Origin of the sequence: Mycoplasma buteonis, from assembly GCF_000733865.1 — a bacterium.
In the GTDB taxonomy this organism is placed as follows: domain Bacteria; phylum Bacillota_I; class Bacilli_A; order Mycoplasmatales; family Metamycoplasmataceae; genus Mycoplasmopsis; species Mycoplasmopsis buteonis.
On record NZ_JPOK01000008.1, the window covers coordinates 39,222 to 83,287 of the forward strand.

The 44,066-nt window shown below is 26.5% G+C and carries 31 protein-coding genes; 2 read left to right on the plus strand and 29 right to left on the minus strand.

From position 1 onward, the window contains the following. Nucleotides 1-224: 224 nt before the first annotated feature. From rpmE to rpsF, 22 genes are all read right to left on the minus strand, one after another. Nucleotides 225-434 carry a 50S ribosomal protein L31 gene (gene rpmE, locus EI91_RS02630; protein ID WP_036452808.1) on the minus strand — a complete coding sequence of 70 codons (210 nt, stop codon included), beginning with the start codon at nucleotides 432-434 and terminating at the stop codon, nucleotides 225-227. 22 nt (nucleotides 435-456) lie between these two features. Then, entirely contained in the window at nucleotides 457-1,056 is a 600-nt protein-coding gene (gene rpsD, locus EI91_RS02635) for a 30S ribosomal protein S4 (RefSeq protein WP_036452810.1), read from the minus strand. A 255-nt stretch (nucleotides 1,057-1,311) separates the two neighbouring features. Next, nucleotides 1,312-2,025, minus strand: coding sequence for a pseudouridine synthase (locus EI91_RS02640; protein ID WP_036452811.1), 714 nt, complete (start codon nucleotides 2,023-2,025; stop codon nucleotides 1,312-1,314). Then, the gene (locus tag EI91_RS02645) at nucleotides 2,025-3,110 is read right to left on the minus strand and encodes a nicotinate-nucleotide adenylyltransferase (protein WP_036452814.1); all 1,086 of its coding nucleotides are present in this window, start codon (nucleotides 3,108-3,110) and stop codon (nucleotides 2,025-2,027) included. The genes EI91_RS02640 and EI91_RS02645 overlap by 1 nt, the downstream gene beginning before the upstream one ends. Nucleotides 3,111-3,118: 8 nt before the next feature. Next, nucleotides 3,119-4,369 (minus strand): Y-family DNA polymerase, encoded by a 1,251-nt coding sequence (locus EI91_RS02650; protein WP_051789178.1) that lies wholly within the window; start codon nucleotides 4,367-4,369, stop codon nucleotides 3,119-3,121. Next, on the minus strand, nucleotides 4,353-4,781 hold the full coding sequence (gene sufU / locus EI91_RS02655) for a Fe-S cluster assembly sulfur transfer protein SufU (RefSeq protein WP_036452815.1): 429 nt from the start codon (nucleotides 4,779-4,781) through the stop codon (nucleotides 4,353-4,355). The genes EI91_RS02650 and sufU overlap by 17 nt, the downstream gene beginning before the upstream one ends. Further along, a complete protein-coding gene (locus EI91_RS02660) occupies nucleotides 4,771-5,925 on the minus strand; it encodes an aminotransferase class V-fold PLP-dependent enzyme (protein ID WP_036452816.1) in 1,155 nt (384 codons plus the stop codon). Before EI91_RS02660 ends, sufU begins: the two co-directional genes overlap by 11 nt. Then, on the minus strand, nucleotides 5,925-6,386 hold the full coding sequence (locus EI91_RS02665) for a hypothetical protein (protein ID WP_036452819.1): 462 nt from the start codon (nucleotides 6,384-6,386) through the stop codon (nucleotides 5,925-5,927). Before EI91_RS02665 ends, EI91_RS02660 begins: the two co-directional genes overlap by 1 nt. A gap of 12 nt (nucleotides 6,387-6,398) precedes the next feature. Further along, entirely contained in the window at nucleotides 6,399-6,881 is a 483-nt protein-coding gene (locus EI91_RS02670) for a transcription antitermination protein NusB (protein ID WP_036452821.1), read from the minus strand. A gap of 119 nt (nucleotides 6,882-7,000) precedes the next feature. Continuing rightward, the gene (locus EI91_RS02675) at nucleotides 7,001-7,435 is read right to left on the minus strand and encodes a 23S rRNA (pseudouridine(1915)-N(3))-methyltransferase RlmH (RefSeq protein WP_036452822.1); all 435 of its coding nucleotides are present in this window, start codon (nucleotides 7,433-7,435) and stop codon (nucleotides 7,001-7,003) included. Then, the gene (gene mnmG, locus EI91_RS02680; protein ID WP_036452823.1) at nucleotides 7,435-9,279 is read right to left on the minus strand and encodes a tRNA uridine-5-carboxymethylaminomethyl(34) synthesis enzyme MnmG; all 1,845 of its coding nucleotides are present in this window, start codon (nucleotides 9,277-9,279) and stop codon (nucleotides 7,435-7,437) included. The genes EI91_RS02675 and mnmG overlap by 1 nt, the downstream gene beginning before the upstream one ends. A gap of 95 nt (nucleotides 9,280-9,374) precedes the next feature. Further along, complete coding sequence (locus tag EI91_RS02685; RefSeq protein WP_036452825.1) at nucleotides 9,375-12,365, minus strand: hypothetical protein; 2,991 nt, start codon at nucleotides 12,363-12,365, stop codon at nucleotides 9,375-9,377. Between the two features lie 208 nt (nucleotides 12,366-12,573). Further along, nucleotides 12,574-23,187 carry an SGNH/GDSL hydrolase family protein gene (locus tag EI91_RS02690; RefSeq protein ID WP_036452827.1) on the minus strand — a complete coding sequence of 3,538 codons (10,614 nt, stop codon included), beginning with the start codon at nucleotides 23,185-23,187 and terminating at the stop codon, nucleotides 12,574-12,576. A 229-nt stretch (nucleotides 23,188-23,416) separates the two neighbouring features. After that, nucleotides 23,417-24,196 carry a Nif3-like dinuclear metal center hexameric protein gene (locus EI91_RS02695; RefSeq protein WP_036452829.1) on the minus strand — a complete coding sequence of 260 codons (780 nt, stop codon included), beginning with the start codon at nucleotides 24,194-24,196 and terminating at the stop codon, nucleotides 23,417-23,419. Between the two features lie 43 nt (nucleotides 24,197-24,239). After that, the gene (locus EI91_RS02700) at nucleotides 24,240-25,697 is read right to left on the minus strand and encodes an RNA polymerase sigma factor (RefSeq protein WP_036452830.1); all 1,458 of its coding nucleotides are present in this window, start codon (nucleotides 25,695-25,697) and stop codon (nucleotides 24,240-24,242) included. Nucleotides 25,698-25,699: 2 nt separating this feature from the next. After that, the gene (gene dnaG, locus EI91_RS03540) at nucleotides 25,700-27,712 is read right to left on the minus strand and encodes a DNA primase (RefSeq protein WP_051789179.1); all 2,013 of its coding nucleotides are present in this window, start codon (nucleotides 27,710-27,712) and stop codon (nucleotides 25,700-25,702) included. Nucleotides 27,713-27,753: 41 nt separating this feature from the next. After that, nucleotides 27,754-29,112 (minus strand): glycine--tRNA ligase, encoded by a 1,359-nt coding sequence (locus tag EI91_RS02710; protein ID WP_425411717.1) that lies wholly within the window; start codon nucleotides 29,110-29,112, stop codon nucleotides 27,754-27,756. Between the two features lie 117 nt (nucleotides 29,113-29,229). Beyond that, nucleotides 29,230-29,808: a thymidine kinase gene (locus tag EI91_RS02715; RefSeq protein ID WP_036452832.1), complete on the minus strand. Its 579-nt coding sequence runs from the start codon at nucleotides 29,806-29,808 to the stop codon at nucleotides 29,230-29,232. Between the two features lie 38 nt (nucleotides 29,809-29,846). Continuing rightward, a complete protein-coding gene (locus EI91_RS02720) occupies nucleotides 29,847-30,629 on the minus strand; it encodes a hypothetical protein (RefSeq protein ID WP_036452834.1) in 783 nt (260 codons plus the stop codon). 103 nt (nucleotides 30,630-30,732) lie between these two features. Continuing rightward, nucleotides 30,733-30,990, minus strand: a complete 258-nt coding sequence (gene rpsR, locus EI91_RS02725) for a 30S ribosomal protein S18 (protein WP_036452837.1) — start codon at nucleotides 30,988-30,990, stop codon at nucleotides 30,733-30,735. A gap of 11 nt (nucleotides 30,991-31,001) precedes the next feature. After that, nucleotides 31,002-31,556: a single-stranded DNA-binding protein gene (locus EI91_RS03545; protein ID WP_051789180.1), complete on the minus strand. Its 555-nt coding sequence runs from the start codon at nucleotides 31,554-31,556 to the stop codon at nucleotides 31,002-31,004. 28 nt (nucleotides 31,557-31,584) lie between these two features. Further along, complete coding sequence (gene rpsF, locus EI91_RS02735; protein WP_036452838.1) at nucleotides 31,585-31,989, minus strand: 30S ribosomal protein S6; 405 nt, start codon at nucleotides 31,987-31,989, stop codon at nucleotides 31,585-31,587. A gap of 196 nt (nucleotides 31,990-32,185) precedes the next feature. Between rpsF and topA the strand changes: the two genes are divergently transcribed. Continuing rightward, nucleotides 32,186-34,057, plus strand: a complete 1,872-nt coding sequence (gene topA / locus EI91_RS02740; protein ID WP_036452840.1) for a type I DNA topoisomerase — start codon at nucleotides 32,186-32,188, stop codon at nucleotides 34,055-34,057. Between the two features lie 33 nt (nucleotides 34,058-34,090). Here topA and EI91_RS02745 read toward each other — a convergent pair whose 3' ends face one another. The 7 genes from EI91_RS02745 to EI91_RS02775 all read right to left on the minus strand — a co-directional run bounded on the left by EI91_RS02745 (nucleotide 34,091) and on the right by EI91_RS02775 (nucleotide 43,568). Beyond that, the gene (locus EI91_RS02745; protein ID WP_036452842.1) at nucleotides 34,091-35,815 is read right to left on the minus strand and encodes a hypothetical protein; all 1,725 of its coding nucleotides are present in this window, start codon (nucleotides 35,813-35,815) and stop codon (nucleotides 34,091-34,093) included. A gap of 89 nt (nucleotides 35,816-35,904) precedes the next feature. After that, nucleotides 35,905-37,620 carry a hypothetical protein gene (locus EI91_RS02750; protein WP_036452843.1) on the minus strand — a complete coding sequence of 572 codons (1,716 nt, stop codon included), beginning with the start codon at nucleotides 37,618-37,620 and terminating at the stop codon, nucleotides 35,905-35,907. Between the two features lie 729 nt (nucleotides 37,621-38,349). Continuing rightward, nucleotides 38,350-39,687 (minus strand): 23S rRNA (uracil(1939)-C(5))-methyltransferase RlmD, encoded by a 1,338-nt coding sequence (gene rlmD / locus EI91_RS02755; RefSeq protein ID WP_036452845.1) that lies wholly within the window; start codon nucleotides 39,685-39,687, stop codon nucleotides 38,350-38,352. Continuing rightward, nucleotides 39,644-40,192: a 16S rRNA (guanine(966)-N(2))-methyltransferase RsmD gene (gene rsmD, locus EI91_RS02760; RefSeq protein ID WP_036452846.1), complete on the minus strand. Its 549-nt coding sequence runs from the start codon at nucleotides 40,190-40,192 to the stop codon at nucleotides 39,644-39,646. The genes rlmD and rsmD overlap by 44 nt, the downstream gene beginning before the upstream one ends. A gap of 14 nt (nucleotides 40,193-40,206) precedes the next feature. After that, on the minus strand, nucleotides 40,207-40,911 hold the full coding sequence (locus EI91_RS02765; RefSeq protein WP_036452848.1) for a chromate transporter: 705 nt from the start codon (nucleotides 40,909-40,911) through the stop codon (nucleotides 40,207-40,209). Beyond that, nucleotides 40,892-41,494, minus strand: coding sequence for a chromate transporter (locus EI91_RS02770; protein WP_051789181.1), 603 nt, complete (start codon nucleotides 41,492-41,494; stop codon nucleotides 40,892-40,894). Before EI91_RS02770 ends, EI91_RS02765 begins: the two co-directional genes overlap by 20 nt. After that, nucleotides 41,484-43,568, minus strand: coding sequence for an MYPU_1760 family metalloprotease (locus tag EI91_RS02775; RefSeq protein ID WP_036452852.1), 2,085 nt, complete (start codon nucleotides 43,566-43,568; stop codon nucleotides 41,484-41,486). The genes EI91_RS02770 and EI91_RS02775 overlap by 11 nt, the downstream gene beginning before the upstream one ends. A 205-nt stretch (nucleotides 43,569-43,773) precedes the next feature. On the opposite strand from EI91_RS02775, the gene EI91_RS02780 reads away from it, so the two are divergent. Continuing rightward, nucleotides 43,774-44,066: type I restriction-modification system subunit M N-terminal domain-containing protein (locus tag EI91_RS02780; protein ID WP_036452854.1), on the plus strand; the 293-nt coding region annotated here is incomplete at its 3' end.

Below are 44,066 nucleotides of genomic sequence, written 5' to 3' on the forward strand. Positions count from 1 at the left end.
AGATTAAATCGCAACCGTCCCTATTTTTTTCTGAGGTACCTCTTGCCCTTGGTACCTCTTTAATTAATAGAGTTGTTAAATAAACAATTTAAAAATATTTAGTTTGTTGTTTTAATTAAATTAAAAGTTAAGCTATGTAATGGATTTACTTAGAAAAATAAAATATAAAAAACCTAGTAAGAAATTCTTACTAGGTTGTTTTTTAATTATTAATTTGACAATTATTATTTAGCCATTTTTTCAAGACGTTTGTTGAATTTATCAATTCTTCCTGTTGCTTTAACTTGTGAACGGTTTCCTGTGTAAACTGGGTGGCATCCTGAACAAACATCAACTGAAAAGTTTTTACGTGCAGATTTAAAGCTAAAATCTGTACCACATGTTGAACATTTAACATTAACTTCAAAATATTGTGGGTGAATATCTTTTTTCATAAATAATTTCTCCTTTTACCTATTATTTTGAGTAGAACTCAACTACTAATGCATCTTTAATTTCTGTATGCATTTCGTTTCTTTCTGGTAATCTGTCTAATGTTACTTTGAAGTCTTTTCTTGTCATTCAAGCTGATGCTGATTTGTTTTCTAATGCGTCTTTAATTTGAACGTTGTTTCTTGATGCTTCTTTAAGTTCAACAACATCTCCTAATGAAACTGTCATTGAAGGGATGTTTGCTTTTTTACCGTTAAGTGTAAAGTGTCCGTGGTTTACTAATTGACGAGCTTGTCTTCTTGTTGTAGCGAATCCTGCTCTGTAAACTACGTTATCTAAACGTGTTTCAAGTAATTGAAGTAAGTTTGTACCTGTAACACCTTTGATTTTAACTGCTTTTTCAAATGTTTTACGTAATTGTTTTTCACTAACACCAAACATGTATTTAACTTTTTGTTTTTCGTATAAGTGAAGTCCGTAATCTGAAAGTTTTACTCTTTTGTTTCCATGTTGTCCTGGAGCGTATTGTCTTTTTCTTCCTTTAGAAAATTCTTTTCCAGTTTCTAAAATTGAAAATCCATAACGACGTGATTTTTTAAACACTGGTCCTGTATATCTTGACATATTTTTCCTCTTTCTGCATAAGGAGGGTTTATTTCCAATTAGGTAAATTTAACTTAATGTTTTCAGTTAAGCAGCTAACCTACTTGCAAATTGCTTAAACAAGTTAAATTTGTAGCTAAATGTAATAAACTGCTGTTTTTATGCTTTATTATTTTACAATAAAAAGCTCGAAAACCGAGCTTAATAACAATTTTTTTAAAGCTTAATATTAGCAATAAAAAATATTTTTTCTATTTAAAAAACTTATTTAAAAATTTAGTTTTGTGTATCTTTAACAAGTTGTCTAAGAGTTTTAAGCTCTTTCATGTTAAGTTGACGGTATTCACCAACCGGAATTCCTTTAACTGTTACACCACCAAATTCAACTCTTTTTAAGTTAATAACAGTTTTACCAACTGCTTCAAATAGTAATTTAACATGGTGATATGTACCAACTGTTAAAACTACAAAGTAACTTTTTGGAGCTCCTTCAATCGGAATTACATCTTGAACACTTTGAGTATTATTAATAAAAATTGGTTTGTTTAATTTTGCTAATTCTATTTTTGAAAGCGGTTCATTTAATCTAGCACGATAAACACGAACAACTTTATATTTTGGGTGCATTAACTTATTAGCTAAATCTCCATCATTAGTTAGAATTAATACACCAGTTGTATCATAGTCTAAACGTCCTACTGGAAAAATTTTGTACGGTGTATCGATTAAATCAGTCACGATTTTACGATTAAAATTATCTTTTAATGTACATACTGTTTTAGGAGGTTTATTAAGGACAAAATACACTTTTTGTTCTTCTTGAATTGGTTTACCATTAACGAGTATTTGATCGTTAAATGTTGCTCTTTGTCCTAGAACTGCTATTTTGCCATTAACTGTTACTTTCTTGTCTAAAATTAATTTTTCAGCATCACGACGAGAAGCAACACCAGCTTTCGAAATGAGTTTTTGTAGTCTTTCTTGTTCCATTAAATTTCTTCTCCTAAATATTTCTTATATAAATCTAGTGCTTCTTTATCGAATTTTACACCTTTATTAATGTTATATTCATAATTAATTCGTACAACTTCTTTAAAACCTGCTTGTAAATCATTAAAGACAAGCTGTCTAACTTTTTGAATTCCTGGAAATCTACGACCTTCACAAATTTTGTCAGCAATAAAAATGATTTTATCTAAATTAGACATATTGTCACTCATTGTTGTGTGGAATTCAATTGCTTTTAAAATTTCTAAGTCAGTAACGCCATAAAAATGTTTAGCTCATAGCATTCCGCATAATTGATGTAATTTATGTGCTGGAATATTTTGTTTTTCTGGTTCAAATTCTGCTATAAATTCACGAGATTTTTCTTCACTTCAAGTTTTAGCAATGTCATGCATTATTCCTGCTAAATAGGCTTTTTTAGCACTGATTTTATGTGCTTTAGCTAGTTCGGCAGCAAAAGATGCTGTTGCAACGCAGTGCTTTGCTCGAAGTGCAGGTAACAAGTTGTGTACAATTTGTTCAATATATAATCCTTTATTTTGGATGTAATTCAAAACTTTTGGATCTACTTCGTCTAAATATCCTTTTTTAAAATCACTAGAGCTATGATCATATAAACGATTATTTAAAAGTTTCCCATGATACTTTTTCAAGTTAATTTTATTAATATTTTTGTCACGACGAGCAACTACTATTTGTGTCAGAACAGCAATTTCATCAATATCTTTTCATTTATTTAATTTTGGTAAATTATCTGAACCAATAATTAAAAATAGCTCATCATTTGGATATTTGTGTTTTAAATATTTGACAGTATCAATTGTATAGCTTACACCACCACGTTTTGTTTCAAATTCACAAATTTCCATTTTGTCTTCAAGTACTAATGATAGCATCTGAATTTTATCTTCGTTTTTTGCACCTTTATTTTTTTGTTTAAAAGGTGATACATTTGTAGGTACAAATAAAAGTTTATCTAGCTTTAAATCATTAATAACGTATTTAGCTAAGCTAATGTGTCCTTTATGTACTGGGTCAAAACTACCACCATAGATTCCGATTTTCATATTTTCTCCTATCATCTTTTAAAAACAACATTATCTAAAAATTCGCTATTTTCTTGTTTTTCTTTTTGTTTTTCTTGAAATTCTTTTAAAGTATAAACCTTTTTAGCTTTTAGTTTATCATTAATATTTTCGATTATTCGATCTACCTGAGTTAACTGCTTTTTTTGTTTTTCTAAAAGACTAATTGGTTCAAAAACATTTAATTTATTTTCTAGTTCACTTAGACGGACAGCAATACCTCTAAAAGAACTGTTTAAGTAAGTGTCAATAAACATTTTTTTAACAATTTTTTGTATTTGCTCTAAATTATCGGTATATTTTGGCAATTTCTTTTGTTTATACTCTCAATTTTTATTTAAAGTTCTAATTCCAACTGCAATGTTTTTGCAAACTAAGTTTTTAGTTTGCATTCTAATTGTTAATTCCTTAGCAAATTGATTAATGGTATATATTGCTTTTTCCTCACTTACAGGAAAATTAGTAAATGATTCTGATTTTCCGATCCCTTTTATAACTCTTTTTTCTTTATATATATGATCATTTCGATTAATATTCAAACAATTAAAATAATCAATAAGTGTTCTACCGAAAATTTTTTGCAAGTTTAAGTCATTTATATTTTTAGAAGCAAAATCTTTAATCGAATTAATTCCAATTTGTCTTAATTTTGGTGAAATTTGTTTTCCGATTCCGTGAAAATATTCGATAGGTAATTCTCAAAAACGATCCTGAAAATTAGTTTCATCAGTATATCCAATACCAAAAGGTTTAACCAAGTTAGTTGTCATTTTAGCTGCAAAAAAAGTATTTGATATTCCAATTGTAATAGGAATATCAAATGTTTTCAAAATATCTTGCTGCATTTTACCAGCTAGTATAATCGCTTCTTCTTTACTAGCACAAAGATTAGAAACATCTAAGTAACATTCATCTATTGAACACACTTTCATTAAGTTGGTGTATTTGTGAGCTAGATAACTAAAAATATTATTAGAAAGAGCATTAAATAATTTGTAATTAGCTGGTACAATTCTAGCATTAGGGACTTTTGCTTTAATTTCGTAAATTTTAGTTCCAGCACTAATTCCAAGTTTTTTTAGTTCATAGCTTACTGAAACAGCTATTGCGTGTTTTACGTTTTTAGAACAAGCTACTGGTTGATTTTTTAAATGTGGATATATTGTTCTGAGTGCACTGACAAAATAAGAATCAAAGTCAATGTGAAAAATAATAGCTGTTTGTTTATTTATTAAAGTCATTTAAGATTTGATTACTTGTCAAAGTTGCACATGTAACACGGTTTAAATGAGTTTTAACATTATAAAAGACTCAAAGTGAACCTAATTTTTCAATTTGTGTTTCACTCAATTCTTCTTGATTGACAAATTTATTAAATAACGTAGCTAACTCTATAGCTTCAGCAATCGTTTTACCAATAATTAAGTCTAAAAATAAATCTGTTGAAGCTAAGAAAATAGCACATCCATTACCATTAAACTGCGCTACTGTAATTTTATTATTTTCATCCAAATTAATTTCTAGCTCTAGTTTATCTGAGCAAGTTGTACTAAAAGTAGTAGAAAATTTTCCTTCTTCTAGCTGTGCTTTGTGCTGCGGCTTCATGTAGTGCTGCATAATAGTTTTACGTGCTAAATCTGGATTAAAATGCATAAAAATCACCTCCGTGTTCAAGTTCATACACTAATTTATCAATATCTTCATAAGTATTATAAATCGCTAAAGAAATACGTAAAAAGGAGTCTTCAGTTAGTACATTTCGCATATAAAGTGCACAGAAAATTCCTGCACGTGTATAAATGTTTTTACTTCCTAAATATGTGGCTACATCTTGTGGATGAATACCTTTAACGTTTAAAATTGCAATATAATCACCAGGATTAGAATAAACTTTTACATTTGATAGCTTAGCTAATTTACTGTGTAAATACTGAGATAAATCTTCTAAAATATTTTGTGTTTTTTGATAACCAACTGAGTTAAAAAAATCTAAAGCTTTATCAAACATAAAAAAAGCTGCTAAATTAGGTGTCCCTGGTTCAAAAGCGGTAATTGTTTGACGTAAGCCTCAAGTTGAATCTTTTTTAATTTCAGTAATACTTCCACCACCAAATTTAGCTGGTGAGAGCTTAGCTAATAAGTTTTTGCGTATTGCTAGCACTCCAAGACCAGTAGGCCCATAAAACTTATTGCAACTAAAAACAGCTACATCAACTTTTTGTAGTGAAACTTTTTGATGAATAATAGCTTGTGCTGCATCAGCAACAATAATCGCATTAAAGCTACGAGCTTTTGCGATTAAAGCATCAAATTCAAATTGATTTTGAAAGTTATTGCTTTCTTGACTAATAGCTAAGATTTTAGTTTTGGCTGATAAATGACTCTCGATATCTTCACTGTATACAACTTTTGCACCAGTTTTTTTTGCTACTTCAATCCAAGGAACAATGTTAGAACTATGATTGTTTACTGAAAGTAAAATTTCATCACCTTCATTAAGTAATGGTTCTACCATTCAAGCAAAATTATTAAGTGATTCAGTTGTTCCGGATGTAAAAATAATTTCAGATGACTGACAATCTAATAAAGTTGCGACTTTTTCTCTAACTCTATGTAATGTATTATTAACTTCGTTTCCTAAAGGAGTATCAGCCGTGCGAGATGAAATGCTTTTATTAGTATAAAAATCTGTAACAGCATCAATTGCACTTTGTGGTTTTAAAACAAGGGCAGCATTATCAAAATAAGTAATTTGGTTAGCAAGCGGAAATTGATTTCGAATTTCTTTGTTTTGCATTATAGTAATATTTTTAATAATTGAATTAATGTTGAATTATAATTTGGAATTTTTTTAAATTCATCAAGAAAATCGTAATAAAAATCTCTTTTATTGTGATTAAGTTCAATTGCATTTTCTTTGTTATATGAACTTGTTTCGATAAAAGTTAATTTAATTTTTTTTAAATAACTTTTATATGCTAATTGATAAAGTGCATAATGAAAAAAATTTTGTAGCATTACCTTATGTAAATGACTCAAATTTTCTTCATAAGGAAGATTCTTAATAAAATCTTCAATAAAATCTTCTAAAGTAGCTCATTTACCATTTTTTTTAATTTTAGTAAATTTCATAGATGTTACATTAGTTAAAGATAAAAGGTTAATGTCACTAAAAACTTTTAATATTCCGTTTATTTTTTTTTGTCAAAATAAAATATTGATAATTAATTTTCAAGATGTTTTATTTTCAAGTTCCATACTATTCTCACATTATTCTTCTTCTGTTGGACTGTATTCTGATTTTGCTGAAAAAATTTCAAGTTTTAAAAGCATTTTGTAGTAGTTTTCGAGTACTCCATTAACAAATTTGTACTGTCAATCATCGTATGCTTTTGATTCTTTGTTTGCTGAGTTTTCTGGTTTTAAAAAGTACATTTTAGTAATTTCGATTGCTTCGTTAATAACAATTTTTGGTTGTAATGTAAAAAGTTCGCTCCCACCATTAAGTAAAATGGCACGTATTATTGGACTAATACGGTTTCATTCTCAGTTTTTATTAATAAATTTACTGATTGTTTTTTTTAAAAAATCATAATTTTTAGCAATTTTATCAATTGCAATTAATTGTTCTTTATCTAAATAATGAAATTCATCAAATACTTCTTGTAAAACAATTTTTTGGTTTAGTAATTCGTATTTATAGATTACTTGAATTATTTCTACACGCTTTTCTCTTCTTGTTTTATTATGCATTATAACCACCTTTAAGAACGTTTATTTTCTTGTTATTTTTTTAATAATTTAAATTATATATTAATTTAAAAAATAGTATTTAAATAGCGTTATTATTAAACAAAAAAGTAAGCTTTTGCTTACTTATGATACGTAATGTTATGTTTAATTGTAAAACCACGATAAATTTGTTCGACAAGCATAATTCGAAATAATTGGTGCGGAAATGTCATCTTTGAAAAATTGATTTTATTAGTAAACATCTTTTCAATAACACCATTTGAACCACCAATTACAAATGTTACATTGTCTTCGTTAACAAAATAATCTTTAAAAGTAACAGAGTCCACTTGTTTGCCTTGTAAAGATAAATAATAGACAGTGGAATTTTTAGGTATTTTTTCTAATATTAACTCTGTTTCCTTTTGGATTTTTTGCTCAATGTTTTGTATTTTTTGTTCTTTAATTTCAACCAAATTTACTTTAGCAAAAAAGCTAATTTTCTTTAAATAATCATTATAAAGTGCTTGATATTCTTTTGAGAGAGAACCAACAGCAATAATATTTAATTTCATTATTTACGATGTTTGGTTTCAATGTAAAACATTAACATTTGAATATCAGCTGGATTAATTCCACTAATACGTGAAGCTTGTCCAATTGTTTTTGGATTAACAGCTATCAATTTTTGTTTTGCTTCTGTTGCTAAGTTTTGAACAACATTAAAATCTAAATCACTTGGTATTTTAAAGTTATCAAGTCGATTCATTTTGTTAGCTTGAGTTTCTTGTTTTTTGATGTAACCATCAAGACGAACCATGATAACTAGTTCATTTTTGTATGGGAAATCACCAAGGACATCTGCTGCTTTAACTTCTGGACGAGCAACAACTTTTAAAAGTGATACTCCATTTTCAATTCCGTATTTAATAGCTAAATCGCTTTTTGAAGATAAATATTGTTCTGATAATTCTTTAATTTTATCTTCAATCATTTGGTATTTTGTAATAACTTTATTGTATTGATCTTTGGTTAGTAAACCTACTTCATAGCCGTATTTGCTTAATCTTAAATCAGGATTATCATTTCTAAGTAATAAACGGTATTCAGCTCTAGAAGTTAGCATTCTATAAGGTTCTTTTGTTCCTTTAGTTACTAAGTCGTCGATTAAAACTCCAATATAAGCATCTGATCTACCTAAAATTAATGGTTCTTTGTTTTCTAGCTTTTGACCTGCATTAATTCCTGCAATAAGCCCTTGAGCAGCTGCTTCTTCATAACCGCTTGTTCCATTAATTTGACCGGCTGTAAAAATATTTTTAACAACTTTAGATTCTAAGCTAGGTGAAATTTGTAGTGGGTTGAGTGCGTCATATTCAATAGCATAACCTCATTTTTGAACAACGCAATTTTGTAAACCAGGAATAGTTCTTAACATTTTATCTTGTACGTCAATTGGCATTGAAGTTGACATTCCGTTAACGTAAATAATGTCTCCTTCAACTGTTTCAGGTTCAAAAAAGACTTGATGACGATTTTTTTCTCTAAAACGCATAACTTTATCTTCTACACTTGGACAATATCTTGGACCAATTCCTTCTATTAATCCTGAATACATTGCAGAGCGATGAATATTTTCTTCAATAATTTTATGGGTTGCTTCATTAGTATAAGTTAAGTAGCATGAAATTTGTTCGTTTAATTTTACACCTGAACGATCAGAAAAGGTTAAAGCACAATCTTCAAGGTTTTCTTTTTCTACTTGTGAAAAATCTATTGAATTAGCAAAAACTCTTGCAGGTGTTCCTGTTTTTAAGCGTTGTAATTCAAAACCAAGTTCTTTTAGTGATTGACTAATTTTTGGTGTTGTTTTTTGATTATCTGGACCACTGATTTTAATTTCATCTCCACGCAGAATTCTCGAATTCATATATGTTCCTGTGGTAATGACTAAAACTTTTGCTTCAATAATTTCTCCACTTTCAAGTTTTACCGCTTTAAATGAATTATTTTCATAAGTTAAAATATCAGTTACAACTGCTTCTATTAAGGTTATGTTTGGATGAGTAATCATTGCGTCGTGAATAAGTTTTGAATATTTTTCTTTGTCAATTTGAGCCCTTAGTGCTCTTACTGCTGGTCCTTTAGATTCGTTAAGCATTTTGATTTGAATCATTGCTAAATCACTAAAATAACCCTGAACTCCTCCAAGAGCATCAATTTCACGAGTGATGATACCCTTTGCTGGTCCTCCAATTGATGGATTACATGGCATCATTGCAATTTTATTTAAATCAAAAGTTAGTAAAGCAACTTTATGTCCTTTGTTTGCAATAGCAAAAGTAGCTTCTACTCCGGCATGTCCCGCACCAACTACTAAAGCTTCAAATGTTTGGTTGTTAAAATCCTTGTTATTCATAGTATTAATATTTTAAACAAATTTAAAAATTATTTAAATCTTTAACTTAGAAAAAAAGATAAAAAAAGTAATAAAAAAAGCATTTAAAATGCTTTTTATTTTGTTAAATTAAATAATTCTTGATATTCATTTAAAAGATTTGCAACTGCAACAAATTTTGCATTAAAATCTTTTTTACCAAAGGTTTCTGTATTTTGTGTAAGAATATCTCTAAATTTGTTTTTATTATCTTCTGATAACTTAGTGCTTTCTAAAGATGATTCATATTTAGCTTTTAATTCATCAAAAAGTTTATTCATAAGTTCACTTCCAGGTTTAATTAATTCTTCTTGGAAGTATTTGTACTTGTCCATTAATGCTTTATCTACTGCTTGATATTCTGGGACAGTTAATAATTTTTGTAACTGACTAGCAACTTCTGAATCGTTTTTAGTTGAAAAATCAAAGTCTAAAGATGAGCTTGATATTTGATTAAGTTTTGCTTGAATTTCAGTAACTTTTTCGTTCATAATTTCATTAAATTTAACAGTTGCTTTTGTAAAATCATCTCTACTTATTTGAAATAAGTTTTTAGCACTAGATAATTGTTGCATTGAATATGGATATTTTGTATTTAAAGAAAATAAATAGAAAGTGAAAGCCGAATTAAAGGCTGAAGGTCCATTCATTGAACCTAAATTATCATTTTCTCCAAATCATGGAACTGTATTTTTTGAAGAAAGCATAGCGTCAATATTTACTGCTTTTTTGAATGTATCTAAAGTTGCATCTTTAGAGTAAGGAGAATTCAAGAATTTAACAAATCTTCCTTCTCATTCTGAATGTTCTAATTCATATTTATTTCATTTAGCTAATTCTTTTTGATAACTTTCTTCATCTTCAAATTCATCTCTTCGAGGCTCATCCATCTCTTCATTTCATTCATCTGAAATTTGTTTAAAGTATTCAATAATTTCTTTTTTATTAGGGAAACTATCATAAATATTTGTTTCTTCATCAAAATCTTCTAGTTCTTTACCATAAATAAAGTAACCAAAATCATCTAAGTTTTTAGCAGCAAGAATATATGGCATTGTGTTTCAATATAATTCTTCGGGTGTGTGATAAATTGGATCTAAATCAGTTACACCAGTATAGTTTGTAGGTTTATGAATTTCTTCAAAATCAGGAAGCTTTGCTTCATCAAATTCAGAATCAGGTAGTTGTAAAATTTCTCAAGTTTTTCCGCTTCGACCAAATGTTGTACCATCTTCTTTTGAAGCTGTTAGGTATCCAAAAGCTTTCATCAACATTCTCATAAAATCACCTTTAGGTAAAATTGTATAAGAAGCATCAATAAAGTCTGCGGTATCCTTTAATGATTTGAGCAGTGATTCACGATACACACGAGAGACGTTGTAAATTACACTCATGTATTTATCTTTAAGTTGTTGCAGTGAAACACCAGGTATTTTTGGTTCTCTTATATTTGTAATATCGATTTTAAAAGCTTCTTCTTCATTTTCTTTAAAATCTTGCTTTGTTTGAGCTTCCAGAACTTTAATTTGTTCTTTAGTTTCAAACAATTCTAAACTTAATTTTTTAATCTCTTCATTAAGTTTTGAATTATTTTTATCTGTTCAACCCATTAATTCATTTTGAGGCAATTGAGATGAAGAATTTGAGTGCATTGTATTAAGACGAATATTTTTGTATAAATCTAATTTACTATATCCTTCATAGAACTTTTCGCTCGTAACTGCACGACTTTCGTTAAAGTCTTTAACAAAATCATTGAGTTTTTCTTTTAGTTCTTTTGTTTTTTGATTAATTTCTTTTCTATTTGCTTCTTTATCTTGCATTAAAACTTTAATTTCATCATTTAAAGTTTTAACTTCTTCGGGTAAATCATAATTGTCAGCTAAAGTAGTTGAAATTTCACTGTATTTTCTATCTTCGTATAAGTCATATGTATGATGTAAATTGCTTAAATATTCATCAAGTTTTCGAGTAGCTTCTTTTACATTGTTTAAATTATCATTTTGAATGTTTTCTTTAGCAGTAGCAATTGCTAAAAGTAAATTTTCTTTTAATTGTTCTACTTGTTTACGTTCTTCAGGTAAAATTCAATCTTGATAAACTTCTTCTTCTAACTCTTTACGTTTTAATATATCGTTAGCTGGGACTAATACATTAGATAAATTCATTTGTAAAATTTGCTCATAAATATAACTGTTTTCAGAATCTGGTTTATAAGCTTCATCATACAATCTTTGTTCTTTAGATTGTAATTCTGTTTTTTCTGAGTCAGTTAAATATTTAGTTTCTTGAATTTTTCCAAGAACTTTATCGTTTTCATTTTTAGCTGTTTCTAAAAGTTGAATATTTTCCAATGCCTTTTGTACATCACTTTTAATATTTGAAAAAGTATTTTTTAATGTAGAAATTGTTGCTTCTTTGTAATTAACATAAAAGTCCATTTGATTTTTATCTTTTTTAAGACTACCTTGATATTTTTGGTTTGCCTTGCTTACATCAGGAATTTGATAAGCTTTATATTTATCTACAATATCATTTCTTTCTTCTTTAAATTTCACAACATTATTAAAGCTATCTAAAAGATTTTTATAAACTTTTTCTAAAATTGGTGTTGTTTGATTAGATTTGCCAATTTCTCTTTTTGCAATTTTTAAAATATTATTTAAATTATTTTCCATAGAAGTAGGAACTAATGACATATCTATTGCTGAGGCATCATTGATTAGTTTTTCTAGTTTATCATAAGCATCTAAGTATTCTTGAGCACTAGTTTTATAATTGCTTAATAAATCATACTGTGCATTAACAATATCTTGCTTTTTAGAAAAAATTAAATCAATACCTTTTTTATTAGCGTTAAGTAGCTTTTGATATCCAGCAAAATGAATAATTTTATGTTGATTATCACTAACCATTTGTTTAACTTCTTCAGTTAATCTAAATAGTTTTTCATTTTTAATTTTAGTTTCATGGAGTAAACTAACTCATACTGTTGTAGCAATAGCAGTTGCGGCTGTTGCTGTATAAATAATTTTTTTAGTTGGATTTTTGCGTTTTTTATTATTCATAGTTTTATTATATATTTATATGATTGATATGTCTCATTTTTTTGCTTTTATTTAGAAAATTACCTATTTTTAGCCATTTTTTGAACAAAAATGTTTATAATAATTAGATTTTTCTGCCTAAATATGGTAAATATTTTCATATTAGCATCCAAATATTGAAATTTAAAAATTAAAAGAAAAAGACAGCAAAAGACTGTCTTTTTAAATATTACTGAGGTGATTTTAACCATCCATTTTTTAAAGCGTTAAGTAAAACGTCTGCTTTTGTTTTGTTTGAATGACGATCTTTTGTGTTCTTCATGTAGTAAACATAAGCAAGTAGTTGATCGGCTCAGTAATTACTGTTGTAGGTACTTGCACTACGATTTCCTTGGATAAATTCATCGTTGTATCATCCGCGGTAAGTTGCACCCATAACCTTTTTTCATGTTCCTAAAAATTCATTAAATTTAGGAGTAGCGTTACGTGCTTCATCGAAGGCTGCACTTGCACCACGGTTAATAATAGCTTGAGCATCAATTCCAAAACTATTTCAGAATTTTGAACTGTTATATCCTAAACTTGAACCAATTGCTCAAAGTAATGTTGTATAAATTCTAAATAAAGCACGGTATTCATCTGTCATTTTATAAGTTGTTAAATATTGTCTTGAATACTCGTTGTTTGTTATTTTTCTAAATAATTCTTGGTAAATTGGTTTAAAGAATATTTTAAAGAAACTTTCGGCTTTTGAAACAACATTAAAGATATTAACGTCAAATTTAACGCTAGTATTAGAAGTATCTTGTTTAATGAATGAAATAAATAGTTTATAAATTCCAGTAGTTTCTTCCTCGACAATATGTCCACTATTTCCGTTGTTAGTTGAAATGTATTTGAAAGTTGAAGCTTCAAATAAACGGTTAATAAATTGAACATAATTTTTATATCCAATTTTTTCGATAATAGCTTTGAGTAAGTCTTGTTGGTTTAATAATTTATCTAATGAAATTTCGGTTTTACTATTATCAACCATAATAATTGATTTGACACCATCAATCATTGCTGAGTTAAATTTAGCTGCTGGATCACTAACTTTTGTAAAATCAGTTTTAGCTAAATTGCTATAAATATTATCAAAAATAGTTTTGAATTGTTTTGAACTTGCAACAGCCTTAAAAGCACCTTCGATTACTTTAGTAAATAGCTCTTCATCTTTTGTAATTGATAATTTCATACCAGAGTTATTCATTTTAGCAATCATAACACGCGCTATTCCGTGATAAAAACTATTAGAAGAGTTTAGCACATCAGTAATTCAACCTTGTAAGTTGGTTTTTAGTGCATCAACAGAAGAATCTTTTGGTTTGTTTAGTAAAACATTTAAAGCTCCATATCAGCTATTTTGTTTTAAGTATTCATTATTTCTACTTAAAATATCTTCAATTACAATTTCTAAAATTCTATTTAATTTAGTGTTATTTAATGCTTCGACTAAAGCTAGGTTAACACTATTATAACTTTCTTCATCAGCTTCACCAAGTAAAGCACGAGCAATGTTTAAATCATGAATAATCTTAGTTAATTTATCTTTTTGTGTCAAGAATTTACTAATAATATCAAGTAAGATTCGTTTTACAACTGTCTTATGATTAATTATTAAATCGTTAGTTAAGAATTTTTTAAATGTTGCATAATCAGTTAGTTTTAAAGAACTAATAAGATTATTTTTTAAATAATTTGTTAGCTCTTCGATTGTCATTTCAGGTTGATTAATTAAATTGATTAAAGTTTGGATTAAGTTATCTAGAATACCTAAATCATCAATTCCTTTTCCTAAACCTTCAACTAAAACATTAATATAGTCGCTAATTTCACTAGTAATATTAACACCTAAGAATTTAAAGAACTTGTTAATTACGTATTTTGTATTTGTTTTAAATGAATCTGATTTAACTGCACCTAAGATAAATTGTTTAAAGTTAGCTTTAAAATCATTTTGTCTTACTGTGTCTTTTAAGTATTTAGCGAGCAACTCTCTTAAATTAGTTGCAGCTTTTCAATCATTAGATTGATCTAAAAGATAATCACTAAAATGGTTAATGATATTAGATAAATAGTTTACTCTAATAAAATCATTAACTATATTAACAAATGTATTTTGTCCATTATCGCTAGTATTATCAACAAAATTATCTAAAATAAATTGCTGACTTGCACTAGGGATTGCATCTCAAATAATTTGACCAAAATCATAATTATGAACAAAATAATTAACCAGGTTGTGTAATAAGGTTTTAACCGTCGCTTTATGTTGGTTAAGTTTTCCATCTTCAGCTAACATTACCTTAATTAGACTAAAAATATCTTTTTCAATTTGCTTAATATTTTTGTTTTTGAAAAATTCACTGAATTTTTCTGTTATTTGACTAGTAATAGCAGTAAAATCAATATTTTTTCCGTTAGCAGCAACTTGCTTGATTAATGTTGTTAGAGCATCATTAATAAATGGAATTTGTGAATCTAATTGTTTAAGAATTCCGTACCCATCAGATAGCATTGCTAGTGCATTTTCCTCAGAAATATCGTTTAAAAGGAAACTAAAGTTAGATGCTTTGATTTGGGTGTAAAGAATTTTTGCAATTAAGTTAGTTATGCTTGAATCATTAGTTACTTGATCTATCAATCTTAAAATATCTTCAACAATTTTATTTTGAAATTCACTGTTTTGGACAAATGCTTTGATTAGCTCATCATATGAATTTGGACTTACAAGATCGCTAGCATTAGTAAAGAAATGATTGATTGAATCATTAAATAAAGTTTCAAATTCTGGTAAAACAAGAATTTTATCAATTAACTGAGTAATTTGGTTTGATTCTAATCCTAATTTAGCTGCAAGTAAGCTCAAGTCAATTTTATTAATTAAGGATTGTCTATGCTCATTATTGTTTAAAAAGTTATGTACAAGATGATTACTAAATTCAATTCAGTTTTCCTTGTGTTGCGTTACTGATGTAGACGCTTTAATAAGTTCTTTTACTATACTATAATTATTTGCTAAATCTAAATTCTTAATTACTTTTGTTGCTAATAGAGATGTAAACTCAGTTTCATCATTTGCTTGTGAAATTGACTCTGTAATAGCATCATAAACTAATTCATAAATATTAGTGTTATTTAATAATGTTGCTAAGTTTTTAAGTACATCTTTAATTAATAATTCTTTATCAGTAATAGTGTTAAGTTCTTCATCTAAGTGATAAATTTTTAATACATTAAAAATAATATTAGTTACAAATGGAGAAACGCTTTGATAAGTTGTTGTATCAGCTAGCTTCAGAATTGTTTCTTTAAGTTTTGGTTTTAAACTTGTAATTAGTTTTTCATTATTAATTAAGTATTTAGCAAAGGCAAATGGTTGGGACATTTTACCTAAATAATCAAGGTTTTGTTCTTCTAGAGCTCTTGTTAGTAACGGATCTAACACATTATATACATCGTCTTTTGCAAGAACTTCATTAATAAAGTTAGTTAATAATTCTTTTGTATTTAAATCAAAAACCTTTGAGTTAATTTTGTTAATTGGAGCTTTAATTCAATCAAGTAATTGATTTGATTGCTCGGTTTTGGTATTGTATAATCCTTTAATTAACTCAATTAATACTTGTTTTAAAGCTTCTTTATGATTTTGAATAGCTGGAAGTTGGTAAATTTGATTAATAAAGTTTAATAAGTTATTACCATAGTGATTTTCAATGATTGTTTTAACAGTAGCTGGTATTTTGCTAAAGACACTAAGCAAGTCAGAATCATTTTCTTGAGCTTCTTTAATTTGGTTAAAAATTGATTCTACAATTTCTGTAAGAAAATCTAAGTTACTAATAAATCCGGTTAAATCATGTGATAAGTCATTTAAAAAGTTTTGAACCTTATCTTCGCTTGTATTAACTTGGTAAGTTTGTAGTGTTGTTTCTAGTGCTGATTTAATAATTTGTTCACTATTGTGATTTTTAATTATTAAATTAACAAGTTTTAAAAGTGAATCTTTTAACTGTGTAAAATCTAAGTTTTTGAGTGTAATTTTAATTACATCATTAAGATTCTCGATGTCTTGATATTCTTGCGAATGATTAATAATACTTTTAGCTGTCGCTAAAAAGACGTTTTTAAATTCTTGTGAACCTATCACTTCACTAGCAAAACTATTAAATTTATCTCAGCTAATGAATTTGGTAATTTGCTCTTTAACTGATTGACTTAGAGTGTTTAATAATTTAGCTGCATTTTCAGGTGTATCAATTAATTTATAAACGTTATCTAAAATTGTTAAAATTGTAGCTTTATTTTGCTCGAAAAGATTGCTCTTAGCAAACACTTTAATTAGCTCAATAATTTTAGAATTGTCACTAGTTAAATTTAAACCATTTTTAAGAGCTTGTGCAACACTTGAAGTAATAGAAGTAATTTCTAACTGATATCCATTGTTTTGTAATTGATTAATTAAAGCATCAAAAACAGTTTGTGAAAGATTTAAAACTGGATTGATTTCATTATATAAACCAATAATATTTTTAGCTAATTTCTCTAGCTCTACACTTTCAATTCCATTAAAGAATTGGTTGTATGCTGGGTCTTTAAAAATTTCAGTCAATTTGGTTGCGATTTGGTTTTGGAATTCAGAATCACCAATAATATCACTAACAAGCTTGTTAAAGTAATCTCTAATTTTAACAACAAAATCTTGATTACTAAATACAACTTTTGTTAAATCATTATAACTATTAGCTGCAGCTAAAAGATTATTTTCAGTAGTTAACTGAGTAACAAAAATATTAATTGATTCTTTAATTATGTTTTGCAAGTCTTGATTTGCATATTGTTTTTTAATAAAATCTTTTAATTTTTCTTCAGTAAGACCTACAGCTCCTAGCTTATTAATAACAGCAGTAAAATCTTGTGCATCAATAAGGTTATTAACTTTTTCGGTTGTTAAGTAATTTTTGAAAATGTTTTTAACTATTTGGGTGAGGATATCTTTGTTTTGTTCATTTCAAATTGGAAGATTTAAAAGTAACTTAATATTTTTGTAATCTTTGAAATCGAAAACATTAATTAATTTTGGTGTTATTTTTTCAAGTAGCTGTGCTCAGTTATTTACTTGTTCATCACCAAGAGCTTCATTAAAGATATTTAAAAGTTGATTGAGCATTAAATTAGAACTATTGCTTGTTAAAACAGCAATTAATGACTGACGAGCAGAGCTTGCAAACTCCTCTGGTAAATCACTCTCAATAAGATTTTTATCTTTTAGTATCTTATTAATTATCTTATTTAAGCTTTTATCAAGTTTTTTGTTTTTAATTAACTCTAAAATTGCACCACTAATTAATTGAGAGTTATTTTTTGTGTAATTATTAGCTTTAACTAAGTCAAAACTTAGCTGTGCGTAGTCTGGTGAATCACTTTCAATAGCTGTTTTTAATAATTCAAAATTATCAATTAAATGATTAATTAAGCTACTTGTTAAGTTGGTTAAGTTTTTACTATCAAAAATAACTGTTGCTAAGTTGCTAAATTCATCTTTATCTACTCATTTTTGAATTTCACTGTTAGCTTCATATAACTGATTCATAGAAGTAGCTATAGCTGTTTTTAGTCAGTTTTGAACATTTTCTTGGCTAATTAGATATTTAATAAAGTTTTTGATTAATGGTAAATTATCATTTACTATTGGTGATTTTAAAAGAATTTTAAAATCAGACATTAATTTAGCTTTATTAAGCTCATTATTACTGTTTAAGTAAACAGCTTTAACTTTTGTTAGTAAATGAGCAGCAAAATCTTCTATTGTATCACTAAAGCTATTTTGTTGAAAAATTTTATCTAAATATGAAGTTAAAGCATTAATTAATACATCTTTTAAATTAAGTTCATTCAATAAGGTGTTAATATTTTTTGCTATATCGCCTGTAAATTTTTCTAGTTCATTAGCGTTTTGGGTAGCAAAATCACTAAATTGAGTTTTTACTAATTTATTAAGTGTATTTGCTAAGATATCCTTAATATTTTGATTATCTAATAAGTTAGTGATAAGGTTTTTAATTTGTTCTTGATTTGTAGATCAATCAAAGTTTTTAAATAATAACTTAACTAAATCAAAATAAGAATTTAAATTAATTGAATTTTCTGTTTTAACGTTATTAATAGCATTAGCTATTAGTTTGTCAAATAATGCTTTAAAGTCATTATTTTTAAGCACAAATTTAACAAGTTCTAATAATTGACTATCAGATAAAATTTCATTGATTTTATCGTGAATTTCACTAGGTAATTTTGTAAGTAATAAAGTAACTTGCTCTTCGTTATTGTCAAAGAAAGTTATGGCGTTATTTAAAAGTTGTTTAATTGCATCTCAATCTGTGTCATTTAGATTTTCTTTACTATTAAATAAATTATTTAATGATTGAATTACTAACTTATTAATATCTAATGTAGCAACTTTTTCTTTTATTTTATCGGTAATTTTATTTAATAAGTCACTTCAATTATTAGCTTGACTATCTTTGCTAAATTCTGCTACTGCAACAGTAATTAAGTTAACTAAATCTAGCTGTTGAATTAAACTTCAGTTAGATTTTAGAATATTACTTAATAATTTGACTTGACTGTCAATGGAAATCTTATCAAATAGCTGATTTGCAAGAGAATTAGTTGCAAGATATTTGATTGTTAAATTACTAATTAAATCGATATTTTGCTCACTAATTAAATGACTGTTAATTAATTTAACAAGCGAGTCTTTAATTCCTAAGAAGTAATTTTCATTTTTTAAAGCATTTAAAACTATGTCAGATAAAAGTGCAAAGTTAAATTCAACTTTATTATTAATTAAATATTTAATAGTTTTTTTAGTTAACTTAACAAATTCTTCATCTTTTAAAGTTGCTAAAATAAGGTTTTTAACTGCTTGATTTTGATCTCCAATAAAAGTATTTGATAGATCAATGTAATTAATTCAAGTTTCAAAATCTTTGTATTTTGTAACTTGTTCAACTAAAAATCCTAAGTAATCAGCTAGTTTATCTTGTTGTTCTTCGTTTAATGAACTTGCTGAAATAACTAAATTATTTGCTAAATCATTAAAATCTAAACCTTTAGCTCAGTTAGATACTTCGGTTAATAATTCACTAGGTATTTGAGTTAAATCTTCTGCAGCTTGCAATCTAGCAAATATGGTATCAATTAAGTTATTTAAAAATCCAGTGCTTTGTAATTTTGCTAAGCTAGTTGCTAAAATAAACTCTGCCTGTGCTTGGTAATGTTCTAAATCTAAATTAAATTCATTTTTCTTAGCAGCATAATCTAAAACTTTTAATAATGAATTTTTAAAGTTTTGCTCATTAATAACTCTTTTAATAAATGGTTTAATTTCATTTAATAAATCATTTTTAAATTTTGTTTTGTTTCAAAAGTAAGTAAAAACATCGATAATTGACTTATTGGCTAAATCACTTGTTCAATTAGTATCACTAAGAAGGCTAGAAATGAATTTTTCACCAACGCTAATAAATTCATCGCTACGAATAAATTCTTTTACAATTGCTTCTATTTCATCAGCATCTACATATATTTGAAGTTTTTCAAGCTCAGGACGTAAATTGGTTACAAGAAGTTCTTCGATGTAGTTTGAATGAGCTAATTTAACAAACAATTTAGTTAGTACTTTTGCTCATACTTGTTGGTTATTTTGAAATAAAGGACGTGAAATAATGTTTTTAATTAATTCCAAATAATTGTCTTGATATTTCTCTTTAAGTAGCTCTAAAATTTGATTTGGAATAGCTTTAAAAACAGCTAAATATTCATCAGTAGAATTTTTGCTTTTAGCTTGCTCAAAAGCATTATATAAAATGTCTAATGAAGGTTGTCAAAGATCTAACTGGTGTAAAATTGAACCCAAGTCATTTGCTATATCTTTAGCAAGGTTGCTTTGACTTTGAGATTCAATTTCAAGATTTAAAGTATTTAAATAATTATCAATAATTTTTGCTAAAGCATCTTTGAAATTATCATTTGCAAGTAATGAATCAATTAAGTTATTAAGTTGTGTTTTTAAGTCGTTAATGTCAAGTTTAGTTAAAATAATTTTTGCTAAGTCTTGCAATTCATTGATGTTTTCAGCTTCAGTTGCTATTAAATCAATTTTATCAATAACTTGAGTAACAACTTTATTTACTAACTGAGCTACATTTGGATTGCTAGTTAGCTCACTTAAAATTTTGCTAAAATTATCCATTCCTAAGTATTCATCAATGAACTTTTGACTACCTTCATCAAGAGCTGCTGTAATAATAAGACTAAGATTAATATCACTGTTAGATAATAAACTATTTACTATCTCTTTAATAATCTCTTTATTATCATTAATCTGATCTTGTGTTTGCTCATTTGTAATTCCTCTGGAAAATACTTTAATTAAATTAATAGTATTTTCTTTATTTTTAAAGAAATCAATAAGTACATTCTTAACAGCTTGACCAGCAAGTGTTGTTAAATCATTTAAATCACCACTTGGTAATAAGGTAAAGAATTCTTTAACTAAGTTATTTGTTAGTTCTTTTAATAACTTACCTTCATTTACGTTTGTTAATTCATCAAATAACCTGGTAATTAAATGATTTGCTTTGTTTTGGTGTTCTTGTGAAATTATTTTTTTGCTAATTAAAGCTTTAGTAATTAAAGCAATAATGTTATTTCTCACTTTTGGATTTTGCAATAATGTTGATGCAAAACTTTGTACGCTTTCAGCAATCTGAGTAATAAATGTTAAATCGAGCTGTGATTCAGATTCTGGCTCATCACTTAAAATTAAAGCATTAATAAATTCGGTAGCATTAGTGACGTTTTCGAAACTTTTTGATTTATTAACAAAAGCTGATGCAAAAGCATTTGCTAATTTTTTAACATCAAGATTTACAAATTCATTGTTTTCAATTTTAAATAAATCTTGTAAAAGAGTTTCTAGTTCTTCTTTTGTAAGTTCAGTTTTACTTGTTACAAAATCACTTAGTTGATTTACTGCTAAGTCGACTATTTTAGGACTATAAATTTTTAAAGCATTCACTAAAATATCATCAATAATTTGGATAATAGCTTCTTTATCTTCGTTAATTAATTTACTTTTTGCTAGTCCATTAATAATTTGGAATAAAAATTGTGGTTTAAATACTGCTGCTTTGAAAGCTTTAACTACATTTTGTAAAGTTAAGTTAGCTTTATCTTGTTGTTCTTGTAAATTACTTTGAATTGAATTAATAATTTCTTGGAATACATTTGTATCAATTAAGCGATCAACAAAATCTTTTACAATCGCATCACTTTCAGGTCCTTCAAATAAATATTTTTGTAATTTATGCTCAGGATCTAGCTGAGTATATAATGGATTTTGTAGTGCAAATTTAATTACTTGTAAAGGAATGTGTTTAAAAATTTCAATAAATTCAGTTAAACGTACTGAGTAATTATTTGGTGAACGTAAAATGTCTAAATCCTGTTCAAATTGGCTTTTATCAGCTAAGTAATCATCAGTATTTCTACCCAAAATATATTGATCTTGGTATTGTGGTGCTAATTGATATGCGATGGTTTTTGCATCGCTAGTTAAATAGTTCTGGTTAAAATCATAAAATCCATATTTATCTAAATCAAAAGTTGATTTAGATAATTTTAAATATAAATCCATTGCCATTTTTTTGTAAGCAACAGTATTTGGGTGAATATCAATAAAAATGCTACTTAATTTTTTATTATTTTTATTTCAGTATTCAGGATTATACAAGTTAACATAGTTAATATCGTATTTATTAGCCACTTCTTGTAAATTATCATTTAAAATACCAATAATTTCATCTGAAATGTTTAGTTTTAAACTATCACCCACTAAGTTTTTGAAAGCATTGTCTAAAACTTGTTTTAAACCTAAAAAAGGTGTTGGGTAACTAATTAAATTAATATTCGCTTTTGGAGCGAGTACTTTTAGATTACTAATTAAAGTTGCTAATCTTGATTTAACTTCCGGGATTGCTTCCTGGTAAATTTTAGATGCTAAAACAGCAATTTGTGAATAAGATGGATCATCACTGTTAAGTGTCTCAATTAGTTGGAATAAATTACTTTTTTGTAAACCTTGAAAAATTAAATAGAAAAAGTCATTAGCTCCTAGTGTAAATGTAATTAAGTTAGCATTTGCTAAATCATTTTTAATTTGTGCAACTGGAATATTTTTTAAATTAAATAAATTATTTAACACATTAACATCTTGTTTTTCAAAATCTGAATTAATTTGTAAAAATTCAATTCAGTCAAGTGCAGTGGCACCACTAATAGCGTAGTTTTCAAAGCTAGCTAATTTCTTTTCTTTATTTAAAATTTTTGCTAAAAAAGCTGGATAAGAAGCTCCTGTAACCTCATTATTTTTAAATTCTCCAGGGTAGTCAGCTGGAAGTGAACCATCAAAACCTGCTGTCATGGAATCACCAAACGCAACATAATTTACTTTTTGGTCTGTGTCAATAAATTTATCTGACTTTTTCTTAACTAATGGCTTTACAACTAAATCATTGTTAGAATTATTATCTTGTGAATTTTGCGGAATTTCTGAAGTTACTTTGTTAGTTGGTAATTTTTCAGTTACCGCTTTATCTTTATCAAAATTCGGATCAATTCCTGCGTCTCCTGTTTGGATTTCTTTTGACGAACCAGGTGCAGCACATGAAGTGGCTACTACTGCAGTTCCAATTGCTCCTAAAATTGTAAGAGCTAAATTACTTTTATTTTTCATAATCAATCTATAGCTAAACGCTAAACCTTTCTGAATTTTTATAGTTCTTTTTATTAAATCTTATTAATGATATCAAAAAATCAGCTTTTACGTGTCAATAAAAAAAGCTTGCTAACTATAAAAAGTTATTTTTTACCACTTTTTTATGATAAAAAATAAACTTTTAATGTTAACAAGATATTTATTCATTTTTGCTTTTATAAAATAGCAATAAATGACTAAAAGTATCCTAATCTAAATTGTAATAAGGGACTTTAATTAAGTGTTTCAAAATACGTTCTTTCGGGAATTTAGCACTTAAAAATTCGAATAAATGAGTTGCAAAAACTTGTTCATCTAAATGTGGGATCTCTAAAATTTTAATTTGTAATTCATTAAAATTAATTCAGTCACTTCATTTAAAATCACTACTTACAATCAAGTTAATTCCTTGACTTGCTAGTTGATTAATTTGTCCAACATAGCCACTGCCACTTAAAATTGCAAAGTTATTGATAGGAAGATCTAGGTCATTTTTGTTAATATTAGTTCTAAATGAGTGCATATTCAATTTTTGAGAAATAATTTTTTTAAGCTCATTAACTGAAATTTTACAATTTACCAAAGCACTAAACTTTGGAGAATCTTTTTGAATTTTTTCTTCAAAACCCAGAGCTTTTGCGATTTGATATGAGGTTCCTTCAACATCACAATCATAGTTTGTGTGCATTGCGTATACAAAAATCTTGTGTTTTTTTAATAATTCTCAAATTTGAAATTTATAAGGTGCTTTTTCTTGCTCTGCTTCTTTAGTTGCTTCAAAGAAAAATGGATGGTGCACAAGTATAACATTGCAATTATTTTTAATAGCATCTAAAACAACTTCGTTTGTCACGTCAATTGCTAGCATCACGCCTGTGAGTAAAACAGACTGGTTATGTTTGACTGAAAAACCGGCTGGATCTCAAATTTCTTTATTTATTAATGGATAAATAGAATCTAAATACTTAATAAATTTTCTAACTGTCATAATTTTCCTCTTATATTAATTTTATAAAAAAACTAACTAGTAGTTAGTTTTTAAGAAAGTCTTTTAAGTTAGCACCGTGTTTTGCGTTATTTTTTAGTTTTCTTAATATTTTATTTTCAATTTGACGCACACGTTCTTTAGAAACACCACCACGCTCTTCAGCTAATTGGTCAAGTGAGTGAACTTTGTAACGATTACCATCTTCATCATAACCAATTCCAAAACGTTTTCTAATTAAATCTTTATCTTCTTTATTTTCAAGTGTGTCTTCAATAATTTCATGTAAAATTTCTGCTAATTCTTCTTGTGAAGCAAATTCAACAGGAGACATAATATTTTCATCTTTAACAAAGTCACTAAAGCTTGAATCGTTTTCTTTTCCAACTTGTTTATCAAGTGAAATAGGATCAATATTAATTTTTCTAATGTATCTAACTTTATCAGCTGTATAACCTTCACCAAAACGTTCTGCAATTTGTTCGTCAGTAGGTTCTTGTCCTAGTTCTTGTTGTAATTCTCTTTCGATTTTTGAAATCTTGTTAATTGTTTCGACCATATGAACTGGCACCCTGATTGTCCGTGCTTGATCAGCAACAGCTCTTGTAATAGCCTGACGAATTCATCAAGTAGCATATGTTGAGAATTTAAATCCTTTATTTACATCATATTTTTGAACAGCTTTTAAAATTCCAGCATTTCCTTCTGAAATTAAATCAATAAAAGTAAGACCTCTGTTTTTGTATTTTTTAGCGTTATTAATAACTAAACGTAAATTTCTTTGGATTAGTTTATCACGTGCTCTTTTACCACGGAAACCACCTTTTTCCATTTGCTTAGCTAATTCTTTTTCTTCTTCAATTGAAAGTAATTCACCATATTTACCAATTCAACGCATGTATCATTTAACAATGTCGTTAGTTTCGGTAAGTTTATTAGTTAATGATTGTTTTTCTTTTTGTTCAGCAAAATCTACTTCACTATCAAAATCTAGAGAAAGAGAATTTAAATCAATGTCATCTTCACCAAAAAAGTCATCTTCTTCTTTTAAAGTTTCTTCATCGTCCTCTTCGTCTTCCTCTTCTTCATCTTCGATAGTTTCGTCATCATCAGGTTTTAAGAAATCTTCACTTTCATAATCAGTATCATCATCAATAACGTCATCATCTCCAAAATCATCATCAGATTCTAAATCATCTAAATCGTCAAGATTAATTTCCTCATCTTGAGTTTTTTTACCTTTTTTGTTTGATTTTTTTGCTTTAGAAACTTCTGATTCAAATTCTAATTCATCAACAAAATCATCATCTCCAAAATCAAATGAATCTAGAATAATGTTTGCATTAATTAAATCTTCCATGAATTCATCTAAGCTATCTTCATCAACTTCTAGTTGTTTTTTGTCTAAAATTTTAAAAACTTCTTCTTGTGAAAAATTATTTTTTTTAGCTTTCTTAAGTTCATTTTTTAAAAAAATAATAATTGATTCAAAACGATTTTCCATTATTACTCCTTATCTTTTTCGTCATCTTCTTTATTTGTTAAAATTGTATTTTTGTTACGCAATAATAACTCATTTTTACGATATATTCTTCCTAATTGTTCATAATTAGCATTCTCTAATAATTCTTTATTTGTTTCTTTAGATTTGTTTATTTTTTGCGTAACTAGAGAATTCAAGTTAATATGTACTCATTTTTGAGCTTTAGTTTTATTTTGGTCACTATCTTCTTTTGTATTATTAGATTGGAAATAAGATAGATTATTATTAATTGTTTCTAAATATAATTTTCAAGTAGCTTCTAATAAATCGTCTTTTAATTCTTCTTGGTTACTTATTCTTTCAAAAACAGGATCTGAAATAATAGAATTAATTAAAATTTCACGAACTTGTTTTAAAAATTTATCTTGTACTTCAAATTCTAATTCTGCTTGATTATCTTCCAATTTATCATATTCACTTTGTAAATTTATTAAAATATCTTTAACATCTTTTTCATCGTCAAAAAAATCAATTCAATTTTCTGTTTTTTCATTTTTTAACAATGGACTACTAGAAAAAATATTATAAATTAATCTGGATTTTAAAAAATAAATTAATCAAGGATAATTTACATTCCCAAACATCTTTTGCCTTAAAGTTTTAGAATTTGTGTTAATAAAATTTTCTTTATTTTTAGCGAATAATTCATCATTTTTATCTTCTATTGGAATTAGGACATCAGGAATTTGATTCATGATAGGATCAAATTCTTTTAAATCTAAAGTAATTGAATATTTAGATTGAATGTTTTCTGTGATAATTTTTTGAATTTCTTTGTTAGGGATATAACTAAAAAACTTTTCAAACTTATCTTTGATATATGCAACTTTTTTATATTCTTCATTTTCAGAAAATTCATTTTTTGCAATTTCTAGAATTTTGTGATAAACAAAGTCAACACCAGAAGAAGTTTTACTACTTATAAGGTTTTTTAACGCTTCGGGACCTTGACTTTGCAATATTTCATCCGGATCTTTTCCAAATGTATTATTTACAACATTTACTTCTTTATTATGTTTTAAAAGTTCCTTAATAGATCGAATTGTAGCTAAAACACCAGCATTATCGCTATCTAAAAAGAGTAAAACAGAGTTATTTTTAATTTCTTTTATATGTTCGGATGTTAGTGCTGTTCCCATTATTGCAACAGCATTTTCAATTCCTGCTTTATATAAAGCGATAACATCCATAAAACCTTCAACAATAATTATTTCTTTTTTCTCTTCAATCGAATTTTTAGCATTGTAAAAGTTATATAAAATTTTTGATTTTTTAAATAAGTCTGTTTCTGGCGAATTAACATATTTAGCTTTTTCGTTAGGAGAAATAGTACGTGCGCTAAAACCGACTATTTGACCGTAATGATTTCTAATTGCAAAAGTAATCCGATTAAAAAACAATTGATGTAAGTCAGAATTAATTAAACCAGCATCAATTAATCTTTTTTCACTTAAATCTGAATTTTCTGCAAAAGTTAATAATTCATTTGCTCCAGCAAAACCAATATCAAAATGATTTCTGATATGAGAATCTGCTAAGTCGCGTACAGTTAGATATGTAACAACTTTAGGGTTAATTAATACACGAGATTTGTAAAAATTGTTTGTTAATTCTAAAGTATCTAATATTTCAATTTGATCTGGATTGTACTGAAAAGTATTATCTGCTTTTTGTTTAGAAAAATCATAAGAGATATTTAATTTTTCTGCTAATTTTTCTAAAACTTCAAAATAATTTAATCCTTTATGTCTCATCAAAAAGGAAATTGCATTCCCGCTTACTCCACAAGCAAAACATTTAAAAATCTTTTTTTGTGGACTAACAGTAAAGCTTGGAGTAGTATCTTGATGAAAAGGACAAAGACCTAAGTAATTATTACCCTTTTTGTTTAAAGGAATGTATTCAGAAATTACTTCAACAATATCAGTATTTTGCTGAATATTTTGAATTATTTCTCTTAGATTATTTTGGTTCATTTAAACCTCAATTAAATTATTATGATTATTTGCTTATTTGCTTAAATGTATTTTTTAATATCATCAATACTGATTCTAATTTGTTCCATAGTATCACGATTTCTTAAAGTTACACAATTATCTTCTAATGTATCGTAATCTACAGTTAAACATCAGTAAGTTCCGATTGCGTCTTGACGACGGTAACGTTTTCCAATTGAACCAGTTTCATCATAAGTAACTGAAATACCTTGTTCAATTAGAGTTTCATAAATTTGGTTTGCTTTTTCTCCTAGTTTTTTGACTAAAGGTAAAATTGCGATTTTGTATGGTGCAATTGAAAGTGGGAATTGTAAAACAATTCTTTCTTCGTTTTCAACTTGTTCGACTTTATAGCAATTAGAAATTACAGCTAACATAAGACGATCTAAACCAATACTTGGTTCAATTACATATGGAATAATTTTTTGATTAGTGTTTGGATCTAAGTATTCAAGTGATTCACCAGTTGCTTTCATATGTGAAGTTAAATCATAATTTGTACGGTTAGCAACACCTAAAAGTTCACCTCAACCAAATGGGAATTGAAATTCAATATCACTAGTTGCATCTGAATAGTGTGATAACTCTTCTTTTTCATGCGCTCTAACACGGATGTTATCTTCAGTAATACCTAATTTTAAGACAAATTTGTATGCTTTTTGAATGTAGTAATTAAATCACTCATTAGCTTCTTCTGGTTTTGTGAAAAATTCTAATTCCATTTGTTCAAATTCTCTAGTTCTAAAAATAAAGTTTCCAGGTGTTACTTCATTTCTAAAACTTTTACCTACTTGGGCAATCCCAAAAGGTAATTTTGCTCTAGCTGTTCTTTGCACGTTTTTAAAATTAACAAAAATACCTTGTGCAGTTTCAGGACGAAGATAAACTTTGGCTTTTGAATCTTCAGTAACTCCTTGATGTGTTTCAAACATTAAATTAAATTGTTTAATTTCAGTTCAATTAGTTTTAGCACCTTCGTATTCAGTAATATTTTTCACAACGAAGTCATGCATTTCTTCAAAAGTCATTTTTTCAGGAATAATATTTGGATCAAATTCTTGAATTAATTTGTCTGCACGATATCTTTTACCATTAGTTTTATTTTCAATTAAAGGATCAGAAAAATTTCCTACATGACCACTAGTTACTCAAACTTGTGGATTCATTAAAATTTTTGAATCGATTAAAAAATTATTTTTTTCTTTAAAAATGAATTCTTTTTTTCATTCTTTTAAAATATTGTCTTTAAGTAGTGAACCTAAAGGACCATAATCTCATGTATTTGATAGCCCTCCATAAATTTCGCTACCTTGAAAAACAAATCCTGAGTTTTTTAAATGATTAACAATTTCTTGCATTTTTTCTTTATTATTAAGCATACAATGTATTTTATCACTTTTTTACTATATATCTAATAAAATTAGATATATACTAAAATTTGATTTTATCAAAATAAAAAAATAATTTTTTAATACCCATTTTTAAGCACTAAAAAATTATTTTTCTGTTTTTTGATTTTCAATCATTCCTTTTTGATGACATTCTCTACAACGAGCTTCGTATGTATCATCACCTAAAAGATGTCTATTGTTAGAATTAATCTTTCTAAATGACATATTTGCTTGTCCGTGACATTGCATACAAACTGCTTTTAATTTTAGTGCTGAATCACAAAGTCCTAGAAGTTCAGTTACAACACTAAAAGTTTTACCTTCATAATCCATATCAAGTCCAGATACAATTACTTTAATTCCTAAATTGACCAATTTTAAAATTTCTCTACTAACATTTTCATCAAAAAATTGTACTTCATCAAAAGCAACAGCTTGTGTGTCTTTGCTAATATATTTCCAAATTTCATTAGAATTATTGATTGTATAAGCCTGAATGTGTGAACCTGTTCGAGAAACTATTTCATCATCTTTGAAACGATTATCAAAAGCTGGTTTGAAAATAACTGCATTAACTTTTGCTATTTTTCAAATAGTAATTCTTTTAATCAGTTCGGCACTTTTACCAGCAAACATAGGTCCAGTGATAACTTCTAAAAATCCAGTTGGTGATTTATAAAACATTAATTCTCCCTGCTAAAAATGACAGTATAACTGTCATTTTAAATAAATCCTTTGATTTTGAAAATTTCGTTATAATCAGCAATAGTTTCTTTAATTAAATTATTTTGCTCAATTATATCTCAGTGATCTTGTTTAAGTTGATCGAAATTATCTCATTTTTCATAATAAATATAATCAAAAAAGTATAGTTCGTCAAAAGCAATTGTTATGTTTAATGAATTATATTTGATAAGAAATTCTTTTTTAGTTTCTAGTTTGTTCTTTGAAGCAATCGCATTTTGTAAATCATTTAGGTAAACGTTAAAAGTTTCTTTGAATTCTAATATACCAGCTTGTAATTTATTTTTTTCTAAGTTTGTATAATCAAATTTACGATTTACACTACGATCGAAAAATAGTTGTGCAGTTTCATTTTGGTTTAAACCATAAATATAGCACTTATTTTCAAAAATATGTTTTAATTCCAATTCTTGAAGTATTGCTTCATCATAAATCTCTTCACTAGATTCTAATATTTCTATCTTAATTAAGTCTTTAAAATTTGTTAGTAATTTTTTAGGATCTTTTTCAAGCTGCAATAAAGCAAAAATAAGCTTAGTATATAAATATTTTGAAGAATATTCGTTTGACATAAATAAAGTGTCAAAATTATTTTTTGGTTTAGCTAAATCTTGTAAATAACTTTTTAAAGCTGTAAAAATGCTATTAAAACGGCTTGCAAAACCACTTTTAGCGTTTGTCTTAGCAATATAAACTAAATCACCAATAGTTCATTTAAAAATACCTTTTAAATTTTTATGTTCTTTTTGAATGTATTGCATATTTTCCCTTCTTTAGAGTTAATTCACTTTTATTATATCTATTTATAGCTAAAAGCATAAAAAAACGCACTAGTGTGCGTTTAATATTTATTATATTGAATAATTATTTGTTTACACGTGCTCTAACAACTGAGTAAGGCATTAAAGCAACAAATCTTGCTCTTTTAATTGCGTTAGCAACTTTTCTTTGGTGTTTTGCACATGTTCCAGTTGTTGCTTTAGCTTTAATTTGTCCTGTTGCTGTTACATATTTTTTAAGTAGTTCAACATTTTTGTAATCAACGTATGTCATTCCATTTTCACAAAATTCACAGAATTTTCTTCTTCCTTGAAAAGCTTTTTTACGTTTAATGTAAGCCATTGTATCTCCTTTTATTTTTCACTTTCAGAAACTTTAATACCGTCAAATTCACTAAAAAGTGAATCGAATTGATGTTTAACTTCTGGAGTATCTTCGTTTAAATCATCAAAAATATTTTCTGATGTTTTAACAGAACGAAGTTGTGAAAAATCAGTATTTATATCATTATTTTGGGTAGAGTTAGGAGTGAAACCTTTTTGATTATTTGGTTTGTAATTATTAGTAGTGTTATTTCTGCTTTCCATTACTTCACGTGATTCTAGTAATCTGAAGTTAGTTACAGAAACTTCAACATTACGAACTGGTGTATTTGTTACTGTTGAGTTGTAAACATTTGAATGTAATTCACCTTCAACCGCTACTAGTGCACCTTTTGTTGCGTATTGTCCGATGTAATCAGCAGTATTTCTTCAAGCAACTAAGTTAATAAAATCTGTAATTTGATTTTGTCCACTATTTCTACGTGTAATTGCGATAGAAAATCTGACATATGGAATACCGTTTGAAGTTGAAGCTACAGTAGGTGTAGCTGTTAATCTTCCTACTAAAACAACATTATTAATCATTTTTAACTCCTATTCTAAATAAAGAAAATTATTCTTGTGATTCGCTAGCTTTTTTAACTCTTGGTTGTGAGTTAGTACGTTTTACGAATGGTTTTTTTTGTGAATTTTTGAAACTTTCTTCTCTTTTGTTGAATTGTTTTTTAGGTTTAGCGTTTAATCCTTTTTCTGAATCAAGGTTAATAACTAAAACTCTTCAAATTTCTTTGATAATGTTTGAACGACGTGTAAATTCAGCGATTTTTGAACCTTCTGCTTCAACTAATGCTAAAACATATTGTCCGTGTTTTGATTTATTAATTTCGTATGCTAATTCGTTGTTTTCTAATTTTTCAACTGATTTAACACCTTCACCAAAAACTTCTTTAAGTAAGTTTTCAACTACTGATGTTTCAGCTTTAGGATCAACGATTGACATAATTTCGTATTTAATCATTTTTCTCCTTATGGTCTTCTGCTGGGCTATTGAGTTTTTAATAGCCAAGGAGTATTTCTAGATACTCTTATTTATATTACCATAATTGTTTTATTTTAATAGTATATTTTATAGTTTTTCATTTATTATAAAATAAAGGTTAATTTTTAAACTAAAAACAAGTTTTGTTATAAAAATTGTTGTAATATTTATACATATGAACAAATTAGTTATAGTGGAGTCACCTAATAAGGTCGAAACAATTCAAAAATACTTAGGTAAAGATTATAATGTTGTGGCTAGTGTTGGTCACATTTTAAAAATGAAAACCACAGGACAATACGCTTTAGGTATCAACTTAGAAACTTGAGAACCTGAATATAAACTTGATACTACTAAGCGTAAAATAGTTTCTGAAATTAAAAAAGCTCTCAAAAATGCAGAGCACGTTTATATTGCAACTGACCCTGACCGTGAGGGAGAGGCAATCGGTTCACACTTAGTTAGTTATTTTAAAGTAGAAGATAAATATTCAAGAATCAAATACAACGAAATTACTAAGGATGCAATTTTAAAGTCAATTGAAAACGCTGGAGAGTTAAATTTTTCTTTAATAAATGCACAAAAAGCACGTCGCATGCTTGATCGAATTATTGGTTTTAGATTAAGTAAATTAATGCGTGGAAAACTTAAAAATACACCAGGAACACCAAGTGCAGGTAGAGTACAATCAATCGCTTTAAAACTTGTTGTAGATCGTGAAAACGAAATTCAAAGTTTTATTCCTGAAAAATACTCTAAATTACACGCTAAAATTTCAAGTAATCCAGTTCTAGCTTACTATTATAATGCAGACAATCCTTCTGATCGTAAAGAGTGAATTTTCGAAAATCAATTAGATGCAATTAAAAAAGATTTTGAAAAATTACCAAAAGAATTAAAAGTTTCAGAAGTGAAAGTAACAACGCGTACTGTAGGTGCTGTATTACCTTTCAAACAAGCTGTTTTATATCGTAAAAGCCCTTTAAGTTCACAATCAACACAATTTGCAGCTCAAAAGCTTTATGAAGGATACGGTGAAGGTGGACTTATTAGCTACCCAAGAACAGACTCAACACGTTTAAGCCAAACTTTTGTTGATGAAGCTCAAGAATTTATTATTAAAAAATGAGGTAAAGATTACGTCGCTACTGAAATCAAAGGTTTCAGTGGAGATCAAGATGCTCACGAGGCAATTAGACCAACAAATATAGAATTAAATCCTGAAAGTGCTAAAGCTCTTTATCCTGCAATGACTGAAGGTGAGTACAAAGTTTATAAATTAATTTACGAAACAACCTTACAAGCATTGATTAAACAACCAATTCGTGAAATTAAATCATACACATATTTAGCTGATAAATATGTATTTAAAAACTCATATAGCCGTATTAAATTTGATGGTTACTATGTGGTTACAGGTAAGCAAATTGATGATTTAGATCCAGATTATCAAGAAAATCAAATTATAGCCGTTGATGAATTTGTTTTTGAAGATCATCAAACAAAACCAGCACCACGCTATAATGATGGTTCACTAATTGAAGCTTTAGATAACATTAAAGTTGGACGCCCTTCAACTTTCGCAACTACCGTTAAGATTATTAAGGAAAGAAATTACGTTAAACGCGAAGGAAATCAACTTATACCTACTGAATTTGGGATGATTGTATTAAAAAACTTAATTGCTGCTTTCCCGAATATTATTAATGAAGGTTATACCGCAGAAGTAGAAGAAGAGCTTGATCAAATTTCAGAAGCACAGCTTGACAAAAATAAGGTTATGCAAGATTTTTGAGTCAGATTTAACGAAGAATACGCAACAGCAACTGATAAAATTCAACCATATACATTCAAGCTATACGAAGTAGATGAACCATGTCAAAATGACCAAGGTCAATTACTTATTCGTAGCAATAAAAAAGGTCAGAAATTTGTTGGATGTAAAAACTTCCCAAGTTGCAAATTTACTCGTAATTTAACTGATGAAGAAAAAGCTATTGTAAATGAACAAGAAAATGGTTCAAATCAAAACGAAGACGATGAGTAAATTTCTTCTTGATTAAGATAAAAAAGTTGACAATTAGTTGTCAACTTTTTCTTTATTTAAGTTTTTCAAAATTTCAGTAACTGAATAAATTTTATTCTCACTTCCCAGACCTAAATCATTAAGTATTTCAAAATTTTCTAAAAATTGATCTGCATTTTCATAACCTGATATTCAAAATGGTAATAATGCATCACTAACTCTACTATTTATTGAAAATACTGGATTAAATTGTTTGATAGAATTATCAATTCCGATTACAAACTCTTTGGTTTCTATTGGTTCAAAGTATTGAACTAGATAATTATTTTGTTGTGCTTCATAAATTTCAACCAAACTTTGTGCAGCTTCTTTGATTTGTTTCTTAATAACAGCATCATCTTTATTTTCTTTACTTGAAATAGTTTTTATAATTTTTATGTATTTATTTAAAAAATCATCATATTTTTCTTTAAAATCTTCGAAAGATAAATAAGTTACATCTTGATACAATTTAGGTTTATATGAAATTTCTATTTTTTGATCAAGTAATTTTCCGAAAGAATCCATCTTACCATGTAGTTGAATTTTTACGTCTGAGCTTTTTTCATAAATTGGTATTGATATCTTATAAAAAGTTAAATCTTTACTATATTTTTTAAGTAAGCTATCAGATTTTTTAACGGTAGAAATTAAATCATCACTCTTAATATTTTCTATTTCTCGAGTTAAATCACTAATATTAATGTCATCGGTATTAATATTTTCTTTGCTGTAAAAAGGTGCTTCTTTACCAAAAAATTCGTTGTATTCAATTTGAAAAAAATCTTTTTTTAAAAATTTTGCAGCAATATTTTTTCAAGTTATACTATCACTATTGACTAAAATATCTAATGTATTATTTCATGGTGCTAAAATTTTTGTAACTTTAATATTTTTTATTGGAGCTGAATTTGTTTTTCTGGTTAACATAGCAGAAAAATCTAAAGTTTTACCTATAAGTTTTTCTAATTTATGTGCAAAAGACAAAATAGCAACATTATTTGATAAACCATAATGTTTTTGATAAAACTCTGCAAAGTCTAGAATTTTCTTATCATTTTTTTGTATTTTTAAAAGCAATTTATTGCTATCAATTTCTAATTCATTATTTTCGCTCGATATTTCCGTATAAGAAGTTCCTTTTCCTAATTTATGAAAAACCGGAAAATTATCATTGCTTTTTATTAATGGTTCAGAACTATTTTCTAGTTTGTAATTTATATGTATTTTTAATAGTTCATTTATTCAATCTTTAACTTTTTTATCTTTTAAGTTTAAATCTTCTTTTAACTTTTCATAATCAGGATGGTTTTTGTCAAAAGCATTTTCTGATGTTAATAAATTAAAGCTTTTTAAATTATTTTGAATTTCTTTTTGAATAATTAATATTTTTAAATAATCTAAGTAAATATTGATTTTAAATACTTCATTTAAAATTTCTATATTTTGCTCTTGTGTATTTAATTTTTTATTTATTCTTCTTATCTTTTCAATTAAATTTTTAAATTCATTTAGTTGGTTTTGGTACATGAATTTGTTTAAATCACTACTTAATAAATAAGTTAAAGCTTTTTTGTTAAATTTTGAATTTAAATTTGAAAATTCAGATTCTTTTAAAAATTTATTTTGCTCATTTTCTTCTTTTGAAATGTATTTTTCATTTTTTACTTCTTGACAGCTAGCTGAAATTAATGGTATCATAACTGGCATTGCAAAAGTAAATAATATTTTTTTAAGCATTATTTCTCCAAATCTAAATAATATAAAATTTCTCTTTTTTAAAACAAAATTATTTATATTTTCGTTAGCTAAATATAATTTTATTTTTACTATTTAATTCTACTTAATATGTCAGGAACTGAATTAGCTTTAATTTTTTCTAAATCAGGTCATAAATACGAACTTCTTAGATTAACTCAAAAGTCATCTTGTAAATCATAACCTGATAATCAAAAAGGTACAATGTTATTTTCTTGTTGACTATTTACTATAAATAAAGGTTTAAAATCATTGTAATATGAAGATGAATCTTCCATTGCTACTAAAAACTCTTTAACTTCTATGGCAGGTTGTGAATAATAAATTTTAAGCTCGTTTAATTTACTTTCTAAGATTTCAACTAAAGCAATTGATGCTTGATTTGCATATCGAACAGCAAGTTTTTTATTATTGTCATTTGAACTTTCTGCAAGCTTATATGCTTGAATGTAATTATCTAAAAAAGCGTCATAAACTTCTTTAAATTCATCAAATGATAAATAGCTAGCTTCTGAATATAATTTTGGTTTATATGTAACTTTAATTTTTTGATCTCAATCATATTTCAACTTATCAAAAGTAATTTCGATCTTTGTATTTTTATCTTTGACGTAAATTGGAATAGAAATTTTATAAAAATTAAGTTTTTTATCATACTTTTTGAGTAATTCATTAGATTTCTTGACAACAGAAATTAAATCATTTTCTTTAATTTTACGAAGTTCATCTATTAAATCATCAAAATCTTTTTGTGATATTTCTTGACCAGAAAGGTCGTTTGATGTTCTAAGTGCAATAATTTTTGCGACATTTTTTAAAGTTATACTGTCACTATTTAGTAATATATCAAGCAAATTATCTTTATTAAGATTTATCTTGCTAACTTTAATTTCTTTTATTGGCTCTAAGATGCTTTTTCAGCTCAAAGCTTCTTTGTAATCAAAATCTTGATCTATAAGATTTTTAATTTTGTTGGCAAAATGGGAAATTGCTAAATTATCCAATAAAGGACTATACTTTTGATAAAAGTCTACAAATTTATTAAATGATTTATCATTTTTAACTTTCATTTCATCTGCAATTTTTTGATTTTCTTTGGGTAAGTTAACTTCCTCGCTAAAAACTTCGCTGTGCTGAAAATCATTTTTAATTTCTGTTATAGCTGGATAACTTTTAAAATTATCTCAAGGTAGATCACGAATTCCATTTGAAATATAATAATTTTCATTTGCAAAAAAATCTAATGGAGCATTTCATCAAGGTTTTTCTTTTTCTGATGAATCTTTAAAAGTAATTATTTCGTATTTATTTTTTGTATTTCATATGTTTTTTAAATTAAAGGTAATATCTTCCGAATGTGGAAGCGTCTTAAAAAAACTTATTTTTTCGGCAAAATACTGAATATCTTTTTGTAAAGTTATTGATTTAAGATAATCTAAATAAAAGTTTATTTTAATTATTTCATCTTCCGTATCTTGATTTTTATTTTTATTTAATTTTTGATTTATAGTTTTAATTCATTTTTGAAATTCTTTAAACTCATTAATTTGTGAATTGCTAAAGATTCCAGATAAATCTGTATTTAATAAATATAAAAGACTTGTCTTGTTAAATTTATCATTTATATTAGTAAATTCACCATAATCATCAGTATTACTTTCAGTTAAATTTTTTAATTCTCGTTTCTTTTGTGTTTTTTCAGATTCACTGTCCACTTTCTGACAACTAGATGACAGTAAAGGTAAAGAAACTATTGGTGCTGCTATGAATAATAATTTTTTTAACATTATTCCTCCAATTTAAAAACAATCAAAACTTTTTACTAATTTTGTATGTATTAACATAAACTTGCTTAAATAAAGCAGTTTTAAAGTTGGTATATTTTAAACTTTTTATATTTTCTTCATAAATAAGTAAAAAGTTAACTAGTTAAAAAAATAGTAGAGAGAAAAATCATTTTTTTATTTTCTAACATATAAATTTTATTCTTTTTCCGAAAAAATAAATTTTTATTAAAGTATATGAAAATTATCATTTTTGATTTTTTCCAGTATAAGGAAGGTAAAAATATAAAGAATCAACAAAATATTTTTCCTTTTTTGTAATTTAAAAAATAAAAATTTACTTTTAGTTTTATTAAGTATTTTGAACTATGTCATATTTTAAAAATGAATTTATTTTTATTAAATGTCATTAATTGTAATTATTTTTTTATACTAATAATAAAAAAGTAAGGAAGCCTCCTTACTTTAAAATTGTTAAATTTTGTGTGACTTTTTCTAAATAATAATATCGCATTACAAAAGTATTATTTTTGAAAAAAATCTAGCAAAAGTTAGAACTCAATTTTTATAATATTTTATATATAAAAAATAAATTAATACTACCTGCAGAAAATAAATAATTATTAATTTTGCAAATATACTGCATAAAAAATATCAATCTTTTTATTTAGAAGATTAGCGTTTCTATTTGTGTAAAAATAATTCAAGAATAATTTGATTTTTTTACTTTAATTATTCCTCTTTTGATATTAAGGTTATCGTTTCAATATGATGTGTATTTGGGAACATATCGTAGCTTTGGAAGTATTTAACTGTATATCCTTGTTTTTCAAAATATGCTATATCTCTAATCAAGGTTCTCGGATCACAAGACATATAAATTATATTTTTAACCTCGCTAGTAGAAAGCAAATCTATTAAAGCTTCATTTAATCCACTACGAGGAGGGTCAAGCAAGACTAAATCATAACTTTTTATTTTTACTTTTTTAATTAACTGAAAAACATCACCGTTAAGATACTCAAAGTTTTGAATTGAGTTTATTTTACCGTTTACATTGCTATCATCGGTTGCAGAAGCTTCTAATTCAATACCAATTATTTTTTGTGACTTATTAGCTACTAGTTGTCCAATTACTCCTACACCAGAAAATAAATCAATGATTCTGTTATACCTTGTGTTGCTTAATTCTTGAATTTTGTTAAACATTTGAGAACTAATTTCATCATTAATTTGAAAAAATGATTCATTGGAAACTATGAACTTTTTATCTAAAAGATGCATGTAAAAAGTTTCTTTTGAATAAATAACACTTTCCTTGTTACCTACCTGAGTTATTTGAGTCATATAAATTACATTGTCAAGGTTTTGTTTCAAATAATCAATTAAGTTGTTTTCTAACTTAAAAGTATCTTTAGTTTTTAATTTAATAGCTACTTGATTTTTAGCATTAACTCTAAGTGATATTTCTACGAAATTACTGAGCTTTGAATTTGCTTGTGAACTAGCAAAATAGTACTTATTAATTAGTGTTAAAAATTCTTCTAACACGTAGTTTAGTTGCGGAACATTTAATTTTTTATTACTAATAGCTTCTAAATTTTTGCTTTTTGGAAAATATTCAAAAGCTTGTAATTGATTATTAAACACTTTTAATGCATAGCGAACTTTATTACGGTAATTAAATTGGTGCTTAGCTGGTACAAAATCGTGATAAACATTTAAATCAACCTTTGTATTTCTACTTAAAAGCATTTTTAAGTAGTTATTTTTAAATTCTATTTGGTCTGAATAATTTAAATTGATAAGTGAAGCACTAGGCATGCGAGAAAAACCAATACGTTTATCACTGGTTTTTAAGTACTGTGTTACTTTTGCGAAGTAATTTTTACCACTTTTATTAATGATTTGAACCTTTGCAGTTTCACCAGGAAATAAGTCATAAACAAAAATAGCTTGTTTATTTTCTCGATATGTACCTAACCCTTCAAAACTTAGCTCAGTAGCGGTGATCTGAATAACTGAATTAATCTTCAGCTCTGCAAAGATAGATGAGGTTGATTTTTCCATATCTTTTTTCCTTAAAAATTCTATAACGCTCAGGTACTTCAATTAAATCAGCTACATCTGTTTCAATGATAATTTCACCATCAGCATTTAATGTTTCTTTATGTGCTAAGGTTTTTAAAATTTCATTAACCATTTGTGTTTGTTTAAACGGAGCATCTATAAATATAAAGTCAAAAGGTTGTGAATTTCTAGTCACAAAATTTCTTGCATCTGTATTTAAAACAGAGATATTATCTGCCTTAACGATTTTGACATTATTAACTATAGTTCGATAAGCAATTTTGTTTAAATCTAATGCAACAACATCTTGAGCGCCACGGCTAGCCGCTTCAATTGCTCAAGCTCCTGAACCAGAAAATAAATCTAAGCAACTTTTACCTTCTAATTTAAATTGTAAACTACTAAAAACTGCCTCTCGAACTTTATCGGTTGTTGGACGTGTGCTGTCAATATTAGGTTGTTCTAATTTTATATGTCTATATTTTCCTGCTATAACTCTAATCATAATTTCCTTTCTAACTAAAATCCATAAACTAAATGTGGTATTATTCCAAGCATTAAGATTGAAAGAACTACATTTATAATAATTACGATAAATAATGATTTTTTAAATTTAACACAAACAGCAGCAATAATAACAGCTAAAATTACATAAACGTACAGTAAAATTTTACGAAGATATCCAATAGGTGTCGTAATATCAAACAAAGCTGCTAAGCTGTGTGGTTTTTGTTCTAAATCTACTTTTCCAAAGTATTCAGTAATTCCTTTGTTAAAGTAAAATTCAGGTAATAAAATGCTAATTAATAATTGAACTGATAAAGCTATCATAATTCCTGCTACAAGAGGTTTAGAAATAATTAATAAATTTTGCATCATTTTGTTATGTTCAAATTTATTAATGTATTTCATCGCAAGCAGCATCATGCCAATTGCTGGTAAGCAAAAAACTAAGTATGTTAAAAACATCGCTAAGTAGCCTCATCATTCACCATTTGCTACTAAATATCCACTAAAAAAAGCAAATTTAGTGGAAACAACTCCGGGAGTTGAGTTTGAAACTGTAAAAACTTGATTAATGGTATTATCATCAATTTGACTACCAAAATTTTTAGCTAATAAATTTCAAAATCAGCTAAAAATCGGCATAAATACTTGTCCACCACCAAAGACAATTAGTGAAATTAAAATAATTAAAGGAATACTAACCAAGAGTGCTATCATTACTATCTCCTTTATTTATTTTTCTATTTTTAATAAAGTAATAAATAATATAAACCAGAAAGACTACAATAATTGGAACAATCGGAATATTATAAGGGTTTGGTACAAAAACAGTATAAACTAGGCTAAAAGAAAAAATAATAATTCATAATGGGAGTGACATTTTCTTATTAGCTTCTTTTAAATAACGATATCCAAAAGCAAAAAGAAATACAATAATTGAAATTAAAGTTCCAATTGCAATGTAATGAATTCATTCGGTTGGAATATAACTAAATAATTTAAACAATCCAAAAGCAAATAAAATGTGTGGAATCATAGCGATTAAAGTTACTATTATTCCTTTTACTTTACCTAAGCAATAGCAAGCGATATAACTAGTGGTTTGTATAACGCTAGCTCCTGGAAGCATATTTGTAATAATTACAACTTTATCAAATTCCTTTTTTGTCATTCATTTTTTATTATCTACACATTCACGTTTAATAATTGGCATTAGTGCATTACCACCACCAAAACCGATAAAAGTAATTTTGATTAAAAATCAAAAAACACTTCAAAATGAAACTTTTTTATTTTCCAATTCTAATTACCGTCTCTTTCTCTTGGTTTTTTGTTACATAAATAAAGTTATCTTTATTTTCTGTATAAACTATTCTATTTTCTGGTAAAGATAATTCTTTGCTGTGTACCAGCTCATTAGCTTCTACCTCATTATTATTATTTAAATCATTTCAAAAGTAAATTTTGCTATTATCTTTTACTTCTTCTATATCATCAGTAAAATAACTAAAATATTTATTCAAAGGATACAAACGATTATCAAGCTGATTTTTACGTTCGGGTGTTAATTCGTTAGAATTTGCTTGATATAACCGAGCGCCTTCATCAAAATTATAATGTCCAAAAAAGTTAAATATTGAATTGTAATGTAATTTAGCAATTTTATACATTCTATTTTGTTCATCAGTTAATACTAACGCTTTAAAATTATTGTTTTTTAAATAACCGCTTAAAACTAAATTATTATTATTCATTTTTGCAAGGGCAATGCTTTTACCATATCCCATCGCTTGTAAAAAAGTTTGATAAAACTCAATGCTTCGGTTTTTTCTTCTATTTTCTGGCAACTCAGGATAAATTTTCATTTTATTTAGTTTATCTTCAATTTCATAGTGTATTTGTGGAATTTCAAAAACGGTATTTGGATACATCAAAGCGTTTTGAATGAAATTACCCTGACGATGTGGATTTGATAACCCATTTAAATAAGTTCTAGATCAATCAACATTATTAGTTGAAGGAATAACATTTTTAATTAACCTTGTAAAAGGATTGTAAACATAACTTCCAAATCAACTTGAAACAATAATGTCATTTTGGTTAGTAAATATTTCGTTTGTTCTTGTTTCATCAATATTATAATATGATTCATATCCATATTTAGTATATTCTCTTGGTACTAACTCAGTCATAGAGTAGTAATATAAAATATCTGATAAAGAGTTAGCATATTGTAATCTAGCATCAATAAAAAACTCTCTTGCAAATTCATCTTTTGAAAAAGTTTTATCACTTTTGAAGTTAGCTAAATTAAAAAGCTGTGCCAAAGTAAAATTTTGATTTATAAATTTAGAATAATCATCTTTAATATTAAAAATATTATTAATAATAAAATCATTAATTTTTAAACGATAATCAAAATCATAATTAAGTAATTTAATAAAGTTATTAGAAAAAGTTTGATTTCAAAACTCTTGGTAAGTTAATGACTTTTGCAGTTTTGCTTGGTATGTAAAAGTTAAATCTTCTAGTGCTTCTTGATTATAAGCATTATTTAGATTTTTATTATTAACTTTAAACCTTTTTACTTTAGTGATATAAGAATTTGCTCAGTGATGCATGTATTCATGAAATACCGTAGGTAAAATTTGAGCAATTTTTCCATATAAATCTAAATTTGTACCAAATAAACTCACTGTATTGATAAAAATTTGATTAATATTGGTAATATAAAGACCATTAACATTGTCAGTAATTTTGCTCCCACCGTTAAAGTTAATCGCCTTTAAAAATTTTATTTCAGGTCCAAAAGGTACTTTTCTTTTGAATTCTTGTGCTAAAGCAATTAAACCTTTTGGTCCTAAAAAGTAAATTTTTTGTTTATTAATTTCTTTTGGATAATCTCTAAATGCTAAATTTATGTATGGATCAATATACTCATAATAACTGATATTATTTTTATCTTTTTTTAGCTGAACTTCTCCTACTTTATTTAACTCATTTAAGTTCTTATCGTGTAGTTTTAAATCCTTTTTGGTAGCAGAATATTCTAAAGGATTAATTTTTGTGTATTTATAATCGTAATTTCTAGGTTGATGTTTCTCATCGAAAGGAACTATTAAAGCTCCGTTTTCATTTTTATATTTATGTTTATTTGTGATAAATTCACCACTGTTGGTTGTTACTTGTAATTCTTCTTTATTTTTAAAATCAACTTCATTATATATGTATTTGCTTTTTGGTATCTTATCTTCTAAATGAACTTCATTTAAAAAGTGAAACTGTGTTTTTTCTTGATTATTAACACATGATGCTGAAATAACAGTGAAAAAAACACTGGAAAGCAAAAACAATTTAGCATTTTTTCATTTCATTTATACTCCTAATAAATCTATTTTAAACTATTTCGATAAATTGACACAAAAACATAATTAATCGCTAATTTTTAAAAAGAATTTACACAATATTTTTAAGTATATTTTTTAATGCAAAGAATACTTTTATATAATTTTAAAAATATATAATGTAATTTAATTTTTTAATTAAATTACTGTATAAAAAAATACAAGGAATAAAAAAATGGACAATAAAAAAGAACAAGAAAGAGATGAATTACATAAAACAATTTGAAATATAGCAGACAATTTACGTGGACAAGTAGATGGGTGAGAGTTTAAATCTTACGTACTTGTTACCATGTTTTACCGTTATATTTCTGAAAGTTTAGTAAAACATATTAATGCAATTGGTAAGCGTGGTCTGCCTGATTTTGATTATGCAGCACTTGATGACTCAGATCCAGTTGTGCGTCAAAATATTGAAGAAATTAAGAAAATGTGCTTACCTGAAAAAGGATATTTTATGTATCCTTC